Raw genomic sequence first — 53,492 nt, forward strand, 5'->3', positions numbered from 1 at the left:
AGCGGCTCCTTGAACTCCTCGTACAGCGATTCCGCGACCGCCTTCGTGGTGTCGAGCCCGATCAGGTCGGCCAGCGCGAGCGGGCCCTGCGGGTGCGCGGCGCCGCGCACGAGGCCCTCGTCGATCGCTTCCTTCGTCGCGAAGCCCGACTCCAGCATGCGCACGGCGGCGAGGATGAACGGGATCAGCAGCGCGTTCACCACGAACCCGGCCCGGTCCTGGCACAGGATCGCGTGCTTGCCGAGCGTCTCCTCGGCGAACTTCCGCGCGCGGTCGGTGGTCTCGTCGCCGGTGAGCAGGCTCGGCACCAGCTCGACCAGCGGCAGCACCGGGACCGGGTTGAAGAAGTGGATGCCGAGCACCTGCGCCGGCCGCTGAGTCGCGGTGCCGAGCTTCATGATCGGGATCGAGGACGTGTTGGACGCCAGCACCGCGTCCGGCGCGGCGACGATCTTGTCCAGCTTCTTGAACAGCTCCGCCTTGACCGCCTCGTTCTCCACGATCGCCTCGACGACGAGCGTGCGGTCGGCCAGGTCGTCGAGGTCCTCGGTGATCCGGATCCGCGCCAGCACGTCGGCCGCGGACGCGATCTTCCCCTTGCGCTCGGCCCGGGCCAGCGAGGCCTCGAGCCGCGCCCGGCCCGCGTCAGCGGCGGCCTGGCTCGATTCGACCGCCACGACGTCCAGCCCGGCCCGGGCGCACACCTCGGCGATCCCCGCCCCCATCTGGCCGCAGCCGACCACGCCGACGAGCTCCACGTGCCTCACCCATCCCTCCGGTACTTGGTTTCACGATGACGGTACTCAGTACCGACGGGTAGGCCAGGGCGGGGTGGCCCACCTCACCCTGCTCGCTCGGGCCGGCAGGCGATTAGGCTGGCCGCAGCGTGCGTGCGAAAGGTGGCCCGATGCCCGACAAACCGGCCAAACAACGGCTGACCGAGGCCGCGTTCGCGCTGTTCGAGGAGCGCGGGTACGACCAGACGACGGTCGACGACATCACCGACCGCGCGGGCGTCGGGCGCAGCACGTTCTTCCGGGCGTTCCGGTCCAAAGAGGACGTGATCTTCCCCGACCACGAGGTGCTGCTGAGCGCGATCGAGGCCCGGCTGGCCGGTTCCGACCCGCGCACCGCGACCGTCGCGGTCACCGAGGCCTCGCGGCTGGTGCTGCGGCATTACGTCGCCGAGGGTGATCTGGCGCTGGCGAGGTACCGGCTCACCCGCAGCGTGCCCGCGCTGCGCGCGCGGGAGATCGCTGGCACACGGCAGTATCAACGGCTGTTCCAGGAATTCGTCCACCGCTGGATGGGCGGCGGCGAGGAAACCGCATTGCGCGCCGAACTCATGGCGGCGGCCGTGGTGACGGCGCACAACCACGTCCTGCGTCGATGGCTGCGCGGGCAGACGACAGACCCGGAAGCGGCCTTCGACGCCGCGATGGCGGACACGGTCGCGCTGTTCGGCAACACCGGCGAGACCGAGACGACGGTCGTCGCTTTCCGTACGGGCAAAGACCTTTCCGCGGTCCTGCCGGGGTTGCGCAAGCTGCTCGGCGACGAGGGCACGCTCAGCTGAGCCGCTACCAGGCCTCGTCGAACCGCACCCCGGCCTCGTACCAGTCCTCGTCGCTCACCGGGCGTTCCGGTTCCACCGGTTGCTCGGGGTCGGCGGTGCGGTCGCGGAGGTAGTCGCCCTCGCCCGCCGCCGCGAAAGCGCCACCCGTTGTTTGCCGAGGACCGGGAGCTGCCGCGTGCGGTGCGGAAGAATTCCCTGGCGCAGCAACGGGTTTCGGTTGAATCGGCACCACAACCGGTTGCGGCGTCGCAGCCGGTTTCGCTTCGACGGACGCACCAGGCCGAGCAGGCCGCCGAGGAGCAGCGGGCGGAGTCGCGGCGGCGACGTCCGGAGTGAACCCGGCCCGCCACTTCAGCCGGTCCATCACGTACCCGCGAGTGCCGAGCGGAGCCAGCAACGACGCCGTCTCGTGCGCCGATTTCCGCTGCGCTTCGGCGTACGTGTGCAGCACCAGCGCTGCCAGCTCTTCCGGCGGCAAATTCCGCACTGTGCCGGAGAGTTTCAGTCCAGTGAGGACACCGTCGGTGTTGACTGTGGCAGTGACCGCGTTGTCGGCCGAGGACGCCTCGACCGACAACGCGGACAGTGCCCGGAGCAGTTCTTCCGGATCGGCCACGTCAGTCCAGTGTGGACGGCGTCAGCGGCTGCGACACCGAACCGTCCGGCGCGATGTCGACGTTCCGGTCCCGGACCTTCTTCTCGGTGTCCTTCGGGGTGTTGGAGGTCTCGAAGTTGGACGGGTCGAACGAGTCGCCGGGACTCACGTCGGCGGGCTTCGGGATGTCGGGCAGGCCGTCGGCCTTCTCGCGGATCTTGTCCGCGAGCCGTCCGGTCGACTGGTCCATTCCCGAGCGGATCTTCTCGACGTTGTCGAGGAAACTCTCGAAGATCTCCTTCGAGGACTCCCCTTCGACCCGCGCCGAGGCCTCCGCCACGACCTCGGACAGCCCCGCGCCCGCACCGGCCACCGCGGCCTGCGTTCCCGCCGCCGCGAGGCTCAGCCCGGCACCCGCGGCCGCCGGGGTCGCGACCGCGGCCAGCATCCCGACCAGCGCCGCGGTGAAGGCCGTCGTCATCACCTTGGACAGCGAGATCTCGCCCTCCTTGGCCTTGTCCTTCTGGTACTTCTCCGCGGCGTCCTTGAACGACTTGCCGAGCGTGTTGAGGTCGTCCCGCGCGCCCCACACGCTGTCCCGGCCCGCGACGACGCCACTCTCCAGCACCGAGATCTCAGTGGCCATCTGGTCGTAGGTCTCCGACAGCCGGTCGAGATACGTCTTCACGTCCTCGGCCGCTTCGCCGCGCCAGGAGCCCATCAGTTCCTTCGCCCGGCGCAGCTCCGTCATCGAGCCGCGGCCGAGGTTCTGCCAGATGTGCTCGTAGGAGTTGATCAGCGCCTGCAGGCCAGCGCCGGTGTCCTTGAGGTCGGCTTCGGAAAACTCGCGGAAGATGCTCGTGACCTCGTCCTGATAGGACTCGTACAGGCCGTCCATCATCTGGAACAGCATGAACTCCGCGTAGCGCAACGCCAGCACGCCGTCGAGCGCGTCGTTCGCGCCTTGCCGCAGGTCCTCGCAGATGCCTTCGAGCAGCTGCTCGCGCGGGCGCTCGTCCGAACCGCCGCTCAGCCCGAAGTAGTTTTCCTGGTCGCTCACGTCAGAGCCCCTCCCCTGCCGCGTTGCGCACGCCCATCCGCGCTTCCCCGTCGGCGCTCTCGTACAGGTCGGCCACGCGCGCGAGCGCGACGCTCGCCTGCTGCGTGGTGAAAGCGAGCTTCGCCAGCGCTTCCTCGACCTTCGAGCGGTGGTACTCGTACGCCGCCGCGACCTGGCGCATGCCGAGCGAGCCGCCGAACGCCGTCGTGGGGCCGCCGCCGAACGGGTTGAACCCGCCGAAGATGCCCTGTGGTCCGGTGGCCTCGGGCATGTCCAGCCCGCGCACGCCGTCGCGCGCGGTCTCCGCCGCGTGCCCGGCGTCCTCGACGAACCCGCTCGCCTTGCGCAGATCCTTCACGTCGGTTTCGAAACCGATCATGGGTCCACCCCCAGTCGTATGAACCGTCACCCTACTGAGCGAACGGTATCCTTCCGACTCATCGGACATGACGTCGGTTCACGGCATCGACGTGACCACCGCCACATTCCGGACGTACCGGCTAGCCCTCGCGTACGGGTGCGGACGCCGCGCGCCGCGGAAACCACGGCACGATCGGCGAAACGCGCCGCTGGTAGTCCGCGTACTCCGGATAGCGGCCGAGGGTGATGCTCTCGGTGAAGATCGTCGAGCCGATGAACAGGGCGGTCAGCAGGACCGCGCCGGCGATCGTCCAGGTGACCGCGCCCGCCGCGGAGACGCCGAGCAGGAACACCAGCCACCACTGCGCTTGTTCGAAGAAGAAGTTGGGGTGGCGGGAAAAGCGGAAGAGCCCGGTCTGCGCGAACCGCGGGTCCGGAGCGCGCCCGGCGGCCGTCTCGCGCTTCTTCCCTTGGTGGAAGTTCCACTGCTGCTGATCCGCGAGGGTCTCACCGAACAGGCAGCCCACGAACGCGACGGCCAGCACGATGTCGACAGCGCCCAGCGGCGTCCGATGATCCAGCGCGGTCCACGCGGGCAGCGTGATGAGCAGCAGGATCGCGTTCTGGTAGAGCGTGATGAAGAAGAGGTTGAACAGCTGGAACTGCCACGGAGCCATCCGGGCGCGCAGCACTGCCCAGCGGTAGTCCTCGCCGCCGCGCGCGTAGCCGCCCTTGCGGCCGTAGTTGAACGTCAGCCGCACGCCCCACAGGAACACGAGCGCGAACAGCAGGTTCAGCCTGGCGTCGGAGAACCCCGCGTGACCGGCGAAGATCCCGGCGTAGGCCACCGGGACGACCGACCAGATCCGGTCCACCCAGGAGTACTCCCTGGTGAGCACCGACAACAGCCAGCAGCCGGCGCACACGCCCGCGAAAACCCAGAGGCACACCTGGAACGCGTTCATGACCGCGACTTTACTGCCGGAATCGCCCGCGCGACGCCGTAGAATCCGCCGATGGGCACCACGACGGCGAACCTGCCCCTGCGCGAGCGCAAGATCGACCTCTTCTTCGCGGTGATCTTCTCGGCTTTCATCGTGACGTCGCTGATCAGCGACCTGCTGCCGACGATCGGCGTCGACTTCTCGCGCCCGACCGGCAACTTCTTCGTCGACTCCAACTACTGGTACGCCCACGACGCCGACCCGCTCTTCATGCACCCGCCGGACTGGATGCGGATCGTCACCGGGCTGTCCGCGTTCGCGTACCTGCCTTTCTATGTCGTGCTCGTCTGGTGCCTCGTCGCGGGCCGCAACGGGATCCAGCTGTTCGCGGTGATCTACGCGACGATGATCGTCACGCTCACCGGGATCGTCGTGTTCGGCGTCGAGTTCTTCGGCGACCCGGCGACCCGTACTGGCAATCCGGGCAAGTTCCTCGCGTTCAACCTCCCTTACGTGCTGGTCCCGTTGCTGTTGCTGGTGCGGATGCGTCGTCCGTTGCCGTTCGCTCGGCGGTTTTGACCACTGTGGACAGTCCTGGGGCAGGGACGTGACCGGCGGCGAAAGCACCAGCGGGCCAACCGGCCGCCGAGCCGGTTGAAGAACGACACCGACCCGGCGATCCGCCGCGCTGGCCGTCGTCGGACACATCAGCGGCAAACGGCAGGAACACCACCGTCATCGTGTCGACGCTCAGCAAGGCGACCGCTGACAGACCCCGCAGTCACCCCACCTCCGCACCGGCCTTCCGCAGCATCCGTTGTCGTCGGCTTGTGTAAGCGGCGACCGAACCGCACAGCAGCGCGAGGAGCGCGACCGCCGTCAGTACGTCCGGCACTGACGTGACCAGGAGCGAAAGCACCAGCGGACCGGCCAATCCGCCGAGCCGGTTGAAGAACGACACCGATCCGGCGACCCGGCCGCGCTGGCCGTCGTCGGCCACGTCGGCGGCGACGGGGAGGAATACCGCGGCCATGGTGTTGACGCCCAGCAAGGCGACCGTCAGCACGGCGGCCGACAGCCACGGCGCGGCGACTGCCCATCCGGACACCGCGAGTGCCAGCAACAGCATTGCGGTGCAGACGGCTAGTCGCACCGTCACGCCGGTCGGGCCGAAGCGGCGGTAGCCGAAGGTCAGCAGTCCCGCGCACAGCACCATCGCCACCGCGGATCCGGTGAGCAGGGCGTTCGCCGTGGTCAGCGAAAGGCCGCCGACGCGGGACAGGGTCGGCACCCAGGTCGTCAGGCCGAAGGTGGTCAAACCGATCGAAAAGGCGAACACCCATTGCAGCCGCGTGGTGAGCGTGTTCCGAGCCAGCCAGTTCGCCTCGGTCGCGGGTTGCGCGGGGGCGCCGCGTTGATCCGGGATGACGGCTGCCGCGGCGGCCAGCAGCAGGCCGGTCGGCGCGCCGATGAGCCACAGCACCCGCCATCCGAACACCGGCTCCAGCCACAACGCCGAGCCGGACGCGACCAGGTAGCCGATCGCGGTCGCGACGATCGACAACCCGGTCACGACCGCTCCCCTGCCGCGTCCCGGGAAAAGGTCGCTCAGGACCGTGATCAGCATCGGAGCCAGCCCGCCGACGGCGATGCCCATCAGGAAGCACATCACCGCGTTGCCGCCGAAGTTCGGCATCGTTCCGCACATGCTGGTCGCGGTGAATCCGAGCGTGGCGAGCAGGTAGCAGGCCCGCCTTCCGATGCGCTCGGCCAGCTGGCTGCACAGCAGAGCGCCCAATGCGGTGCCGGACAGCCCGCTGACCGCCAGCAGCGACGCGGTCGAGGCGTCGATGCCGTATTCCGCGCGCAGGCCGGGAATGACGAACCCGAGCGTCGACGTCTTGCTGATGTCGATCGTCAGCGCGGCAGTGGCGACCACCGCGATCGTCCGCCTTCCCCGGAATTTCGGCTGTGGCAGGGCAACTGGGAAAACACTGTGCCGTGTCCGGCCGAGAACCAGCGCGGCTCCCAGGGCGAGCAGCAACGCTGTTCCGGCCACGAACATCTCCGGCATGTCGGCCAGCGCCATGCCGTGCAGCCGCCGGTCGGCCATCGAACCCATCGCACCGGCCGGGTCCGTCCCGGGCATTTCGAAAGCACGGAAAAAGCCCACCGCCGAAGCGACCACAACCGCTGCCGCCGCCACGGCGAGCAATCCCCGCCAGCTCGTCCGGGCCGGCACCGAAATCGTCGTCATGCCTCCAACTTCTCACCCGGGCGGCCGGTCCGGCATCTTCAGTCTTGCTCTTCAGTTTTCTTGGAGGACAGAAAGAATATTCCCCGCCGGATCCTTGAACCACGCGATCAGCGGACCGCCGAGCCGGAAGACGCCCTTCTCGTCCACCCCGTCGAAGGGTTCGAAGGAAACGCCTGCCGCGCCAAGGTCCGCGACCGCTCGCTCGATGTCGTCGACCGGGAAGTTGAGAATGGTGTACTCGGCCGGAACGTGCTTGTCGCCCTTCGGGTAGACGAGCACTTCGCGTCCTTCGGCGAGGCGCAGGCGCAGCATCCCCCAGTTTTCGGTGACCTCGATGCCGAGCGTCTCGACGTAGAACTTCCGCGCGACCGGGATGTCGTCGACGGAGAAACCGCTGAATGCTTTGCTGGTGTCGAACATTTTTCCTCCTTGAGAATCAGGAACCCGGCTTCGGCCGGTAGGTCACCGAGAGAACGCCGTTTTCGAAGGTCCGGGAAGCGGCGAGTTCGAGAGCGACCCGGTCGGAGGGCGACTCGAACAGCCGCGCGCCCGAGCCGAGCACGATCGGGTGGATCAGCAGATTGAGCTCGTCCAGCAGACCCGCCAGCAGCAGCGAGTGCACCAACCGGGGGCTGCCGGGAATGTGGATGTTCTTGCCCGGCTTGCCCTTGAGCGCGGTCAACTCGGCCGCCAGGTCCGCGCCGAGCAGCGTCGAGCCGCTCCAGTCCAGTTCGGCGAGCGTACTCGACACGACGTACTTCGGGGTGTTGTTCAGGAACGCGGCCATCGGCGACGAGTCGCCCAGCCCCGGCCACATCCGGGCGAAGTCCGCGTAGGTGTTCCGGCCGAGCAGGATGGCGTCGGACTCGGCGATGCTGCCCCGGATCACCTCGTCCGCCTCGTGGTTCAGCATCATCCAGTCCGGCGGCGACTCGGTCACCCCGTCCAGCGAAACCGACAGTCCGGCCACGATCTTCCGCACTACTATGCTCCTTCCTCAGCTGACTTTCACCGGGGACGTCGGAGCCGGAATCCGGAAAGCGACACCGGCGGCGAAAAACTTTCGAAGGGGGCCCGGGAGTGCGGTACCTGATCATGATCCACAGCAATCCGCGGTTCCGCGCGCTCTGGGAGGAGCTGCCGGACGAGAAGAAGGCCGAGTTCGGCCGCAGCCACCTCGCGCTCAACCGGTCCCTCGAGGAGTCCGGCGAATTGGTGCTCAGCGACGGGCTGGCGGACCCCGCCGAAGCCAGGTGCGTCACCGTGCGGGACGGCAAGGCGGTGGCGAGCGACGGGCCGTTCGCCGAGGTCAAGGAGCATCTGGTCGGCTTCTACCTGGTCGAATGCGAGAGCATGGAACGGGCGCTGGAGCACGCTGCCCGGGTGCCGGACGCGGTGTACGGCAAGATCGAGGTACGGCCGCTCCGCAACGTGAAAGAGCTGGATCTCTGACTCCCCCGCCCGGTTTCGACCAGCTCCTGCGCGACCTCGCGCCGCAGGTGCTCACCGCTGTCTGCCGCCGGTTCGGCGACTTCGCGCTGTGCGAGGACGCGGTGCAGGAAGCGCTGCTGTCCGCCGCGGTGAAGTGGCCCGAGCAGGGCCTGCCGGACAATCCCAGGAGCTGGCTGATCACCGCGGCCGCGCGCAGGCGCATCGACATCGAACGCAGCGAGTCCGCCCGCCGGCAGCGCGAGCACACGGCCGCCGGATTGGCGGTGCCGCAACCGGAACTGGCACCGGCCGACGACGACACGCTGACCCTGCTGATGCTGTGCTGTCACCCCGAACTCGGCAAAGCGTCCCAGCTCGCGTTGACACTGCGAGCGGTCGGCGGCCTCACCACGGCGGAAATCGGCCGGGCTCTGCTGGCGCCGGAGAAAACCGTGAGCCAGCGGATCAACCGGGCGAAGAAACGGCTCAGCGGCGCGCGATTCCGGATGCCGCCGCCGGACGAACGGGCCGAGCGGATGGCCGCCGTGCTGCAGGTGCTGTACCTGATCTTCACCGAGGGGCACACCGCCAGCTCTGGGACCGCGGTCAATCGGGTCGAACTCACCGCCGAGGCGATCCGGCTCACCCGGCAGCTGCACGCACAGGTCCCCGGCGACGGCGAGGTCGCCGGGCTGCTGGCGCTCATGCTGCTCAGCGACGCCCGGCGGCCCGCGCGGACCCGGCCGGACGGTGCCGCCGTGCCGCTGGCCGAACAGGACCGCTCCCGCTGGGACTCCGCCGCGATCGCCGAAGGACTCGACCTGATCGGGAAAACCCTGGTCACCGCGCGGCTCGGGCCGTATCAGCTCGAGGCCGCGATCGCCGCCGTGCACGACGAGGCGGCCCGCGCCGAGGACACCGACTGGCCGCAGATCCTCGCGCTCTACGACCTTCTGCTCGCCGTCGCGCCGAGTCCGGTCGCGGCGCTGAACCGGATCGTCCCGGTCGCCATGGTCCACGGCGCGCGCGAGGGATTGCGGCAGCTGGACGAGATCGCCGGGCTGGACGAGCACCATCGCGTCGACGTCGTGCGCGCGCACCTGCTCGACCTGGCGGGCGAGCAGGTGCAGGCCAGGGTCTATTACCGTTCAGCGGCACAGAAAACACTCAGCGTTCCCGAAAGACGATACCTGGAATCCCGTGCCGCGAACGGGAAATCACCCTAGCTGGCGACCCTGGCCATCGAAGACGGACGCAAAGAATCCGGGTCAGGCAGCCGCATCGGCACGGTGTGCGCGTGGTACTCGAAGTGCCACCATTCGTTGTCGTAGCGGCGATACAGCCGATACTGCGGCCCGTGCCGCTCCAGCCACGCCGCGCCCTCGCTCGGGCGCACGTCCAGTGCCGTGCCGCGAACGTGGGCCGATTCGTGCGGCGGCAGCACCCGGCGCCGGGCCGCGGTGACGGAACCGGTGCGGTGCACCTCTTCGGCGAACAGCCGGTGCTGGTCGGCGGCGTCGCGGTGGCCGGAGGTGAGGCCGATGAGCTGGCGGTGCCGCCAGAACGCCTCGGTGCGCGCCGCGGTGAAGGCCGCGCGGGCCGGTTCGTTGAGGCCCGCGAGGTCCTCGGCCGGGTATCTCATCGCGAGCGCCCACTGGCAGGCCAGGTACCGGCCGCGGCCGGGCGAACGCAGGAAAGCCGCCGGGAGCAGCGCCACCGCGAGGAGGCGGGTGACGGCTGCGAGAACCCGGGGCCGGCGAAGCGACTCGATCATGACGTTCACTTTCGGGCCCCAGTGTGCGCGCACTGCGCACGGAGTTTGACAGCTCTGTAACAGTTCGCCACGGCGGCGCTGTTACCGAACGATGACACGGCACGCACCGGGCGGGGATCCGGGCCGGGCAGGCTGGGGCCGGGTTGTCCGCTGTGGACTGTCCGGGCGGGCGGACGGGCGGGCTGCGATAGTGGGAGACATGCCGAGGGTGCTGCTGATCGAAGACGACCAGGCCGTGCGCGACGGCCTGCGGCTGGCCCTGACGTATCAGGGCCACACGGTCGAAGCGGTGGAGACCGGCGAGGAAGGCCTCGCCCGGCTCGCCGGGGACCCGGCCGACGTCGTCGTGCTCGACCTCATGCTGCCCGGGATGGACGGCTTCGAGGTCTGCCGGCGCATCCGCGCGTCCGGCGACCTGCCGATCATCATGCTGACCGCGCGCAACGACGACATCGACGTGGTGGCCGGCCTCGAAGCCGGTGCCGACGACTACGTCGTGAAGCCCGCGCAGGCCCGCGTTCTGGAGGCGCGCATCCGGGCAGTGCTGCGGCGAACCGGCGGCGAACCGCGGAACCAGGGCGCTAAACCGGGTCCGGAACGGCACGGCGACCTCACGATCGACCGCGATGGTCTCGTGGTCAGCAAGCACGGCACGGTCATCGGACTCGCACCGACCGAACTGCGGCTGTTGCTGGAGCTGTCCGCCTCCCCCGGCCGCGTGCTCAGCCGCCAGCAGCTGCTCGAATCCGTGTGGGATCAGGGATATCTCGGCGATTCGCGGCTCGTCGACGCGTGCGTGCAGCGGCTGCGGTCCAAGATCGAGGACGACGCCGCGAAACCGGTGTACGTCCAGACCCTGCGCGGTTTCGGCTACCGATTCGGGCCGCTGTGACCGGCTGGCAGTTCCGGGGCCTGCGCACCCGGCTGCTGGTCGCGTTCGCGCTGCTGAGCGTGTTCACCGCGGTGGCCGTCGCCGGGATCGGGTACGTGCGGGCCCGTGACGGGATCCTGCAGCGCACCCAGGACAACGCCGCCGTCGAGATGACGAACCAGCTCAAGCAGCTGTACCCGCTCCCCCGGCGGCCGGTGGACACGGGCGCGCTGCAGTCGGCCGCCGACCGGCTGAACAGCCGGAAGAACTCCGCGCTGGTGACGAGCGGCGGGCACAGCGCGGGCAACATGCCCGCCTCGGCGATCACGCCGGAGCTGCGCGGGGCCGTGCAGGCCGGCCGGGTCGCGTGGCAGCGCGTGGACATCGGCGGCGTGACGCAGCTGGCGCTGGGCTCGCCGTTGCTGATCTCGACCGGCGACCGGCGGAATCCGACGATCCCCTCCGGAATCGAGGTCTACGAGCTGCGCAATCTCGACGCGGAAATCGAGGCGGTGAACGGGCTCGCCAGGAACGCGTGGCTCGCCGGCGGGGCCGCGCTGGTGGTGGCTTTGATCCTCGCCGTACTCGCCGCCAGCAGCGTGTTGCGGCCGGTCGGCGAGCTGCAACGCGCGGCCCGCAGGCTCGGCGCGGGCGACCTCGACGCCCGGATCACCGTGCGCGGCAGCGACGAGCTGGCCAGCGTCGCCGAGACGTTCAACTCGACCGCCGAATCGCTGCAACGGCACGTCGGCGAACTGCGCCGGATGGAAGCCGACGCCCGGCGGTTCGTCGCCGACGTGTCGCACGAACTGCGCACGCCGCTGGCCGCGATGACCGCCGTCACCGACATGCTCGACGCCGAAGCGGAGCGGCTGCCGGACGCGGCGGGCGAGGCGGTGCGGCTGGTCAGCCAGGAGACGCACAACCTGGCGCGGCTGGTGAACGATCTGATCGAGGTCACGCGGTTCGACTCGGGTACCGCGTCGCTCGCGGTGGACGACGTCGACGTGGCCGAGGCGGTCCGGGCGACTCTGCGGGCGCGGGGATTCGCCGTGGAGACCGATCTGCCGGACGGGATCCGGGCGCGAGTCGATCCGCGCCGGCTGGACGTGATCGTGGCCAACCTCGTCGGAAACGCGCTGCGGCACGGCGGGGAGCCGGTGACCGTCCGGTTGCGGGGCGACCAGGCGGGGATCACGCTTTCCGTCGAAGACTCCGGCTCGGGGCTGGACGAGGCGGTGCTTCCGCACGTGTTCGCCCGGTTCTACAAGGCGGATACCGCTCGCAGCCGGTCGGAAGGGAGCGGGCTCGGGCTCGCTATCGCGTGGGAGAACGCGCGGTTGCATCACGGGGAGCTGACCGCCGGGAACCGGCCCGGCGGCGGTGCGGTGTTCACGTTGTGGCTGCCTCGGGAGGTACGGCAGTGAAGCGATTGGTGGGGCTGATCGCCGTGTTGGTGCTGGCGGCGAGCTGCGGGGTGCGGCCCAGCGGCGTGATCACCGGGGAGAACGCGCCCAGCGGGCCGCCCAACGGGAATCTCGGGCACTCGGCGATGGTGTATTTCGTGCTGAACGGGAACGTCGTGCCGGTGGTCCGCAGCGGGGTCGGCGACGTGGCCGCGGATCGGGTCCGGGTGCTGGAACAGGGGCCGGACGAGGGCGAACGGGCCGGCGGGTACACGACAGAGCTGCCGCCGTCGTTCGAGCCCATCGCCATCGGCGTGAGTGACGCGACGATCGGGGTCAACGTGCGGGAACTGACGCCCAACGCCGTCTCGCAGATCATCTGCACCGTGCTCGAGGCAGGGGGTGGCGGAGCGTCCGGGACCGTCACGCTTTCCGGCGGCGGCCAGAAATTGCAACCCCAGGCTTGCGGCCGATAGCTCAGCCGCGAGGCTTCATCACCGGCGCGAACACCACCGCCACCACGCACAACGCCAGCGGCAGCAGGAACGCGACGTTCAGCGGCACCCAGTGCGCCAGCCCGCCGATGATCGCCGGGCCGGCCAGCAGCCCGACGTACCCGACGCCGACCACCCGCGCCATCAGCGCACCCGACGCCCGCTTGTCCAGGTTGCCCGCCGCGGTGAACAGCTGCGGGACGCCACCGGAAAGCCCGAGCCCGAACAACGCCCAGCCACACAACGACAACGGCACCCACGGCGCCAGCGACGCGATCGCGAGCCCCAGCGCGGCCAGCCCGCTTCCGTAGCGCACCACAGCGACCGGACCGGCTAGCGCGGCCACCCGGTCGGTCGCGAATCGGCCGACGGTCATCGCCACCGCGAACGAGCCGTAGGCCAGGGCGGCGGTGCTTTCGGACGTCCCCAGCCCGTCTCGCAGATACAGCGCGGCCCAGTCGTTTGCGACACCTTCGGACAGCATCAGCGCGAACGCCAGCAGCCCCAGCAGCCACACCACGCGGGCGGGCGTACGCGTCGGTTTGGCTTCCTCAGTGGTTTCCTCGGCAGCCTCGTTCGACGAGTCGAGCAGATACCGGCGGACCAGCAGCGATACCACGATGCACAGCGCTCCCGTACCGCCGAGCGACACGAGCGTCGGCACGCCCGCCCCCAGCACCGCCGCGCCGACGACCGCCGCGATCGCACCGCCGATCGACCACATCGCGTGGAACGCGGCCATGATCGGCCGCGGATACGCCCGTTCCACGACCACCGCGTGCGCGTTCATCGCGACGTCCAGCGAGCCGTTGAAGAACCCGAACGCCGCGAGCGCCAGCCCGAGCGTCCACCAGTTCGCCGCGAACCCCGGCAAGACGACAGCGACCCCGACGAGCACCCCCGCGACGGACACCACGCGCGGATGCCCGAACCGGTCCGCGAGCGGCCCGGTGACCTGCATCCCGATCAACGCCGAGCCGCCGAGCACCAGCAGCAGCGCCCCGAGCGCGGTGTGCGAGACGCCGGTCGCGCGCTCGATCACCGGAATGTGCACCACCCACATGCCGACCGCGAACCCGCAGAGGGCGAACACGATCCAGGTGGCGACGCGGGCCGCACGAGGCAGCACCGGAGGCGGGGAAAGCTCGGTCATCGGGCTCGGCTCCTCTTCGGGGGTCGGGTCCAGTCAGGAACACAGGTACGGGCAGGAGGAACAGGGCTGGGGCATGATGGGCGCGTGGAAGCCGACCTGATCGCCGCCCCGTGAGCGGGGGCTATCTGAAGGGCAGAATCCGCCGCGACGACATCGTTTCGGCGGCCGCCGCGGTGTACGGCGAGGCGGGCTACCACGCGTCGTCCCTGCGGGAAATCGCCAAACGAGCCGGCATCACCCACGCCGGCTTGCTGTACCACTTCCCGACAAAGGAAGCGCTGCTCGCAGCGGTCCTGGAACGCCGCGACGCCGAGGACGCCGCTCGCGAACAACTGACCGCCACCCCGCCCGGCCTGGACGTCCTGCGCCGCTTCGTCGCACTGGCCGAACACAACGTCCGCCACCGGGGCATCGTCGATCTGTACTCGCGCCTCGCCGCCGAAGCAGTCTCCGAAGACCACCCCGCGCACGCCTACTTCGCCCGCCATTACCGCGAGGCCCGCGACAGCATCGCCCAGTCGTTCCACACGCTCGCCGAAACAGGCGAGCTGCGCCCCGGCGTAGACCCGGACTTGGCGGCGCTCACCTTCGTCGCGCTGATGGACGGCCTCCAGGTCCAGTGGCTCACCACCCCCACGCAAGTCGATGTAGTCGGTTCCCTCCGCCTCTCTCTGCAAACTCTCCTGACTGTCCCCCTGTTCCCGAATTAGGCGGAATCCGGAGATCTAGCCCCAGATGGCCGCTAATCGCACCGCCGCTGTCCGTGAGGGGAACCCTCACGGAATCAGATTCCCTGAGGGTTCCCCTCACGACCCGCGACCGGTCCGTGAAGGGCTCCTTCACGGAATCTGATTCCCTCAAGGAGCCCTTCACAGCCCGCTCGCCCGCCCGCTCACCGCCCGCCGGGATGCTCCCCAATGTGGCATTGGGTGCATCTGACGCACCCAATGTGGCGTTCGGTGCGTCCCACGCACCCAATGCCACATTGGGGCGCAAGCCCCCACCACCAACCAACCGCAGCCGACGCACCCAACCAGCGAGGCACCCACACCACCCCCGCACCCCGATACGAAGCCAAAAACGCGGACGGCGGGTGCTTGTCAAGGCATCTTTCCCGCCTTGACAAGCACCCCCAGACCGTCAGCACAATCAACCTTCGGGGTGCCCCACGCACACCAGGGCCGATGTCGCCGCCAGGCGACGAGCCGCCCTACAACGTCCGCACGTACGGATCCCACTCAACGGGCAACGGCCGGGCCACCTCCACCCGGCTGACCACCTCAACCCCCGCCCCACGCGCCATGGATTCCTCAACCGCCACCATCACGTCCAGCACGTGATAAGCCAACTCCCCCGAAGCCCGCTCCGGCGCCCCAGCCCGGATCGATCGAGCCAGATCGAGAACCCCGGTACCGCGAGAAGCTTTATGCCCCACCGCAACCACCTCCTCCGACTCCCAATCCCCGCCCAGATGCACCACCGTAGAACCGTCAAACCGATTCGGATCCGGCAAAACCGCAGTCCCCAGCGACCCGGTCACCTCGACAAACCCCGTACGCCGCAATGCGGAATCAAACGTCAGCACAACCTGCGCACTACCACCGCGCACAAACTCCACCAACGCGCTCACCGTAGTGGGCACCGTAACCGGAAACTCAGTCCCAGCCCGAGGCCCAGCCCCGATCACCCGGGTCTCCCGCCCCCGCCTGCCAACCCCGGTAACCTTCCGAACAGAACCAAACACCTGCACCAACTGCGTCAAGTAATACGGCCCGATATCCAGCAGCGGCCCACCACCGGCCTGGTACAGGAACTCCGGTGCCGGATGCCAGCTCTCCGGCCCAGGCGTCTGAAACAATGCCAACGCAGCAAAAGGCGTACCGATCCGACCAGCGTCGAGCACCCGCCGAGCAGTCTGCTGTCCGGCACCAAGAACGGTGTCCGGTGCCCCAGCCACCCGCACCCCCGTCTCCCGCGCCCGGTCAAGAAGCTCCCGCACAGCCAGCCGATCCAACCCGATCGGCTTCTCCGTCCAAACGTGCTTCCCCGCCTCCACCGCAGCGCGACTGACCTCGACATGCACCGCAGGCACAGTCAAATTCACGACGATCTCCACCTCCGGCGACGCAAGAAGATCCGCCACCGACCCACCACGAGGAACCCCGTATTTCGCCGCCTGCGCCGAAGCCCGCTCCACATCGAGATCAGCGACAGCCACCACCCGAAGGTCCGGAAACGCAGTCAGATTCTCCAAATACGTATCACTGATGAACCCCGCCCCGACAACCCCAACCCCGACAGTCACGCCCCCACCCCAGCGAGATAAGCGAAACTCTCAGCAATACCCCCGAAAACATCCTCATGCTGATCAAACTCCACCACCCGCAACGCCTCCGGAACCGCATCAAGCACCGACCGCATCGGCACCCGCCCCTGCCCCGCGGGAACCTGCCCAGAAGCGTCGACAGCCAACGACCCGTCCTTCACGTGGATCGCGCACACCCGCTCCCCCAGCCGACGCAGCAACGCGGGCGCGTCCTCCCCACCCGCGGTAGCCCAGTAGGCGTCGACCTCCAGCACGACCTCCGGAGAGAGCCGATCCGCAAATACCTCCAACGCGCTGCGCCCGTCGATCCGCGATTCCAACTCCCACCAATGATTGTGGTAGCCGACCCGAACCCCATACCCCGCCGCAACCTCAGCCGCGGCATTAAGCGCCGACGCGGTATCGGCGATATCCGCCGAACTCCCCCACTGAGAAGCAGGAACCAACGGCTCGATCACCACTTCGATCCCCAATTCCCGAGCCGCCGCGAACACCGCGTCCAGATCCTTCCCGACCAACGAGGCGTGCGCGGTAGGCGCGCTCAACCCGTGCGCCGCCAACCCGGCCCGCAGCGCCTCGACGTTCTCCACCACCCCGTACGGCTCCACCTGGCTGAACCCGATCGCAGCCAGCCGCCGCAACGTCTCGTCCGGATCAGCCGCGAACGCGTCGCGCACCGAGTACAGCTGCACCGAAGGTCCACCCATGCCAACTCCCAGCGATAGAGGGGCTTTCGCCAATTTCTACCACCTGGTCAGAATTGACACCAGGACAGAACCGGACGGAATTCCGGAACCACGGTCAGCCGAGATCCTTGTGCCAGATGAGAAAATCGCACGGAGTGGCCAGCAGCGGAGCCAGCTCCGGATGCGGTCCGTCGATCGTCGACGTCTCCACCACCCGGTACCCGAGCCGGGTGTACCACTGCGCGAGAAACTCCTTCGACGGATGCGTCCACCCGCGCGGCACCAACAGCTCAAGCTGCATCCGCGTACACCCGGCAGCCCGCCAGTGGTCCTCCGCGAACCGCACGAGCTCCCGCCCGATCCCCGCCCCGCGCACCTCCGGCGAAGCGGCGAGCAGACCGAACTCCCCCAGATCCTCGGCCAGCCGCTGGATCCGGACCGAACCCACCACGTCCCCGGCAAGCCGGGCGACCGCGATCTCGCCCGCGCGGACCAGTCCGGCCATCTCCGAAGCGTTGGTCCGGTCGGCCGAACCAGCCCACAACCCGGCCTCAGCCTTGGCGTAGACGGTGTTCACCAGCTCAGTCAGCAGAGCCACCAGCGCAGCGTCCTCGGCGGCGGACGGCGGCAGAACAGCGATCTCCGGAGTCGTCACCCCTCCAGATTAACCACAATCAGCTGGCGGCCGAGCCGGAAACCGCGGGCCGTGCCTCGCCGAAGCCGCCGTAGCGACCGGCTTTCGCACGCTTGCGCACCTCGTCGAAATGCCGGTGCACCGCGTGCGCGGCCGCGGCCGCGTCCCCGCTCACGAGCGCGTCCACGATCGCCTGGTGCCGTTTCGCGGTGGCCGGCGCCGACGACACCGGACCGCCCATTTCGCCTTCCGCGGCCCGGTAGACGTCCCAGAACAATCCGGTCAGCTCGCGCGCCAGGTCGAAGCCGGCCTCGGCGCAGATCAGGTCGTGGAACTCGCGGTCGGCCACCGCCGCGTCCGGCCCTTTGCGGCGCATCCGCGCGACGCACGCCTGCAGCTCGCCGATCAGCTCCGGCCGGTGGTCGCGGGCGACCCGGCTGGTCAGCTCCGTTTCGATCATCTCGCGCACCTCGAGCAGGTCGCGCAGCCGCCCGGCGTCGGTGCTGCCCCGGCTGCGCGTGCGGAAGAGCAGCCACGTCTGCAGCGCCTCCGACCCGGCCGAGCCGACGAACGTGCCGTAGCCGTGCCGGACCTCGACGATGCCGAGCGCCTGCAGCGCCTTGACCGCCTCCCGGATCGAGTTCCGGCTGACCCCGATGTCCTCGGCGAGGCTCAGCTCGGTCGGCATCGGCGCGCCGGTCGGCAGCTGCCGGTCGACGATCAGGTCGATGATCTGCTTGGTGATCTCTTCGCTGCGTTGCGGGCGCGCCACACGTGTCTCCCGGATGTCTTTCTTGCACTGGCACGTCGCCATCGGAGGACATCCTACGTCATGATCGGCAACCGCGGCGGCACCCGCGCGGGTGGGAACAAGCCTCTTGACCGGGGCGGGAACGGGACTTAGGGTTCCGGCAAGTCATAGGACGTCCCACGTCCTACTTCTCGATGCTTTCTGGGTGGAACACCGCATCAAGTCAGGAGACGCCATGTCCCGAACCGCCATGGGGACTCAGTTCAACCGGCGCGCGCTGCTGCGCTACGCCGGCCTCGCCGGGGCTGCCGCAGCGGTTTCGTCGACGCTCGCCGCGTGCGGCGGTCCCGCGTCGACCAACAAAACCGGCAGTTCGTCCGGTTCCGTCACCGCGGTAATCGGGTACGGCAACAACCAGACCTGGGACCCGCTGCAGACCGCGTCGGCGTTCGCGATGGCGGCGATCCTGCACAGCTACGAGTCGCTCGTCGAGGGCGACCCGGTCACCCGGGAACCCTTCCCCGGCTTGGCCAAGGCGCTGCCGACGGACCTCAAGAGCACCAAGCTGCGCTTCGAAATCCGTGACGGCGCGAAGTGGCACGACGGACAGCCGGTGACGGCCGACGACGTGGTGTTCACATACGCCCGCGTGCTCGACCCGAAAGAAAACGTTCTCATTCACAGCTTCTTCTCGCAGTGGCTGCAGTCGGTCTCCAAGGTCGACGCGAAGACGGTGGAATTCGGCCTGAAGTTCGCGTTCCCGTACGCGCTGCAGCGGATCCAGATCTGCAAGATCGTGCCCAAGCACGTCTTCGAGAACAACTGGAAGGCCGCCGCGGCGGGCAAGGTCGTCGGCTCCGGGCCGTACAAGATCACCGAGCAGGCCCCGCTGTCGCACACCACGTTCGAGAAGTTCGCCGACTACAACGGCCCGCGCCCGGCCGCGTACGACAAGATGCTCTGGAAGTCCATTGTGGATTCCGCACCGCGCGTCGCCGCGGTCTCCGGGGCCAAGCCGGACGCGCAGATCGCGGAGAACATCCCGCCCGCCAACGCCGAGCAGCTGCGCAAGGCGGGCCGTACGGTCGAGTTCGCCGACGGCGGCAACAACCTGTTCCTGCTCTTCAACACCAAGCACTCGCCGTTCTCCGACAAGCGGGTCCGCCAGGCGCTGCATTACGCGATCGACAAGAAGAAGATGATCGAGATCGGTCTGCGCGGCACCGGCACCGCGGGCACCTCGTTCATCAACCCGAAGCTGCCCGGTTCGCAGCCCGCGGCGCAGGACTTCAATTTCAACCCGGAAAAGGCGAAGCAGCTGCTCGCCGAGGCTGGGGTCAGCGGCCTGAAGATCTCGCTGTCCACAACGAACACCTCGCTGGTGCTCGACTGCGTCAAGGTGATCAAGGAGGGCTGGGACGCGATCGGCGTGCAGACCACTTTGGACTCCCAGGACACCAAGGCGCTGTTCTCCAAACTGGACAACGGCGACGACTTCCAGGTCGTCGCCACCACGAACAACCCGCTGCAGTTCGGCAACGACCCGGACCTGCTGATCCGCTATTACTACGACGCGCAATCGGTCCTCATGACGAAGTACGCGCGCTGGAACGGCGACGACACCACCGCGTTGCTGGCACTGCAGGACAAGGCCGCCGCGGAAACCGACGAAACGAAGCGGAACGGGCTGTACAAGCAGTTGCTCGACCAGATTTCCGAGCAGGCGGTAATCTACCCGATCGTCTTCACGCAGATGGGCACCGCGTGGGACCCGAAGGCGATCAGCGGCGTGCGTGCCCAGGGCTACCCGGGCATCTACCTCAACCAGGCCAAACCGGCCTGACGGGAGGGCACGGAAGTGACAGTCGTCGTGCGGATGCTGGCCGGTCGCATCCTCGCCCTGATCCCGCTGCTGCTCGGCGTGATCCTGTTCGTGTTCATCGTGATGCGGTTCTCGCCGGTCGACCCGGCGATGGCCGCGTTCAACGGCGCCAACGCCACCGCCGATCAGCTCCAGCAGTTCCGTGAGCAGAACGGCCTGCTCGACCCGTTGCCGCTGCAGTACGTGCACTTCGTGTGGCATCTGCTGCAAGGCGATTTCGGCACGAGCGTGGTCACCAAGGAGCCGGTGGGCCAGACCATCGCCACCGCGCTCCCGCTCACCCTCCAGCTGACCTTGCTGGGCCTGGCGCTCGCGCTCGTCGTCTCGGTCGTGCTCGGCGTGACCTCGGCGCTGTTCCGCGGCCGCTGGCCGGACCACCTGATCCGGTTCGTGACGCTCGCCGGGGTCGCCGCGCCGGCGTTCTGGATCGCGCTGCTGCTGGTGCAATGGCTGGCCGTGGGCAAGGGCCTGTTCCCCACCAGCGGCTACGTCAGCCCGGCGGATTCGTTCCCCGGCTGGCTGAACTCGCTGACGCTGCCCGCGATCGCGCTGTCCGCGCCGGTCGCGGCGCAGCTGACCCGGGTGATCCGGACGTCGATGGTCGAGGAGCTCGACAAGGACTACGTGCGCACCGCGCGCGGCGGCGGGCTGCCGCCGGTCGTGGTGGTCGGGCGGAACGTGCTGCGCAACGCGCTGGTCAACCCGCTGACCGTGCTCGGCCTTCGGGTCGGCTACCTGCTCGGCGGCGCGGTGGTGATCGAGACGATGTTCGCGCTGCCCGGCATGGGCCAGAACATGATCCAGGCCGTGCAGGACGGCGACACCGCCAAGGTGCAGGGCTTCGTCATCACCATCGCGGCCGGGTTCGTGCTCGTGAACCTGATCGTCGACGTGCTCTACCTCGTCGCCAACCCTCGTCTGCGGAGCCGCTCGTGATGCGCCCAGTCCTCCGCCCGAACCTCACCGCCCGGCTCTCGCGGCCCGGCGTCCGGTTCCGGCGGCTTCCCCTGTCCTCCTGGATCGCGCTGGCCGTGCTGATCGTGCTCGGGCTCGTCGCGGTCCTCGGCACCGTCGTGGCCACGCACAATCCGGACCTGCTCAGCACCGATACCGGCGGGCCCAGCGCGGCGCACTGGTTCGGCACCGACCAGTCCGGCCGCGACATCTTCTCCCGGCTGGTCGCGGGCACCCGCTGGTCGCTCGCGATCGGCCTCGGCGCGACGCTGCTCGCGCTCGTCGCGGGCATCGTCGTCGGGTCGTTCGCGGCGACGTCCGGCCGCCGGGTCGACGGGCTGGTCATGCGGGTCCTCGACGTCCTGATGGCCTTCCCCGGCATCGCGCTCGCCGCGGTGCTGGTGGCGGTGTTCGGGCGCGGCATCCTCGTGCTGATCCTCGCCATCGGCTTCCTCAACATGGCTCCGGTGGCGCGGGTGGTGCGGGCGAACGTGCTCGCGCAGTACGGCGAGGACTACGTCGCGGCCGAGCGGGTGATCGGCGCGAAACGGCTGTTCATCCTCGCCCGGCACGTCGCGGTCAACTGCGCCGCGCCGATCCTCGTGTACTGCACGGTGACGGTGGCGGACGCGATCGTGTTCGAGGCGTCGCTGTCGTTCATCGGCGCGGGCATCCAGCCGCCCGATCCGTCGTGGGGTTCGGTGCTGGCGGACGGCAAGGACCTCGTGCTGACCGGCGGCTGGTGGGCGACGCTGTTCCCCGGCCTGCTGATCCTGGCCACCGTGCTGGCGTTGAACATTCTCTCCGAGGGGATTTCCGACGCCTGGGCCGCGCCGTCGGCTCGCACCGCGAAGGCGGCTGAAGCGGCACAGCAGATCGAACTGGCCCCGGAGGCCACCGCTGCGGTGCTGCCGCTGCGCGGCCTGCGCGAAGCCGGACAACGACTGGCGGCGAAAGCGCGAGATCTGTCCGGCCGGGAAACCGTGCTGGCCGTGGAGAATCTCGCGATCTCGTTCCCGGATCGGCACAACGGCGTGAACGTCGTCGACGGCGTGTCCTTTTCGGTCCGTTCCGGCGAGGTGCTGGGGCTGATCGGCGAGTCGGGCTGTGGGAAGTCGCTCACCGCGCTGTCGATCATGGGACTGCAGCCGGACGCCGCGCGGCTCAGCGGCGAGATCCGGTTCGCGGGCGACGACCTGCTCACCATGAAGCCGAGCGTCCGCCGCCGGCACCTCGGGCACGACCTGGCGATGGTGTACCAGGACGCGCTCAGCTCGCTGAACCCGGCGATGACGATCCGCGCGCAGCTCAAGCAGTTCACCCGGCGCGGCGGCACCCGCACGCCGGAAGAGCTGCTGGAGCTGGTCAACCTCGACCCGGGCCGGACGCTGCGGGCGTATCCGCACGAACTGTCCGGCGGACAACGGCAGCGCGTGCTGATCGCGATGGCGCTGTCCCGCAGCCCGAAGCTGATCGTCGCCGACGAACCGACGACGGCGCTCGACGTGACCGTGCAGGCGCAGATCATGGCGCTTTTGCTGCGGCTGCAGGAGGAACTCGGCTTCGCGCTGGTGCTGGTGTCGCACGACCTCGCGCTGGTATCCGACATCGCCGACCGGGTGGTCGTGATGTACGGCGGGCAGGTCGCCGAGACCGGTGCGACCGCGGCCGTCGTCGGTGCGCCGCAGCACCACTACACCCGCGGCCTGCTCAGCGCGGTGCTGTCGCTGGAGGAGAACGAAGCGAAGCTCACCCAGATCAAGGGCGTCGTGCCCGCACCGGCGGACTTCCCGCCCGGTTGCCGGTTCGCGAGCCGGTGTCCCGCCGCGCGCGGGCACTGCTTCGAGGTCGCGCCTGAACCGGCGGGCGAAGGACATCTCGTGGCCTGCCACTACCCCGCCGAGAACTCCCTGGAGACGATGGCGGAAGGAGCGTCGGCATGAGCCTCGTCGAAGTCGACGGCGTGCATGTGGTGCACAAGATCCGCGGGTCGGGTCTGTTCGGGCACGACCGGGTCTACGCGCTCACCGACGCGACCCTCGCCGTCGCGAAGGGCGAAACCGTGGGTGTGGTCGGGGAATCCGGCTGCGGAAAGTCCACTTTGGCCAAAGTGCTGGTCGGACTTCAGAAGCCGACCTCCGGTACGGTTCGCTACGCGGGGCAGCCCCTTTCCGCATTGCGTCCGGCCGAACTGGGCCGCACGGTCGGCATGATCTTCCAGGATCCGTCGACCGCGCTGAACCGGCGGCTTCCGGTCGCGAGGATCCTGCGCGACCCGCTCGACGTGCATCAGGTCGGCACGGCCAGCGAACGCGCCGAACGCGTCCGGGAGCTGATGAACCTCGTCGGACTGCCGTCCAGTGTGGCCGACGCGCTGCCGTCGCAACTGTCCGGCGGACAGCGGCAACGCGTGGCGATCGCCCGTGCGCTCGCGCTGCGGCCGGCGTTGCTGGTGGCCGACGAGCCGACGTCCGCTTTGGACGTTTCGGTGCGCGCGCAGATCCTGAACCTGTTGCTGGAACTGCGCGAACAGCTCGAACTCGCGATGGTGTTCGTGTCGCACGACATCCAGACCGTGCGCCGGATGAGCGACCGCATCGTGACGATGTACCTCGGCCGGATCGTCGAACAGGCCCCGGCCGCCGAACTGCCGCACCACGCGCACCACCCGTACACCCGGGCGCTGTTCTCGGCGACGCCGAGCCTGCTGCACCCGGTGGAACCGATCGTCCTCAGCGGACCGGTGCCGTCGGCGACCGCGCCGCCGCCCGGCTGCCCGTTCCACACGCGCTGCCCGAAAGCCACCGACGAATGCTCCCTGGCCTTGCCACCGCAGTCCGGGCCGGACGAGCACACCTACCGCTGCATCCACCCAGAAATCGGAGTGACTGCCTCATGACTGCGCCCAAATTCGCCGGCATCATCCCGCCGCTGTGCACGCCGTTCCACGACGACTTCACCGTGGACACCGCGTCGCTGCGGCGGCACATCGAATTCCAGCTCGACGCCGGCGTGCACGGGATCTTCGTGCTCGGTTCGTCCAGCGAGGTCGCCTTCCTGCCGGACGACCAGCGGCGGATCACCGTCGAAACCGCGGTCGACCAGGTCGCCGGCCGGGTCCCGGTGCTCGCCGGCTGTATCGACATGACGACCCTGCGCGTCGCGGAGCACGTGAAGACCGCCGAAGCGGCCGGTGCGGACGCGATCGTGGTGACCGCGCCGTACTACACCCGCACGCACGTCGCGGAAATCGACCGGCATTTCCGGTTGCTGCACGAGCGGACGTCGCTGCCTATTTTCGCCTACGACATCCCGATGGCCGTGCACACGAAGCTCGACCGCGACCTGGTGCTGAACCTGGCCGCGGACGGCGTACTGGCCGGGCTCAAGGATTCCAGCGGCGACGAGGCCGGATTCCGCCTGGTGCTGCAGCAGCGCCGGGAGCGCGGGCTGGAGCACTTCGCCGTGTTCACCGGCTCCGAACTGCTCGTGGACGCCGCGCTCGCGCAGGGCGCGGACGGTGCGGTGCCGGGACTCGGAAACGTCGACCCGGTCGGCTATGTGCTGATCTACGATCACTTCCGCGGCGGGAACCCGCAGGCCGCGCGACGCGAACAAGAACGGCTGCTGACGCTGTTCAGCATCACCGACGTCGCGCCGCCGCATCGGATGGGCCGCGGTTCGGCCGCGCTCGGCGCGTTCAAGGCGTCGATGAAGATGCGCGGATTCATCGACAACGCGGTGATGGCGCCGCCGCAACTCCCCCTCAACGACGACGAACTGCTGCAGATCAAGGGAAAACTAGCGGAAGCGGGTCTCCTCTGATGGATCGGCTGTACTACGGCGGGGATTACAACCCCGAGCACTGGTCGCCCGACGTGTGGGCGGAAGACCTGAAACTGATGGCCGAGGCGTCGGTTTCGATGGTGACTGTCGGGATTTTCTCCTGGGCGCAGGTCGAACCGCGGCCCGGGGAATTCGATTTCGGCTGGTTCGACACGGTGCTGGACAACCTCGCTTCCGGCGGGGTCCGGGCCTGCCTCGCCACCATGACGGCCTCGCCGCCGCCGTGGCTTTCGCATCGATATCCGGAAATCCTGCCGGTGCGCGCGGACGGAACCCGGCTGTCCGCCGGTGCGCGGCAGCAATTCTGCCCGTCCAGCCCGGTGTTCCGCGAGCACGCCGCCCGGCTGGTGGAACAGGTCGCCACTCGGTACGCCGGGCACCCGGCGCTGGAAATGTGGCATATCGGCAATGAGTTCGGCTGCCACATCCGTGCCTGCTACTGCGACGAGTCCGCTGTGGACTTCCGGCGCTGGCTCGTCGAGCGCTACGGCAGCATCGAGGCGTTGAACGAAGCCTGGAGCACGACTTTTTGGTCGCAGCGGTACTCCGATTTCGCCGAGGTGCAGCCGCCGCGCGTCGCGCCGACCTTCCCGAACCCGGCGCAGCAACTGGACTTCCACCGGTTCTCCTCCGACGCTTCGCTCGGCTGCTACCTCAACGAGCGCGAGGTGCTCGCCCGCATCACCCCGGACGTCCCGGTGACGACGAACTTCGTCGGCCGCGTGCAGAAATCGCTCGACTGGCACCGGTGGGTACCGCACGAGGACGTGGTGAGCCTCGACTCCTATCCCGACCCGCACGATCCGCGCTCGCACGTGGAAGCGGCGTTCGCTTATGACCTCGTCCGGTCCCTTAAGGACGGTCAGCCGTGGCTGCTCCTCGAGCAAGCCCCGAGCGCGGTGAACTGGCGCACCCGCAACGGCCCGAAGCCGCCGGGAACCATGCGGCTGGACAGCTGGCAGGCGGTCGCCCGCGGGGCCAACGCGGTGCTGTTCTTCCAGTGGCGGCAGACCTCGGGCGGCGCGGAGAAGTTCCACTCGGCGATGGTGCCGCACGGAGGCCCGGAAACCCGCACGTTCCAGGGTGTCCGCGACCTCGGCCAGGAACTGGCCACGGTGCAGCAGCTCGCCGGGTCGAGGGTGCGCGCCGACGTCGCCTTCCTGCACGATTGGAACAACTGGTGGGCGCTGGAGCTGAACTCGCACCCCTCGGATGACCTCGACCAGCTCGAAACGCACCTCGCCCACTACGCGCCGCTGTTCGACGCGAACGTGACCTGCGACGTCCTGCATCCGGCGAAGAACCTTTCCGGGTACAAGCTCGTCGTCGTGCCCAATCTGTACCTGATGGACAGTGCGGTCGCGGCCAATCTCCGCTCCTATGTGGAGGGTGGCGGGCATCTGGTGGTGTCGTTCTTCTCCGGTATCGCCGACGAGAACGACCGGGTGTACACCGGCGGCTATCCCGCTCCGCTGCGCGACATTCTCGGCCTGCGCGTCGACGAATTCTGGCCGCTGCCCGAAGGCGGTTCGACGACGCTCGACCTCGACGGCGCCTCCGTTGGCGCGACGATCTGGTCCGAATGGATCGAATCCGAGGGCGCAGACGTCGTCGCCACCTTCGCTGAAGGGCCGCTGGCCGGTCGTCCCGCCGTTACGCGGCACGAGTTCGGCTCGGGTGTCGCGTGGTACCTCGGCACCCAGCCAGATCCGGACGTCATGCGCACCCTGTTCGACCGGATCACCGCCGACGCCGGAGTTTCGCCGGTGCTGCCCGGTCTGCCGGACGGCGTCCAGGCAATCGTGCGACACGGTGCGGACGATTACCTCTTCCTGCTCAACCACAACGCCGAAGCCGTCACTGTTTCCTTGCCTTCGCCCGGTACGGATTTGCTCACCGATCCCGCTCAGCCATCGTCCGAAGTGGAATTGGCCGCGCACGGCGTGGCCGTCCTTTCCGGACAGTTCGGAACGGAGACCAGATGAGAACCGCCCTTCGCGTGGTGCTGGCGTTCGTGCTGCTGGCTTTCCTCGCGCCGGCTTCAGCGCAGGCCGCCCCGCAGTTCGATCAGAAAGCGCTGTTCAACCCGCACCAGGAAACCGGCTACGCGTGTTTCCGCATCCCGGCGATCGTCCGCAGCACGCACGGCACGCTGCTGGCGTTCGCCGAGGGGCGCAAGGACAACTGCGGCGACACCGGTGACATCGACCTGGTGCTGAAGCGGTCGACCGACGGCGGCACCACCTGGTCGCCGCTGCAGGTGGTGAACCGCGGCGGCGGGGACACCCACGGCAACCCGGTGCCCATTGTGGACACCAAGACCGGCCGGATCGTCCTGATCACCACGTACAACAAGGGCCGCACCGACGACAAGGGCTGCTCCGTGCCGTGCCCGCGCACGCCGCACTCGCAGTACAGCACCGACGACGGCCGCACCTGGTCCACGCCGGTCGACATCAGCGCGCAAGCGAAGCTGCCCGCGTGGGATTCCTGGTACGCCTCGGGTCCGGTGCACGGCATCCAGCTCCAGCACGGCCGGCACGCGGGCCGGCTCGTCTTCGGGGTGAACGCCGAACGCAGTGACGGCACCAACTCCGTCGAAAACTACGCCGGACTCATCTACAGCGACGACGGCGGCTCCACCTGGCACGTCGGCGCTGTCGACAACTACCTGCATCCCGTGGGCGGCACCTTCACGCAAAAGCCGTCGGAAGTCAGCGTCGTGGAACTGCCGGACGGCACCATTTACGCGGGCGGTCGCGAACAGAGCGGCACCGACATCGGCAACCGCGACTACGCCCTGAGCCGCGACGGCGGCGAGACGTTCTCCCAGCGCTTCACCACGATTCCCGACCTCGTGACGCCGATGGTGCAGGGTTCGCTGCTGCGCCTCGACCGTCCCGGCGGCAAGCGGATCCTCTTCGCCTCTCCCGCGGACACCGACCGGCGGCGCTGGATGACCATCCGTTCGTCCTATGACGACGGTCGCACGTGGGAAAACGCCGACCAGGGCACTCGGATCACGACGGACTGGTCGGGCTACTCCGATCTGGTCCAGCTGAGCGGTCCGCAGGACAGGAACGCGAAAATCGGCCTGCTGTACGAGGGCGGCGCAGTGGACGCCCGCGACGAGATCCGCTTCGCTCGCTTCGACGAGAACTACCTCGGCTGGAAGCGTTCGCCCGGAGTGTCCACTCCAGACGTCGCAAGTGGACAGCCCGCGCGCGTGCTCGGCGATGCCAGTACTGTCGCCGGCAAATTCGGCAAGGCTGTGGAACTGAAAACCGGCTTCGTCCGCGTTCCGTACTCGCCGGCGCAATTGGTGGGCTCCGGCGACTTCACCTTCTCCACCTGGGTCAAATACGGTGCTTCAAAGGACCCACAACCCATCCTGTGGCTGGGCGGCATGGGCTCGACCGCACCGCAACTGTGGCTGCGCGCCGAACCCGCGTCACACCGTCTGATCGCGATGATGACCACCGCTGCCGGAAGCAAGTCTGTCACCACGCAATCGGCGTACGATGATCAGAAATGGCACCACGTGGCGCTCCAGCGGTCGGGCGGCCAGCTCCGGATCCTGGTCGACGGCGCGGTGGCGGCGTCCGGTCCGGACTCCCCCGGTTCGGTCACCCAGACCGTCTCGTTCCAGCTGTGGCTGGGTGAACGCCTCGACGGCGCGCAGCACCTGACCGGCGCGCTGGACGACGCGCGCCTCTACCGCCGTGCTCTGTCCACTGCGGAATTGGCCACCGTCCGCGCCGGGAAGCCAGTCCCGGGAGCAGTCATGGAGCTTCCCTTCGACCGGTAATTCTTTCTGAAGCCGGGTGGTTCCCGCGGAGCCACCCGGCTTCAGCCGTGCAACGCGAGATACGGCGCGATCCCGACCAGGACCGCGATCAGCGCGGCCTTGAGCGTCTTGGTCGGCAACGCGTGCGCGATCCGCCAGCCGATCAATACGCCCGCCAGCTCCGGAATCCCGACGATCGCCGCCAGCCGCCAGTCGACCGCTCCGTGCAGGACGTAGCCGACGGTTCCCACGCTGGCGATCACCACCGACTGCGCCTGCGCCGCGGCGAGCGCCCCCAGCACCGGCATCCCGGCGACGACCAGCAACGGCACCGCGAGCATCGGCCCGCCGACCCCGACCAGCCCCGCCACCACCGCGACTACCGCCCCGATCGCTCCCGCGACCGGCAGCCCGACGGCCCGCTCCCGTCCCTTCAGTCCGACGAACACCGCCACGACGAGCGCGAACCCGCCGAGCACGATTCCGAAGGCCTTTGTGGACACCCAGGAGTTGAGCAACACCCCGAGCGGTGTCCCCACTACTGCGGCTGCCGCAAGAACTCCCGCGATTTTCCGGGTTTCGGGCTCGCGCAACTGTCCGGAATGGACGAAGGCAGCGCTGCCGAGAATCCCGGTGGCCACGTGCGTGACGATCGCCGTTCCCGCGACCTGCGCCGGGGTGAGCGAGGTGAAGACGAACAGCCCCACGGTCGCTAACACCCCGCCCGGTCCGACCGCGGTGATGCCGATCCCGGCCAGCAATCCGGTGACGATGAGCGCGGGGATCATTTCGGCTGCCTCCGGAAGTCGTTCTCTCGTCCGCGCGCCGCGGCGAGGGCGCCACGAACCAGGCCGCACGTTGTCCGCCGCCGGAAACCGGGGCCTGCCAACCGAATCACTCCCAATCTCAGCACACCTCTCCCTGCGTGGGTCACTCCGCTCCACGCTGCAAAGTCGCCCGCAACGTCAACCGATCCGCGCGAATATGCAGCCACTCCGCGTCCACCGGCCGCCCGTCCGGCAGCCGCGTCAACCGGTCCAGCGCGAAAACCGCGGTCCCCGGCGCGATCTCCAGCAACGCAGCCGCATCCGGCCCAGCGGACACCGCATGGACCTCCACCTCCGCCCGCCCCAGCCGGATGCCGTTCGTCTCCTCCAGCAACGCGAACAGATCCCGGTGCGCCAAATCCTTCCCCAGCAACGGAATCCCCAAATCCGCCACCAGATAAGTCGAGTCCAGCGACAACGGCACCCCGCCCAGCCGCCGGACCCGCTCCAGGTGCACGACCTCCTCCCCCGCCGCCAGGCCAAGTCGTTCCGCGACCGCAGGCGGCGCGGCGACCGTCTCGGCCGTGCGCACCTCGTTCACGACCTCGCCGTGCCCTTCGAGCGCCTCCGCCAGCCCGGACAACCGGTCGAGACCGTGGCCGTACTTCGGGCGCACCACCAGCGTCCCGACACCCTGCCGACGCTCGACGAGCCCTTCGTCCCGCAGCAAGGCGAGCGCTTCCCGCACGACGTTCCGCGACGCGCCGAACCACTCGCCCAGCTCCCGCTCGCCGGGCAGCAGTTCGCCGACCTCGCCCGCGACGATCCGCTGCCGCAGGCCGTCGGCCACCTGCCGGGCCCGTTCCGCCCTCCGCCGCGTAGTCACCACGTCGGCGACGCTACCTGGATTTTGATTACGCCGAGGTTACGCCACCCACATTGACCTGCGGAAACGCTGTGAGCAGCAGCAACAGCGACCCCGTCGGCGCGTTCCGCCACCGCGGGCCGGCGGCACCGGCGCGAGAGTTCCGGCAAGGTCGGAACGGGGAGGGACCATGACCGTCTTCGGAGTCCGGCTCGATTCCGGGTTCAACGGCACCGCGGTCGGCGAGGGCGATCCCGCGCGGCTGATCGCTGAGGCGCAGGAGGCCGATCACGCCGGGCTGGACGTCGTCACGGTGACCGATCATCCGTACCACGCGCGGCATCTCGACGCGTACGCCACGCTCGGCTTCGTCCTCGGCGCGACGTCCAGGATCAGCGGCGCGGTCACCGTCACCAACCTGCCGATCCGCCCGGTGCCCGCGCTGGCCCGGACAGTCAGCGCGTTATCCGAACTCTCCGGCGGACGCATCCGGCTCGGCGTCGGCGCGGGTGCGCTGTGGGATCAGATCGAGGCATTCGGCGTCCAGCGCCGAACGCCGGCCGAGGCGGTGCGGCTGTTCGCCGAAGGCATCACACTCCTGCGCGCCCTCACCGGCGGCGGCACGGAACCGGTCACCTTCGACGGCGAATTCCACCGCGTCACCGGCGTGCTGCCGTCCGCCGCGCCGACGCCGCCGATCTGGACCGGCTCGATCGGCCCCGCCTCGCTCGCCGTGACCGGCCGCCTCGCCGACGGCTGGTTTCCCGCCGTCGCCCAGGACTGGCGCAGCGAAACGGTCGCGAAATCCCGCCCGCTCATCGACCGGGCCGCCGTCGAGGCGGGTCGTGATCCGGCCGCGATTTCCACCCTGTACAACGTCTTCGGCACCATCAGCGGCGGTGCCGCCCCGCTCTCCCGAGGCACTGGCGAACACGGGATGGGCATGCTCGCCGGGTCGGTGCGGGCTTGGACCGCGGAACTGGCCGAGGCGAGCGAAGAGCATGGTGCGGACGGGTTCGTGTTCTTCCCGAACGTCGGCACTGTTGCCGAGCGGGAAGAGTCCCGCCAGCGGTGGCTGCACGAGGTCGTGCCCGCGGTCCGTGCGGCGATCGGACGTTGAACCCGACGCCGTCGTCAGCGGATCAGGCTCTCCGATCCTCGTGCGAGTACAGCGCGCTCACGGCTGCGGGATCGTCGCTGGAGCACAGGTCGGCGAGGTCCTTCACCGCGAAGTGCCGACAGGTCCCGACCACGCGCTTCTCAGGTACGCGAGCAGTGGTCAACGGCACCGGGTCCAACGCGAGCAACCGGCGGCCACCGATCCCAGCCAGTCACCGGCCGATGTCGCGCTGGTTTCACCGCCGCGGCGTCCCCCGGGACACCGCGGCGGGACTGCGCCGGACGCCTCAGCAAATGCTCCCCAGGCTCGACGTCCACCCCCACCACATCCCGTACTCGGCGAGATTCCCCGCGTCGTTCAGGTGCACGTTGTCGGCCAGCCACGGGCTCGGGTTGGGCAGATTCGCCGACCCCGCGGGCGGGATGTACTGCCGCAGATCGACCAGCGCGGTGCCCTTCTCGACCGCCGTCTGGTAGATCGACGTCGCGTACTGCGACCAGAAGTACTTCTGCGTCTGGCCGCCCCACGGGTTGGGCGTCCACTTCAGCTCGGCGTAGATCGACAGCAGGATGTCGACCCCGGGCCGGGCGGTGCGGATGTTGTCGATGACCTTGCCGAGGTTCGCCTTGAAGACCGCCGGGTCGGCCTGCGAGATCAGCTCGTTGCCGCCGAGGTCGACGAGGACCAGGTCGGGCTGGCGTTGCGTGATGTCGGCGAGCGCGCCGGTCGTGTCGGGCCAGCGGCCGCCGGGGAGGTAGTCGGTGGCCATCGCGCCGTTGTGCGCGTAGTTCTTCGTCGTGGTGTTCCACTGCGCGTGCAGGTCGTTGGCGATTTTCGTGGTCCAGCCGTAGGTCGTCGGCGCGTAAGTGTCCGTAGCGGACTTGTAGCCCGTGGTGCCGTAACCGGTGTCGGCCGACGTGCCGAGGATCGCGACCTGCTCCTTTTTGGTGCACCAGGTGCTGGTCTGACCCGCGTCGGCGGTGACGGCGGGGGACATCGCGATGCCGAGGCCGACCAGGGTCAGCAACGCCGCGATACGGGCTTTTCGCATGGGGGCCGGGCCTTTCCGGAAGTGATGATCTGCGGATGTGTCGCCGCGACGGCCCCGCGCGTTACCGCCGCGCGGAAACCGAAACCGGGATGCGGGGAGCATCACGGTTCTGGCAGTCTCGAGGAGGTGAAGATCCTGTTCGCGTCCGCGCCCGGGTACGGGCTCACGCTGCCGCTGATCCCGGTCGTCTGGGCCGCCCGCGCCGCCGGGCACGACGTCCTGCTGGCCACCACCGCGGAGATCGCCGAGGTGTCCGCGCGCGCCGGGCTGCCGGTCGTCGACGTGTTCCCCGGCCGCGACGTCTGGACGGACCTGCTGGCCACGATCAAGGACGGGGCCGCGCCGGATCCGGACGAACCCGAGGAGTACCGGATCGCGCGGCAGCACCAGGGTCCGTTCGGCCTCTTCACCGCCGCTATGACCGAGGGCACGATCGAAGCCGGCCGGGCGTTCGGCGCTGACCTCGTCGTCTACCCGTCCGACCACGGCACCGGCGCGCTCGCCGCGGCCGCGCTCGGCGTGCCCGCGCTCGAGGTCGGCAACCGGATCTCGTGGTCGGCCCGGGACCTCTCGTGGCGCACCGAGCACGCCGACTTCCTGGACAGCGACCTCGTCACGCTGATGCGCGAGAAGCTCGGCATCGGCGACGCCCCGGTGAAGGTCATCGCCCGGATCGACCCGCGCGCGCCGAGCATGGGCGGCCTGCGCGCGGACGAGGAGCCCGCCGACGAACGCGACGGCGCGCCGTGGTGGCCGATGCAGTTCGTGCCCTACAACGGCGGGTCGGTGCTGCCGGAGTGGGCGCTGCGGAAGCCGGAACGGCCTCGGGTGGCGGTCACGCTGGGCACTGTCGTGCCGGCGATGTCGGGGATCAGCAGCCTGAAGGTGGTGCTCGACGCGCTCGGCGGGATGGACGTCGAGGTCATTCTCGCGGCGGGCGCCGCTGATGTGAGCGAACTGGGCGAACTTCCGGAGAACGTCCGCTCGGTGGGGTACTTGCCGCTGTCGGCGTTCTTGCCGGAGTGTTCGGCGATTGTGCATCACGGCGGATCCGGGACTACTGCCGCGCCGCTGTTCTACGGGGTGCCGCAATTGGTGCTGCCTAGTTTCGCGGACAATCCGATGTCGGCGGAGCGGGTGGTCGAGCGGGGCGTCGGGCTGAGCCATGATCCGTCTACTGTGGACGTGGAGACGCTGCGGAAACTGGTGCGGCGACTGTTCGAAGAAGATTCCTTCGCGGTGGCCGCGGCCGAGGTGCGCGCGGAGATCGCCGGGCAGCCGAGCCCTTCCGACGTCATCGCGCGCGCCGTCGCCGCGTTGGGCTGAACCGGGGCCGTCACCGCGGGCCGGGCGCGGTGTACCGGGCCCGGCCGAAGCCCAGAATCAGGTAGCCGATGATCGAGAACACGAACAGGCCGAAGAACCCGAAGACGCCGCTCTTGCCGAACGCCCTGGCGATGTCGAGCGACACGACGATGACGACCACGAGGTTGACCAGCGGGACGAGCAGCAGGAGCAGCCACCACCCGGAGCGGCCGGCGACCTTCAGCCAGACGTAGACGTTGTAGATCGGGATGATCGCCGCCCAGCCGGGGTATCCGGCCTTGGCGAACACCAGCCACAGCGCGACGATCGTGAGGACCGTGACGACCACCCCGCCCGAACCGAAGCCGAGTGCCGGGTTGAACGAGGTCTCTTGGTTCACAGTGCGGGAGTCCTTTTCGAAGTGCCTGCCGGACGTGTGACTTTAACGTCGCGGGGCGGGCACGGCAGGACGGACTGCGGCCGCGCTTCGGTTACTGACCGAATGTGCCCGGCAATCGGGACAACGGGGCAGCGCCACCCTCCGCTAGATCGCGGTTTCTCCCTTGCCCAGAACCACAATCCCGAAATCGCTCACGTGGTAATGGCTGCGGTCCCGGGCCAGGTCCACCCCGATGTGCGCCCCCGGCGGGACCACCACGTTCTTGTCCAGAATCGCACGCCGCACCACCGCGCCGCGGCCGACTCGCGCACCGTCCAGCAGCACCGAACCCTGCACCACGGCGCCGTTCTCGATGAAAACGTCCGGCGACAGCACCGAATCCACCACCTGCGCACCGGAAATGATGCAGCCGTTGCTGACGATCGACTGGGTCGCCGTGCCGCCCTCCACGAACTTCGCCGCCGCGCGCTGGCCGGGATGGGCCAGGATCGGCCATTTCCGGTTGTACAGGTTGAAAATCGGCTGCGTCGAGATCAGGTCCGTGTGCGCGTCGTAATAACTGTCGATCGTTCCGACATCACGCCAGTAGCCGTGGTCCCGGCCGGTTTCGCCCGGCACCACATTGCCGTTGAAGTCGTAAACCGCGGCCTCGGATTTCTCCACCAGCGCCGGGATGATGTCGCGGCCCATGTCGTGTTTGGACGCCGGGTTCTTGGCGTCCGCGTGCAGCGCGTCGAGCATCACCTGCGTCGTGAAGACGTAATTGCCCATCGACACATACGATTCGTCCGGCGAATCCGGCAGGCCCGGCGGGTCCTCGGGCTTCTCCAGGAACGCGTCGATCTTCGTCCCGTCCCCGGTGCTGATCACGCCGAACGAACGGGCCTCCGCGCGCGGCACGCGGATTCCGGCGACCGTCACGCCCGCGCCGGACGCGATGTGCGCGTCGATCATCTGCCGCGGGTCCATCCGGTAGATGTTGTCCGCGCCGAACACCGCGATGTACGCGGGCGATTCGTCGTGCACGAGGTTCAGGCTCTGGTGGATGGCGTCCGCGCTGCCCTGGAACCAGCGCGGGCCGAGCCGCTGCTGCGCGGGCACCGGCGTGACGTACTCGCCGGTCAGCGACGACAGCCGCCACGTCGTCGAGATGTGCCGGTCCAGCGAATGCGATTTGTACTGCGTCAGCACGCAGATCCGGCGGATCCCGCCGTGCACCAGGTTGGACAGCACGAAGTCGATCAGCCGGTGCACGCCGCCGAACGGGACCGCGGGTTTCGCGCGGTCGGTGGTCAGCGGCATCAGCCGTTTGCCCTCGCCGCCGGCGAGGACGATCCCCAGCACATCGGATCCGTCGATCACGAAACCCTCCCGCACGCCTCGTAAACCCCGACCGTCGCGGCGGCGATCGCTGCCCAGCCGAACTCTCCCACCGCGCGGTCCCGTCCGGCGAGGCCCAGCCGGGTGGCGCGGGCGCGATCGGCGGCGAGGTCGTTGATCCCGCGCGCGAGCCCGGCCTCGAAAGCGCCGGGCTCGGACTCGTCGTAATGCACCAGCACCCCGGTCTCGCCGTCGGCGACCACCTCCGGGATGCCGCCGACGTCGCTGGCGACGACCGCGGTGCCGCACGCCATCGCCTCCAGGTTCACGATGCCGAGCGGCTCGTACACCGACGGGCACACGAACACCAGCGCGTGCGTCAGCAACTGGACGACTTCGTTGCGCGGCAGCATTTCCGGGATCCAGTGCACGCCGGACCGGTTTTCCTGCAGGTCCGCGACCAGCCCGCGGAACTCCGCGTCCAGCTCCGGCGTGTCCGCGCCGCCCGCGCACAGGATCAGCTGCACGTCTTCGTCCAAAGCGGCGCCGGCGCGCACGAGATGCGGCACGCCTTTCTGCCGCGTGATCCGGCCGACGAACAGCGCGTACGGCCGGTTCGGATCGATGCCGTGCTTCTCGAGCACATCAGTGCCGGGATCGGGTTGGTACAGCTCGGTGTCGATGCCGTTGCGCACCACGTGCACCCGCGCGGGATCGACGTTCGGGTACGCGGCGAGCACGTCGCGCCGCATGCCGGAGCTGACGGCGATGATCGCGTCCGCGGCCTCGTACGCATCGCGTTCGATCCACGACGACACGCGGTAGCCGCCGCCGAGTTGCTCGGCCTTCCACGGCCGCAGCGGTTCGAGCGAATGCGCGGTGATGACGTGCGGGATGCCGTGCGCGAGCTTCGCCAGATGACCGCCGAGGTTCGCGTACCAGGTATGACTGTGCGCGAGATCGTGGCCGGCGAGCGCGTCGGCCATCGAGACCGCGATGTCCATCGTGGCGAACGCGGGCTGGGCGTAACCGTGCGCGTCGCGGTGCCCGTGCGCGCCGTCCGGGCGGTCGGGGCCCCAGCAGTGCACGTCCAGGTCGACCAGCGACCGCAGTTCCCTTGCCAGGAACTCGACGTGCACCCCCGCTCCCCCGTACACGTCCGGCGGGTACTCCCGGGTGAGCAGGCCGACCTTCATGCGTCGACCCTAGACGGCCCCACCGGCCGCACGCAGTACGGAAAGCGGGCGAATCCGGTTCGCCGCTCAGTGTTCGCGCAGTCCCACCACGACTGTCGCGCCGAGTTCGTCGTCCTCTTCGACGGACGCGGCCAGCCCGGCCCGGCGCACCTCGGCGACAGCGGCGGCCGATTGGCGTTCGCTGGCCTCGAAAAGCACGTGCCCGCCCGGCGCGAGCCACGCCGGGGCCTCGGCGACGACGCGACGGAGCACGTCGAGACCGTCGGATCCCCCGTCGAGTGCGACGCGGGGTTCGTGGTCGCGCGCCTCGGGCGGCATGAGCGCGACGTCGTCGGTCGGGACGTACGGGACGTTCGCGATCAGCACGTCCACCCGGCCGCGCAACCGTTGCGGAAGCGGGGAGTAGAGATCGCCTTTGTAGACCTCACCAGGCACGTTCTGCCGAGCGCAATCGACCGCGGCGGGCTCGACGTCGGCGGCGTGCAGCTCGATCCCGGGCACCTCGGCCGCGACCGTCGCGCCCAGTGCACCGGAGCCGCAGCACAGATCGAGCACCACTGCTTTGTCTTGCGCGAACCCGACGGCCAGCCGCACGAGCAACTCGGTGCGGTGCCGGGGCACGAAAACGCCCGGCGCGACGACGAACCGGCGACCGGCGAACTCCGCCCAGCCGAGGATGTACTCCAGCGGTTCCCCGGCGACCCTCCGCTCGACCATCCCGGCCAGATCGCCCGGTTGGCCCAGCAGAAGCCGGGCCTCGTCCTCGGCGAACACGCATCCGGCGGCCCGCAAGCGCGCGACGACCTCGACGAAATCCACTACGCCTCCACCTTGCTGAAGCCTCGTGAGTGGCGATGCCGGTTCTAACCGGCACAAACACGCACGAGCCCTACGGCACCACGACGACCGGCCACGTCGCGGCGCGCACCAGCCGGTTGCCGACCGAGCCGACGAGCCGGTGCCCGCCCTGTTCGGACGCGCCGACCACGACCATGTCCGCGTTCACCTCCTGCGCGGCCTGGCGCAGTTCGGGGAAGGTTTCGCCGCGACGGACCACGAACGTGACCGGCACCTGCAGGTCGGCCGCCCGGTCGCGCAGTTCCGCGCGCAACTGCTCGATCTCTTCCTCGAAGGTCTGCTGCTGCACGTCGACGACTGCGGCCGCAGCGAGCCCGGTCCACACCGTCGGCGCCGCCACGTACACCACGACCAGCCGCGCGCGCTGCCTCCGGGCGAGACCGCCGCCGTAGGCCGTCGCCCGCAGTCCGGTCGGCGACGTGTCCGCGCCGACCAGGATCACGCGCGGTCCGTCGGTGCCCCGTTCGTACGGGCCCGGGTCCCAGCTGGGTCCGTATTCCTCGACCAATTGCTCCACTCGGCCCATTATGTCCGGGGCGCCGGAACCCGCCCGGCCGCGTCCGCTGTCGGCACGGAAAACGCCGCAAGAAAATTCCCACCTGGTTGGATTTCCGGTCCTTCGGAGTACCCCAGGCCTCTCTTGCCTGGTAGCGTCCCCGCAACCTGAACACACGCGTCCGGGAAGGACCGGGGAGCCCACACGCGTGCGGCGGCGAGGCGGATCGCGATGCGAGACGATGTAGTCGAGGCGAGTGCGGTGGTCGGGCACTCGCCCGAACAGGTGTGGCAGATCGTCGGCACCCCGGAGCTGTACCCGAGGTTCGTCCCGGCGATCAGCTGGTGCGAGGTCACCGTGCCCGCCGAACGCGGCCGCGGCCCGCACTGCCTGATCCGGCTGGCCCCGGACCGGGAAACCATGGTCGAGGGCACCGTCCACGCGGCGGTGTACCGGCCGGGCGAGCACGTCGTCTGGTGCGGGCTGCCGGACGAGCGGACGTGGGTGTCGATCGAATTGCGCCCGGTCCCGCGCGGCGGCACCGAGATCGTGCTGCGGATGATGCTCCCGTCGCTGCCGCCGGAACACTCCGGACTGCTCGCGCGCGGCACGGCGAAAAGCCTGCTCAAACAGCTGTCGAAGCGGATCGGGCAGCAGCTGTCCGGCCTGCCGGGCGACCCGCCGGAGCACGAGCCGGCGACGGCCCTGCGCACGGCGAACACGCTGGTCCGAGCCGGCGTGCTGGCCGCCGGACGGCCGGACAAAGTGGTCAAGCAGCTCAGTTCGTTCGCCCGCTGGGGCGCGACGCTGGCCGGCGGGTACCTCGCCGCGACCGCCCGCGGCGCCGACGACGTCGCGGTGCACGACGAGCGCAACTCCCGCACGTTCGGCGAGATCGACGAACGCAGCAACCAGCTGGCCAACGCACTGGCCGCGCTCGACGTCGAGGCTGGTTCGCGGGTCGCGCTGATGTGCCGCAACCACGCGGCGATGGTCGAGGCCTTCGTCGGATGCAGCAAGCTCGGCGTCGACGTCGTCCTGCTCAACACCGGCCTCTCCCCCGCCGCGGTCGAAGAAGTACTGACGCAGCACCCGCCCGCCGCGGTCCTCGCCGACGACGAGTTCGCGCCGATCATCGCGTCAGTGCCCGGCGAGTTCCCGCGCGTGAGCACGTGGGACGACGCCGATCAGGGCTACCGCACACTGGACGAGCTGCTCCAGGACGCCCCCACGACGCGGCCGAAGCCGAGCGAACGCGAGGGCCGGATCGTCGTGCTGACCTCGGGCACCACCGGAGCCCCGAAGGGCGCGCGCCGTCCGACGCCGAAAGGCGTGAGCACGTCGGCGACCGTTTTGTCGCGAATCCCGTTGCGGGCCAGGGACAAGATCGCCGTGGCCGCCCCGCTGTTCCACAGCTGGGGACTGGCCGCGATGCAGCTCGGCATGGCGCTGCGCGCGGAACTGTCGCTGATCCGCCGGTTCGACGCGGAGCACACGCTGCGCACGATCGCCGAACACCGCTGCGACGCGCTGTTCGCGGTGCCGATCATGCTGCAGCGGATCCTCGACCTGCCCGAACGCGTGCGCAACCGGTACGACCTGTCGTCGCTGCGGATCGTGGCGAGCAGCGGGTCGGCGATGCCGGGCGCGTTCGTGACGTCGTTCATGGACACCTTCGGCGACGTCCTCTACAACTTCTACGGCTCCACCGAGGTGTCCTGGGCGAGCATCGCCGACCCGGCGGACCTGCGCGCCGCGCCGACCTCCGCCGGCCGCTGCCCGCCCGGCACCCAGGTCGCGATCCTGGACGAGGACCGCCGCCCGGTCCCGCCCGGCGACGAGGGCCAGATCTTCGTCGGCAACGACATGCTCTTCGACGGCTACACCAACGGTTCCAGCGTCCCGCGCGCCCACGACCTGATGGCCACCGGCGACGTCGGCTACCAGGACGCGTCGGGTCGGCTGTTCGTGACCGGGCGGGCCGACGAGATGATCGTGTCCGGCGGCGAGAACGTGTTCCCGCGTCCGGTCGAGGAAGCCTTGGCCGCGCTGCCCGGTGTTTCCGACGCGGCCGTGGTCGGTGTTCCGGACGACGAGTTCGGCCAACGCCTTGCCGCGTACGTCGTGCTCCGCCACGGCGCGCGCATGCACGCCGAGGACGTCCGGCACTACATCCACCAGAAACTCGCCCGGTTCGCGGTGCCGCGCGACGTCTACTTCGTACCCGAACTTCCCCGCAACGCCACCGGAAAGATCGTGAAGCGGCTCCTCAACGACGACCTCTGGCCCATCGCCCAGGGATAACTCAAAGTCTGGCCAACTGCCCCTGCTGCGGACCCGGCCGCCGCGACCTGCCATGCCACCGCCTCCGGAACCGGGTCGGAGCAGGTCGACGCGCGTTCGAAGATCTCGAGCGCCTCTTCCGGGAAATACCGATCGAGCCGCACCCGGCCCAGTGCGATCCACCTGGCCGGATCGTCCGGGAAATCCCGGACCGCCCGCCGGCCCAGCTCCTCCGCTTCGCTCAGTTTCCAGTCGTCGCGCAACTGGTCGATGGCCTCGGCGCTGGCCGGTTCCGCCACTGGAGCGTCCTTCCCTCGAGAAGTCCGGACAGCGTGCTGCCCGTTGTCTGAGACACGGTGAAACAGACGCCCCGCGCCTCCCGGCTGTTACGGCCCCAGCGAGCGCCCAGCCGCCCGTCCCACCGCCTCCGCCAGCGCGGCCAGCGACGGCGAGTCGAGCTTCCACTGCTGCCAGTACAGCGCGACGTCCACCGCCCGATCCGGCGCGAGGTCGACCAGTTCCCGCCCGGACAGCTGGAGGTCCGGCACCATTCCCCACCCCAGCCCGGCCGCCACCGCGTCCACAAAGGACACCGACGCCGGGATGTAGTGCCGGACCCGGCCCGGCAGTGTGCGGCGGGTCAGCCGACGCAGGAACCGGTCCTGCAGATCGTCTTTTCGATCGAACAGCACCGCGGGCGCGGCAGGCAGCCGCTCCGCCAGCGAGCCGCCGTCCAGCCAGCGCCGCACGAACTCCGCGGACGCCACCGCGCGGTATCGCATCGTGCCGAGCCGGCTGACCGTGCAGCCCTGCACCGGCTGCGGCGTCGCCGTGATCGCGGCCATCACCAGCCCCTCGCGCAGGAGGGCGGCGGTGTGGTCCTGGTCGTCGCTGCGCAGGTCGAACGAGACCGGCGGCTCGGCGGGGACCTCCTCGAGCGCGGACAGGAACCAGGTGGCCAGCGAGTCCGCGTTGACCGCGATCGGCAGCGTCGTCGGCAGGCCGGGACCGCCGAGGCCGAGCTCCGCGCGCGTGTCCGCTTCGAGCCGGGTCAACTGCCGCGCGAACCGCACCAGCACCTCGCCGGATTCGGTGAGCCGCACGGGTTTCGACCGCAGCACGAGCACCCGGCCGATCCGCTGTTCCAGCGCTTTCACCCGCTGGCTCACCGCGGGCGGCGTCACGTGCAGCACCGCCGCGGCGCGGTCGAACGACTGCTCGTCCACCACCGCGAGCAAGGTGCGGACCTGGTCGAGCGGAAGATCGGACATCACAATCGCTTATCTTAGTTCAGAATCTTTACCTGGAATAATGGTCGCTCCCGCTCTTAACGTCGGCGGGGTGATCGCTGCTCTCACCGCCGGATTCGGCACCGGCCTGTCCCTCATCGTCGCCATCGGCGCACAGAACGCCTTCGTGCTCCGCCAAGGGCTGCGCGGCGGCCTCGTCGTGCCGGTGATCCTCGTGTGCACACTGTCCGACGCGGTCCTCATCGCCGCCGGGGTGAGCGGGATCGGGGCGGTGCTGCGGCGGTGGCCGTCAGGGATCAAGGTGATCGCGATCGTCGGCGGGCTCTTCCTTGTGGGGTACGGGATCCTCGCCGCACGCCGCGCCTTCCGCCCGGGCACGCTGGCCGTCTCCCCCGCGGACCTGACCTCGCCGAAGCGCACGCTCCTCACCTGCCTCGCGCTCACCTGGCTCAACCCGCACGTCTACCTCGACACCGTTCTCCTCGTCGGCTCCGTCGCGGCCGGACACGGCGACAGCCGCTGGCTGTTCGGCATCGGCGCGGTGGTCGCGAGCGCGGTCTGGTTCAGCGCCCTCGGCCTCGGCGCGCGGCGACTGTCCGATGTGTTCGCCCGCCCCGCGGCCTGGCGAATCCTGGACGGCGTGATCGCGGCGACGATGATCGCGCTGGGCGTCGCCCTGCTCCTGCACCGGGGATGAATCAGCAGGCTTCCGGCGAACGGGACATTTAGTGTTGCTAAAGACTCTGAGTCAGAGCTAACTTGGCGGCATGCCCGCACCCCGGATCGATCTCGCCGAACGCGTCCTCACCGCCGTGCTGGGCGTACGCCGGGTCGTGCGCCGCCGGGTGCGCGCCGAACTGCCCGGGCCGCATCTGCCCGGCTCGCAGGTGGAACTGCTGCGCGTGGTGCACCGGAATCCGGGCATCGGCGTCGCGGCGGCGGCCCGGGAGCTGAGCCTGGCCGGGAATTCGGTGAGCACGCTCGTGAACGTGCTCACCGAGGCGGGCCTGCTGCGTCGCGAAGTCGACCCGGCCGACCGCCGGGCCGCGCGATTGCAGCTCACCGACGCGGCCCGGGACCGGATGGCGGCCTGGCGGCGTACTCGCATCGGCCTGGTTTCCGCGGCGCTCACTCAACTGTCCGAAGAGGACACGACGGCGATCGTCGCCGCGCTGCCCGCTCTCGAGCGGCTCACCGAGGTGCTTAAGGAGGACACAGCATGAGCGAACCCGCTGTCCGCTGCACTGGCTTGCGGCACGCCTTCGGCACCACCGTCGCGGTCGACGGCGTGGATCTCGCCATCGAGTCCGGCGAAGTCTTCGGCCTCCTCGGCCCGAACGGAGCCGGGAAAACCACCACGATCCGGATGATCACGACATTGCTGCCCGTTTCCGCAGACCGCATCAGCGTCTTCGGGCTCGACGTCGCCCGCCGCCGGATGGCCGTCCGCAGGCTGATCGGCTATGTCCCGCAACAACTTTCCGCCGACGGCGCGCTCACCGGCCGCGAGAACGTGGCGCTGTTCGCCCGGCTTTTCGACGTCCCACGGGCCCAGCGCGCTTCCCAAGTGCGCGAAGCACTCGAACTGGTCGGCCTGGAGAGTGAGGCGGATCGCCCGGCCGGGCGTTACTCCGGCGGCATGATCCGCAGGCTGGAACTGGCACAGGCGCTCGTCAGCTCGCCCCGGCTGCTGATCCTCGACGAGCCGACCATCGGCCTCGACCCGGTGGCGCGCTCGGCGGTCTGGGAGCGGATTTCCGAGATCCGCGCCAAAACCGGGATGACCGTGCTCGTCACCACCCATTACATGGACGAGGCCGAGCAGTATTGCGACCGCGTCGCGCTGATGCACACCGGCCGGATCCGCGCGCTCGGCACCCCGGCCGACCTCGAAGCCGGGCTCGGCCCGGAGTCCACTTTGGACGACGTCTTCCGGACCGTCACCGGGAACGCGCTCGACACAGGAGGGATCCGCGATGTCCGTGCCGCTCGCCGCACCGCCCGCCGTCTCGGCTGACCCCGGCCCGCTGGGACAGCTGCGCGTCCTGTTCTCCCGGATCGGCGCGATGTGCCTGGTGGAACTGCAGAAACTCCGCCGCGACCAGACCGAACTGCTCACCCGGGCGATCCAGCCCGCGCTGTGGCTGCTCATCTTCGGCGAAACGTTCACCCGGCTGCGCGCGATCCCGACCGGATCGGTGCCGTACCTCGACTACCTCGCGCCCGGCATCCTCGCCCAGTCCGCGCTGTTCATCTCCATCTTCTACGGCATCCAGATCATCTGGGAGCGCGACGCGGGCGTCCTCGCGAAGCTGCTCGTCACGCCCACACCGCGTGCGGCACTGGTGGCGGGCAAGGCGTTCGCGGCCGGAGTGCGCGCGCTCGTGCAGGCGTTCATCGTGGTGGTCCTCGCCGCACTGCTCGGCGTCGGGCTGACCGCGAATCCGTTGCGGCTGCTGGGCACCGCGGTGGCCGTTGTGCTCGGTTCGGCCTTTTTCTGCTGTCTTTCGATCGTTATCGCCGGTTTGGTACTTTCGCGCGAACGACTGATGGGCATCGGCCAAGCGATCACGATGCCGCTGTTTTTCGGGTCCAACGCGCTCTATCCGGTGAACCTGATGCCGTCCTGGCTCAAGGTTTTGAGCCATGCGAACCCGCTCAGTTACCAAGTCGATGCCTTGCGGGGACTCTTGATCGGCACCCCTGCGAACCTCGGGGCCGACTTCGGCGTCTTAGTGGGTGCGACCGCATTGGCGATCGCGGTCGCTTCGGCTCTGCTCGGAAGGTTGGCTCGATGAAACACCCTCGTCCGCACACCGGTTTCTCACGAGGACAGGCATAACGTGGGAACCGTGTCTCGTCGCAGGGGGATAGCCCCGTTCCTCGGATTGTGCGTGCTGGCCGGGATTCTCGTCGCGGGCGCTCTGGCCCCGGTCGCGATCGGAGCCGGCGTGCTGTCCAACCAGGTGAGCGATTCCGTCGACTCCATTTCCGCCGATCTGGTGCACGCGGAGCCGCCGCTCGTCACCACGGTCACCGACCGCAGCGGCGGGACGATCGCGACTTTGTACGCGCAGTACCGCATTCCGGTCACTCCCGCGCAGATCTCCCCCGCGATGAAAGCCGCGATCGTCGACATCGAGGACCGCCGGTTCTACAGCGAGGGCGGCGTCGACCCGCAGGGCATGCTGCGCGCCGCGGTGCACAACAGTTCCGGCGGGAATCTGCAGGGCGCGTCCACGCTCACGCAGCAATACGTGAAGAACTACCTGGTGAACGTCGTGGACCGCAACGACAAGGCGGCGCAGCAACGGGATCAGGAGGATTCGCTGGCGCGCAAGCTGCGCGAGGCGAAGATCGCCGTGCAGCTGAGCCAGACCGTGTCCAAGGACGACATCCTGGCCGACTACCTGAACGTGGTCGAGTACACCGGCACGGTCTACGGCGTCGGAGCCGCCGCGCAGGCGTATTTCGGGACGACAGCGGACAAACTGACCGTGCCGCAGGCCGCGCTGCTGGCCGGGATGGTGAACAACCCCAACGTCTACAACCCGTACACGCATCCGGACAAGGCGCTCCAACGGCGCAATCTGGTGATCGATTCGATGGTGTCGGCGCGCTCGATCCCGGCGTCCTACGGGGCGACCGCGAAGGCGACTCCGCTGGGCCTCAGCGGGTCGCGGCCGCAGGCGCCGTCGAGCACGTGCCTCGGCGCGGCCCCGGACGCCGGGTTCTTCTGCGCGTACGCGGTGCGCTACCTCGTGCAATCCGGGCTCACCGCCGACCAGATCGACACCGGCGGGTACACCGTGAAGACCACAATGGACCCGCACGTGAGCCAGGTGACGAAGGACGCGGTGAACGCGAACGTGCCGACCGCCCAGGACGGCGTCGCGAACACCTTCGCGATCGTGCAGCCCGGCAGCGACGGGCACCAGGTCCTCGCGATGGTCGCGAACCGCAACTACGGCACCGACCCCGACCAGGGCGAGACGTCGACGAACATCGTGGCCGACGCGAGCAACAAGTTCGGCGCGGGCTCGTCGTTCAAGATCTTCACCTCGGCCGCGGCAATGGTCACCGGGAAAGCGGGCCTGAACACGCCGCTGACGAACCCGTTCAGCGACTGTTTCAACCCGCCCGACATGAACCGGTACACGCACTGCTATCCGGTGAGCAACGACGGCACGAGCTACCCGAACCCGATCTCGCTGTCCGCGGGCCTGGCGACGTCGCCGAACGTCGCGTTCGTCGGCCTGGAGGCGCAAGTGGGCATGCCCGCGGTGCTGGACATGGCGCGGAAACTGGGGCTGCGCAACACCATGGCGACCAACGACGCGGGCAGCAAACCGATCACCGACCCGTCCGACGCGCGGTCGAAAAACCCGCAATACAACGAACCGCAGTCGCAGTACTTCCAGAACCTGCTGTCCTTCACCCTGGGCAACAGCCCGGTAAGCCCGCTGGAGATGGCGAACGTCTCGGCAACCCTGATGAGCGGCGGCATGTGGTGCCCGCCCGACCCGATCCTGTCCGTCACCGACCGCCACGGCCAGCCGGTTTCGCTGCACCAGCAAGCCTGCGAACAGGTGATCCCGCCCGGCGTCGCGAACACGCTGGAGGCCGGGCTGAGCCAGGACACCACCGTCGGCACGTCCGCCCGCGCGGCCCAGTCGGCCGGGTGGACCCACCCGGACATCGGCAAGACCGGAACCACGCAGGAAAGCGAATCCGTCGCGTTCGTCGGCGGGGTCGACCACTACGCGGTGTCCTCCATGGTCTTCGCCGACGGCCCCCACCCCCAGGAAATCTGCCCCGGCACCCCAGTCCACCTGGGCGACTGCGGCCACGGCGCCTTCGGCGGCACGGTCGCCGCACCGCCGTACTTCACCGCGATGAACCAGCTCCTGGCCGGGCAACCGGATGTCCCGATCCCTCCCCCGGATCCCGCCTACCTGGACGCCCACGCCTGAGCGGCCGCGTTCCGTGAGGGGAACCCTGAGTCCCTCGGGATTCCCCACACGGACTTCTCGCTGCCGCGCCGACCGGAAGGTGCCGCCCATGTCCCGACGAGCCGACCGGTCCGCCCAGTCGCTGGAGCAGATCGAAAACTCCGGCTGGGGAGACCCTCCCGCCGACGCGACCCGGTTTGATCGCGACCGTGCTTCGCTTGCGGCGCAAGCCCATCGGCCTGCTCACCGCCGAGGACCTCCGCCTCCTGCTCGGCCAGGACGTCGGCGCGCCGATCCTCGTGCCGCGGGCGCTGGCGATGCTGGAGCACAACCCGCTCTGCGAAGGCGACCTCTATCCCGGCGACCTCCTCGCGTCGACGATGCGCGTCCCGCCGTCCCACTGGCACGCGCGCCCGGACCACCTGGAGCGGCTCGAACGGGTCATCGCCGCGATCGACACCACCACCGAGGACTACGACGATCTGCTCCGCGAGCCCATCGCCAAGTTCCGCGAGCAACTCCGCCCCTGACCGGCACCATCCGCTGCCGCCCGACCACCTGCGGCCGCGCCGAGGGCTTGGTCCCCGGCCCACGCACCGCAATCGCCCCTGCCCGGGCACCCCGAAGTTCACACCAGCTGCGGCGGCCCGGAGCGAGGCCCCTGCGGCCAGGGCACTCCGCCCTGCCCACCCGAAGTCCGCAACCAGCCGTGTCCCGCAGCGCGATCTTCGCTCGCCGACCGGATGGCCGCCTTCCTCGAACAGCTCCGCGCCCGGCCACCACCCCGTTCCAGAGCCGCCGCAACCCTCGGGCAACCGCGTCCCGACTGCGCTCCGTGCCCTCGCGAGCGCCGTCCGATGTTGCGTCTTCCTGACGGTCGTAAAACGTATTACAGTAGCTGGACGCGTGAATGGCCGTCGTCCGAAATGGGGGCACGTGGTGCAGCTCCAGCCGAGTGCGCATGTCGACACGTTCTGCCGGGATCACCTCCCGCCGTTCGAGCAGTGGCCGCGGTTGTGGTTCGACCTGCCCGAACTGCAGTACCCCGACCGGCTCAACGCGGCCACTCGCCTGCTCGACGACACGATCGCGCGCTGGGGAGCGGACCGTCCCGCGCTGCTGTCCCCCACCGAATCCTGGTCCTACGGCGAGCTTCTGACCCGCGCCAACCAGATCGCCCACGAACTCACCGCACAAGGCGTCGTGCCGGGGAACCGTGTGCTGCTGCGCGGGCCGAACACCCCGTGGCTCGCCGCGTGCTGGCTCGGCGTCCTGAAAGCGGGCGCGGTCGCCGTCGCCACCATGCCCATGCTGCGCGCGCACGAGCTGTCGAAAATCATCGAAGCGAGCACGCCCGTCATCGCCCTTTGCGACCACCGGTATCCCGAAGAACTGCAGTCCTTCGACCTCCCCCTAATCGGCTACGGCGGCGACGCTCCCGACGATCTGGCCGCCCGCTGCGCCACTCGCGCCGAGACCTTCGAGGACGTCGACACCGCCGCGGACGACGTCGCCCTCCTCGCCTTCACCTCAGGCACCACCGGCCGCCCCAAGGCGACCATGCATTTCCACCGCGACCTGCTCGCCATCGCCGACACGTTCTCCCGGCACCTGGTCAAACCCCAGGAAACCGACCTGTTCTGCGGCACTCCCCCGCTGGCGTTCACCTTCGGCCTCGGCGGCCTGCTGGTCTTCCCGCTGCACGCCGGCGCCGCGACGCTGCTCGTCGAACGCGCCACTCCGGCCGAACTGGCCGACCTCGTCGCCGAGCACCACGTGACCGTCCTGTTCACCGCGCCCACCGCGTACCGGGCGATCCTGGCGTCCGACCGCCGCCCGCTGCTTTCCGGTTTGCGCCGCGCGGTGTCGGCAGGCGAGGCACTGCCCGAATCCGTCGCGACCGACTTCCACGAGGCGACCGGCCACTGGCTCATCGACGGCATCGGCAGCACCGAAATGCTGCACGTCTTCATCTCCGCCGCCGACGAGGACGCCCGCCCGGGCGCCACCGGCCGCGCCGTCCCGGGCTACCGCGCGCGAATCGTCGACGACGAAGGCCGCCCCGTCCCCGACGGCACCCCCGGCCGCCTGGCCGTCCAAGGCCCGACCGGCTGCCGTTACCTGGCCGACGACCGGCAAACCGTTTTCGTCGAGGACGGCTGGAACCTGACCGGCGACACCTACGTCCGCGACCCCGACGGCTACTTCCACTACCGCGCCCGCAGCGACGACATGATCGTCTCGTCCGGCTACAACATCGCCGGTCCCGAGGTGGAGGAGGTGCTGCTGCGCCATCCCGACGTGCTGGAGTGCGCCGTGGTCGCCGCCCCGGACGACGCGCGCGGCTCGATCGTCGCGGCTTACGTCGTCCTCAACGACGGCGTTCTCGGCGACGACGCGAAGGTGAGGGAACTGCAGGACTTCGCGAAATCCCTTGCCGCGCCGTACAAATACCCGCGACGGGTGGAGTTCATCCCGGACCTGCCGCGCAACCCGAGCGGGAAGGTGCAGCGGTACCTGTTGCGGCGACGCGCCGCCGAACCGGTGAGCTGATCTTTCCGCGCACCGAACCGGATCCTCGCCTGCCTCGGCCGACCTGCCCCTCAGCCCAGGTGCCGCCCCGACGCGACCACCATGTCACGCGCACTGGCCCGCTCAGCCGATACTCCGACAAACCGCAGCCCGCCCCAACCCGAACCGGGGCGAAACCGGTCCTCAGTCCAGCTGCCACCCCAACGTGACCACCGTGCCGTCCGCGCTGGTCCGCACGTCCGCCCGATCCGCAGTCGCCTGCACCAGCAGCAATCCGCGTCCGCGCACCGAAACCGGGTCGTCCTCGGCCTCGGTCTCGTCCGGCGGGCGCCACTCCCCGTGGTCCTTGATCACGACCTCGACGCTGTCCGGGCGGCACACCGCGTCGAGATCCACCAGCCCCGGTTCCCCGGGGTACGCGTGATCCGCGACGTTCGCCAGCGCCTCGTACCCGGCCAGCACGATGTCGTGCGCGCGATCATCCGGAATGCCCGACTCCAGCGCCCACGCCAGCAGCCGGTGCCGCAACGCGCGCAACGCCTCCGGCTCCGCCACGATCCCGTGACAGCTCAGCGCGCGGGTGTCCTCCTGCACGTCCATGGTCAACCGCCCGCTCCGGCCACCCCGGCCAGCGCCTGGTCGACCGAGGGGAACAGCGAGATCCACTCGTCGAGTCCGGTGGTCGTGAACGGCCGCGAGGTGATCGAGGACGTGCTCACCACCCGCAACGCGCCCGCGGTGAGCTGGCGATGCGCCCCGGCCAGCACCTGCAGCCCGGACGAGCTGAGGAAGTCGACCGCGCGCAGGTCCACGACCAGCACGCCGGGCTCGCGCTCGAGCACCCCGCCCACGAACTCGCCGAGTTCCGGCGCGGTGACCAGATCGATCTCGCCGCCCACGGTCACGACCGCGGCCGGTCCCCTCCACCGGACGGAAACCTCGAGGTCGCCCATGTCCTGCCCGTCTGCCGAAGCCACGGGCCCCGATCCTGCCCGATCGGGGGACGGATCGCCAGTGGACCGCCGGTCGGCCCCTGCGCGAGACCCCCGCCCGGCCGTGCCTCCGCTCGGCCATCAGCGGGTCCGGCGCACGCCACTTGCGGCGAACCGCACGTCAACCGGACGGAAGCGCCGACCGCCCACGTCCGGCGACCCGAACCCGCTCGCGCGAACCACAGCGAATCATCGGGCGCGCCGTCTCCTCAGCTCGACCAGCCAATCCCGTACCTGGCTGTCGTCATGCAGATAGTCGCCACCGGGCCCACGAGGCAGATCGATTCCGAAGAGGAGACGCAAGGCCCATAGGCTCAGCTCATCCCACGAAAGCCCGTCGTCGGCCAGCCACCGACCCGCCCAGCGGTCCACCGCGTCACGGGTCATCCGCCCGTCGAGAAGCGCCACGAAACGCGCCTCGATCTCGTCCAAGCCCGGCTGCTCACCAGCGATCACGCATCGACGGTACCCAAAGGCTCGCTCAGGCGAACCGGTCCGGATCGGCCGCTGCCCACTCCTCCGCCCACCCCTTCGGCGGATCTCCCAGCAACTCCCCCGGCGACAGCCAGTCGTACCACTCTCCATACGACAGCACCGTCCGCGCATCCACCCGCCGTCGCAGCAACTGCGGCGACAGCTCGGCCGGATCCGACACCCCCATCGCCGCCATGATCCGCATCGCCGAGGCGACCGTAGCCTCCTGATAACGCCGCACCCGCTCGGTCTTGTCCGCCACGTCGAGCGCCCGCCCCCGGCGTGGATCCTGCGTCGCGACCCCCACCGGGCACTTGTTCGTGTGGCACCGCTGCGACTGAATGCACCCCACCGCGAACATCATCGCCCGCGCGGCGTTCGTGTAGTCCGCGCCCTGGATCAGCCGCTTCACGACATCCGCCCCGGTAGCGACCTTTCCGCTCGCCCCGAGCCGGATCCGGTCCCGCAACCCGGTGCCGACCAGTGCATTGTGGACAGTGTGCAAGCCCTCGGTGAGCGGCGTGCCAAGGTGATCCGCGAACTCCAGCGGAGCGGCACCGGTACCGCCCTCGGCACCGTCGACCACAATGAAGTCCGGCGTAACCCCTTCAGCCAGCATCGCCTTGCACACCGCCAGCACCTGCACCCGCGAACCGACGCACAGCTTGAATCCGGTCGGCTTGCCACCAGCCAACTCACGCATCCGGGCAATGAACAGCACCAGTTCACGCGGCGTCGAGAACACTCGATGGTACGGCGGGGAAACCACTGTCTGCCCCAACGGAACCTCGCGCACCCGGGCGATTTCCGCATTCACTTTCGTACCCGGCAGCACCCCGCCCATCCCGGGCTTCGCGCCTTGCGAAAGTTTGAGCGAAACGCATTTCACCGAGTCGTGCGCGGCTTTGTCTGCGAAGGTCAAGGGATCGAAGTCACCGCCGGAGGTTCGGCAGCCAAAGTACCCGGTGCCGATTTCCCAGATCAGGTCGCCGCCGCCGCGCAGGTGATACTCCGACAGGCCGCCCTCGCCGGTGTCGTGGGCGAAACCGCCTCGGGCGGCTCCTTGGTTCAGCGCGAGGATTGCGTTGCTGGACAAGGAACCAAAGCTCATCGCGGACACATTCAGCAAAGCCATCTCGTACGGCTGATTGCAGTCCGGCCCGCCGACCCGGACCCGCGGCGCAGTATCCGGAACCGGCACCGGCGCGAGTGACGGGACGAGGAATTCGTATCCCTCGGCATACACGTCGCGCTCGGTGCCGAATGGTTCTTCCGCGGCCGTGCCCTTGGCGCGTTGATAAACTATGGACCGGACGTCGCGGTCGTAAGGGCGGCCGTCGAAGTTGCGTTCCACGAAGTACTGCTGCAATTCCGGCCGGATGCTTTCGAGCAAGAACCGCAGGTGCCCGAGCACCGGATAGTTCCGCAGGACCGAATGCCGCCGCTGGGTCACGTCGTACACCCCGGTCGCCGCGAGCACGAGCAACGGCGCCGCCAGGAACCACCACCACGCCGACACCGCCGCGCTGAGCACCGCTGCCCCGGCCGCGAGCACGGCCAGCCCCGCGACCAGTCCGAATCGGACCACACTGAGTCTTGCCACGGCGTAGAAACTAAACCCCGCCGCCGAGCCGCGCAGGTCGGCTAGACCAGCTCCGGCTGCTTGGCCGCGACCAGCCGCTTCGAACGGACCGCGAGGACGATCAGCACCGCCGGGAACAGCAGGTCGCAGACCAGGACGCCACCGGTGTTGCCCGGCGCGTGGTCGCCGTTCGCGAACCACTGGTACACGTGCCCGATCAGCGCGCCCCACAGGAACATCCCGGCCCCGAGGCCGACAGTGAGGCGCTCCCGCGCGGTGGCCGAGGCCGAGGCGGCGCGGAAGCCCATCACCGCGAGCCCGAGGTTGGCGAACGCGATCTCGAACTGGAACGCCGACGGGGCGAACCCGATCACCTCGGCCATCATGCCCGGCGCGCCGAGGAACGCGAGGACCATCCACAGGCTGCCGCACCCGAGCGCGGCGACGGCCCACCACCGCTGCCAGGTCTCGAGCCTGGCCTGCGGCGAGGGGCTCTTCCGGGTGCGGACCACCGCACCGACGACCGCGATCAGCGGCCAGATCAGGGGGAACAGGGTCTGAGCGACGTAAGGGATCTCCATGCCGATGAGTCTTGCATAGTTAATATTAACTCGTCAACACTCCTGGTAGGCTCACCCTCGTGGACGACGGACTTGCCGAAGCGCTGCATCGAGTGGTGTTCCTCCTGGGCGAAGCCGCGCGGCAGCGCGCGGACGGCTCAGGCGGATTGACGTACAGCCAGCTGCGACTGCTGGGCACAGTGGAAGACATCGAACCCGCGACGCAGCATCAGCTGGCGCAGGCGATGTCGGTATCCGACCCGGCGATCAGCCGCGCACTGCGCCCGCTGGAATCGGCCGGGCTCGTGGAGGTGCGCCAGGACCCCGACCACGCCCGACGACGACTGGTCACTCTCACCGATGCCGGTCGGACGGCTTTCCACGACACCGGGAAACCGCTTCGGGACGAGTTTCGCGAGGCCTTGCTGAAGGCGGGTTTCCCGTACGAGCAGTACCTGCGCGACACGGAGCGGCTCGCGGAACTGCTGTCCTGAACCGAAATGGAGTACGGCCGCCCAGAGACGCCGTGAGGTGAAGCCTGAGTCAATGCCAGGAACTTAAGCCGCGCGACCTTGGCCCGCTGACCGTCCACAAAGGACGCCAACGGCGCCGGAATGCCCGATTTACCGCCACGTGACCGGGTCTTGTGGTCCGTGAAGGGCTCCTTGAAGGAATCTGATTCCCTCAAGGAGCCCTTCACGG

General features: G+C 69.2%; 54 protein-coding genes (1 of these 54 only partly in view). 26 read left to right on the forward strand and 28 right to left on the reverse strand.

Translation table 11 applies throughout. The annotated features are described in order from the left end of the window. Nucleotides 1-767: the 5' portion of a 3-hydroxybutyryl-CoA dehydrogenase gene (locus ABZX37_RS28390; RefSeq protein WP_354744572.1), read on the reverse strand. 85 nt of this gene lie to the left of the window's left edge; only the first 767 of its 852 coding nucleotides appear in the window; its start codon is at nt 765-767; its stop codon lies off the left edge, out of view. A 140-nt stretch (nt 768-907) separates the two neighbouring features. Between ABZX37_RS28390 and ABZX37_RS28395 the strand changes: the two genes are divergently transcribed. Continuing rightward, nucleotides 908-1,576 (forward strand): TetR family transcriptional regulator, encoded by a 669-nt coding sequence (locus ABZX37_RS28395; protein WP_354744574.1) that lies wholly within the window; start codon nt 908-910, stop codon nt 1,574-1,576. A 4-nt stretch (nt 1,577-1,580) separates the two neighbouring features. On the opposite strand, the gene ABZX37_RS28400 is transcribed toward ABZX37_RS28395, so the two are convergent. The 4 genes from ABZX37_RS28400 to ABZX37_RS28415 form a co-directional block, all read right to left on the reverse strand. Continuing rightward, nucleotides 1,581-2,192 carry a YbaB/EbfC family nucleoid-associated protein gene (locus tag ABZX37_RS28400; RefSeq protein ID WP_354744576.1) on the reverse strand — a complete coding sequence of 204 codons (612 nt, stop codon included), beginning with the start codon at nt 2,190-2,192 and terminating at the stop codon, nt 1,581-1,583. Between the two features lies 1 nt (nt 2,193). Further along, on the reverse strand, nt 2,194-3,231 hold the full coding sequence (locus ABZX37_RS28405) for a hypothetical protein (RefSeq protein ID WP_354744578.1): 1,038 nt from the start codon (nt 3,229-3,231) through the stop codon (nt 2,194-2,196). Between the two features lies 1 nt (nt 3,232). Further along, nucleotides 3,233-3,610: a hypothetical protein gene (locus tag ABZX37_RS28410; RefSeq protein WP_344279014.1), complete on the reverse strand. Its 378-nt coding sequence runs from the start codon at nt 3,608-3,610 to the stop codon at nt 3,233-3,235. A 121-nt stretch (nt 3,611-3,731) separates the two neighbouring features. After that, on the reverse strand, nt 3,732-4,556 hold the full coding sequence (locus tag ABZX37_RS28415; protein WP_354744580.1) for a DUF1295 domain-containing protein: 825 nt from the start codon (nt 4,554-4,556) through the stop codon (nt 3,732-3,734). Between the two features lie 51 nt (nt 4,557-4,607). Between ABZX37_RS28415 and ABZX37_RS28420 the strand changes: the two genes are divergently transcribed. Then, nucleotides 4,608-5,114, forward strand: coding sequence for an emopamil-binding family protein (locus ABZX37_RS28420; protein WP_354744582.1), 507 nt, complete (start codon nt 4,608-4,610; stop codon nt 5,112-5,114). 202 nt (nt 5,115-5,316) lie between these two features. Here ABZX37_RS28420 and ABZX37_RS28425 read toward each other — a convergent pair whose 3' ends face one another. Genes ABZX37_RS28425 through ABZX37_RS28435 form a run of 3 tightly spaced genes read right to left on the reverse strand, consistent with a single transcriptional unit; the run spans nt 5,317 to nt 7,774 of the window. Then, entirely contained in the window at nt 5,317-6,792 is a 1,476-nt protein-coding gene (locus tag ABZX37_RS28425) for an MFS transporter (RefSeq protein ID WP_354744584.1), read from the reverse strand. 51 nt (nt 6,793-6,843) lie between these two features. Continuing rightward, nucleotides 6,844-7,212 carry a VOC family protein gene (locus ABZX37_RS28430; RefSeq protein ID WP_354744585.1) on the reverse strand — a complete coding sequence of 123 codons (369 nt, stop codon included), beginning with the start codon at nt 7,210-7,212 and terminating at the stop codon, nt 6,844-6,846. Between the two features lie 16 nt (nt 7,213-7,228). Next, a complete protein-coding gene (locus ABZX37_RS28435) occupies nt 7,229-7,774 on the reverse strand; it encodes a dihydrofolate reductase family protein (protein ID WP_354744587.1) in 546 nt (181 codons plus the stop codon). Nucleotides 7,775-7,872: 98 nt separating this feature from the next. On the opposite strand from ABZX37_RS28435, the gene ABZX37_RS28440 reads away from it, so the two are divergent. Both ABZX37_RS28440 and ABZX37_RS28445 read left to right on the forward strand, forming a co-directional pair. Beyond that, nucleotides 7,873-8,244, forward strand: coding sequence for a YciI family protein (locus ABZX37_RS28440; protein ID WP_354744589.1), 372 nt, complete (start codon nt 7,873-7,875; stop codon nt 8,242-8,244). Further along, nucleotides 8,241-9,449, forward strand: coding sequence for a sigma-70 family RNA polymerase sigma factor (locus tag ABZX37_RS28445; protein ID WP_354744671.1), 1,209 nt, complete (start codon nt 8,241-8,243; stop codon nt 9,447-9,449). Before ABZX37_RS28440 ends, ABZX37_RS28445 begins: the two co-directional genes overlap by 4 nt. On the opposite strand, the gene ABZX37_RS28450 is transcribed toward ABZX37_RS28445, so the two are convergent. Next, complete coding sequence (locus ABZX37_RS28450; protein WP_354744591.1) at nt 9,446-9,997, reverse strand: D-alanyl-D-alanine carboxypeptidase; 552 nt, start codon at nt 9,995-9,997, stop codon at nt 9,446-9,448. The two genes, ABZX37_RS28445 and ABZX37_RS28450, sit on opposite strands and share 4 nt — an antisense overlap. Before the next feature lie 199 nt (nt 9,998-10,196). On the opposite strand from ABZX37_RS28450, the gene ABZX37_RS28455 reads away from it, so the two are divergent. Genes ABZX37_RS28455 through ABZX37_RS28465 form a run of 3 tightly spaced genes read left to right on the forward strand, consistent with a single transcriptional unit; the run spans nt 10,197 to nt 12,750 of the window. Beyond that, the gene (locus tag ABZX37_RS28455; RefSeq protein ID WP_354744593.1) at nt 10,197-10,889 is read left to right on the forward strand and encodes a response regulator transcription factor; all 693 of its coding nucleotides are present in this window, start codon (nt 10,197-10,199) and stop codon (nt 10,887-10,889) included. Further along, on the forward strand, nt 10,886-12,295 hold the full coding sequence (locus ABZX37_RS28460; protein ID WP_354744595.1) for a HAMP domain-containing sensor histidine kinase: 1,410 nt from the start codon (nt 10,886-10,888) through the stop codon (nt 12,293-12,295). Before ABZX37_RS28455 ends, ABZX37_RS28460 begins: the two co-directional genes overlap by 4 nt. Then, nucleotides 12,292-12,750, forward strand: coding sequence for a hypothetical protein (locus tag ABZX37_RS28465; protein ID WP_354744597.1), 459 nt, complete (start codon nt 12,292-12,294; stop codon nt 12,748-12,750). The genes ABZX37_RS28460 and ABZX37_RS28465 overlap by 4 nt, the downstream gene beginning before the upstream one ends. Nucleotide 12,751: 1 nt before the next feature. Here ABZX37_RS28465 and ABZX37_RS28470 read toward each other — a convergent pair whose 3' ends face one another. After that, nucleotides 12,752-13,921 (reverse strand): MFS transporter, encoded by a 1,170-nt coding sequence (locus ABZX37_RS28470; protein ID WP_354744599.1) that lies wholly within the window; start codon nt 13,919-13,921, stop codon nt 12,752-12,754. A gap of 110 nt (nt 13,922-14,031) precedes the next feature. Between ABZX37_RS28470 and ABZX37_RS28475 the strand changes: the two genes are divergently transcribed. After that, nucleotides 14,032-14,631, forward strand: coding sequence for a TetR/AcrR family transcriptional regulator (locus tag ABZX37_RS28475; protein ID WP_354744601.1), 600 nt, complete (start codon nt 14,032-14,034; stop codon nt 14,629-14,631). A gap of 500 nt (nt 14,632-15,131) precedes the next feature. On the opposite strand, the gene ABZX37_RS28480 is transcribed toward ABZX37_RS28475, so the two are convergent. The 4 genes from ABZX37_RS28480 to ABZX37_RS28495 form a co-directional block, all read right to left on the reverse strand. Further along, the gene (locus tag ABZX37_RS28480) at nt 15,132-16,226 is read right to left on the reverse strand and encodes a Gfo/Idh/MocA family oxidoreductase (RefSeq protein WP_354744603.1); all 1,095 of its coding nucleotides are present in this window, start codon (nt 16,224-16,226) and stop codon (nt 15,132-15,134) included. Further along, entirely contained in the window at nt 16,223-16,954 is a 732-nt protein-coding gene (locus ABZX37_RS28485) for a sugar phosphate isomerase/epimerase (RefSeq protein ID WP_354744605.1), read from the reverse strand. The genes ABZX37_RS28480 and ABZX37_RS28485 overlap by 4 nt, the downstream gene beginning before the upstream one ends. A 94-nt stretch (nt 16,955-17,048) precedes the next feature. Continuing rightward, nucleotides 17,049-17,588 (reverse strand): GNAT family N-acetyltransferase, encoded by a 540-nt coding sequence (locus ABZX37_RS28490; RefSeq protein WP_354744606.1) that lies wholly within the window; start codon nt 17,586-17,588, stop codon nt 17,049-17,051. Nucleotides 17,589-17,607: 19 nt separating this feature from the next. After that, entirely contained in the window at nt 17,608-18,339 is a 732-nt protein-coding gene (locus ABZX37_RS28495; RefSeq protein ID WP_354744607.1) for an FCD domain-containing protein, read from the reverse strand. Between the two features lie 214 nt (nt 18,340-18,553). Between ABZX37_RS28495 and ABZX37_RS28500 the strand changes: the two genes are divergently transcribed. Genes ABZX37_RS28500 through ABZX37_RS28530 form a run of 7 tightly spaced genes read left to right on the forward strand, consistent with a single transcriptional unit; the run spans nt 18,554 to nt 28,808 of the window. After that, nucleotides 18,554-20,161 (forward strand): ABC transporter substrate-binding protein, encoded by a 1,608-nt coding sequence (locus ABZX37_RS28500; protein WP_354744608.1) that lies wholly within the window; start codon nt 18,554-18,556, stop codon nt 20,159-20,161. A gap of 15 nt (nt 20,162-20,176) precedes the next feature. After that, the gene (locus ABZX37_RS28505; RefSeq protein WP_354744610.1) at nt 20,177-21,136 is read left to right on the forward strand and encodes an ABC transporter permease; all 960 of its coding nucleotides are present in this window, start codon (nt 20,177-20,179) and stop codon (nt 21,134-21,136) included. After that, nucleotides 21,136-23,097: a dipeptide/oligopeptide/nickel ABC transporter permease/ATP-binding protein gene (locus tag ABZX37_RS28510; protein ID WP_354744673.1), complete on the forward strand. Its 1,962-nt coding sequence runs from the start codon at nt 21,136-21,138 to the stop codon at nt 23,095-23,097. Before ABZX37_RS28505 ends, ABZX37_RS28510 begins: the two co-directional genes overlap by 1 nt. Then, complete coding sequence (locus tag ABZX37_RS28515; RefSeq protein ID WP_354744612.1) at nt 23,094-24,053, forward strand: ABC transporter ATP-binding protein; 960 nt, start codon at nt 23,094-23,096, stop codon at nt 24,051-24,053. Before ABZX37_RS28510 ends, ABZX37_RS28515 begins: the two co-directional genes overlap by 4 nt. Then, nucleotides 24,050-24,979, forward strand: coding sequence for a dihydrodipicolinate synthase family protein (locus tag ABZX37_RS28520; RefSeq protein ID WP_354744614.1), 930 nt, complete (start codon nt 24,050-24,052; stop codon nt 24,977-24,979). Before ABZX37_RS28515 ends, ABZX37_RS28520 begins: the two co-directional genes overlap by 4 nt. Next, nucleotides 24,979-26,985, forward strand: coding sequence for a beta-galactosidase (locus tag ABZX37_RS28525; protein ID WP_354744616.1), 2,007 nt, complete (start codon nt 24,979-24,981; stop codon nt 26,983-26,985). The genes ABZX37_RS28520 and ABZX37_RS28525 overlap by 1 nt, the downstream gene beginning before the upstream one ends. After that, nucleotides 26,982-28,808 (forward strand): sialidase family protein, encoded by a 1,827-nt coding sequence (locus ABZX37_RS28530; protein WP_354744618.1) that lies wholly within the window; start codon nt 26,982-26,984, stop codon nt 28,806-28,808. The genes ABZX37_RS28525 and ABZX37_RS28530 overlap by 4 nt, the downstream gene beginning before the upstream one ends. 41 nt (nt 28,809-28,849) lie before the next feature. On the opposite strand, the gene ABZX37_RS28535 is transcribed toward ABZX37_RS28530, so the two are convergent. Together ABZX37_RS28535 and ABZX37_RS28540 are read right to left on the reverse strand one after the other, a co-directional pair. Further along, the gene (locus tag ABZX37_RS28535; protein WP_354744620.1) at nt 28,850-29,575 is read right to left on the reverse strand and encodes a sulfite exporter TauE/SafE family protein; all 726 of its coding nucleotides are present in this window, start codon (nt 29,573-29,575) and stop codon (nt 28,850-28,852) included. Between the two features lie 142 nt (nt 29,576-29,717). After that, entirely contained in the window at nt 29,718-30,443 is a 726-nt protein-coding gene (locus tag ABZX37_RS28540; protein ID WP_354744622.1) for a GntR family transcriptional regulator, read from the reverse strand. Between the two features lie 166 nt (nt 30,444-30,609). On the opposite strand from ABZX37_RS28540, the gene ABZX37_RS28545 reads away from it, so the two are divergent. Then, on the forward strand, nt 30,610-31,539 hold the full coding sequence (locus tag ABZX37_RS28545) for an LLM class flavin-dependent oxidoreductase (RefSeq protein WP_354744624.1): 930 nt from the start codon (nt 30,610-30,612) through the stop codon (nt 31,537-31,539). A gap of 286 nt (nt 31,540-31,825) precedes the next feature. On the opposite strand, the gene ABZX37_RS28550 is transcribed toward ABZX37_RS28545, so the two are convergent. Next, the gene (locus ABZX37_RS28550) at nt 31,826-32,590 is read right to left on the reverse strand and encodes an SGNH/GDSL hydrolase family protein (RefSeq protein WP_354744626.1); all 765 of its coding nucleotides are present in this window, start codon (nt 32,588-32,590) and stop codon (nt 31,826-31,828) included. A 126-nt stretch (nt 32,591-32,716) separates the two neighbouring features. Here ABZX37_RS28550 and ABZX37_RS28555 point away from each other — a divergent pair, with 126 nt between their 5' ends. After that, nucleotides 32,717-33,916, forward strand: coding sequence for a glycosyltransferase (locus ABZX37_RS28555; protein WP_354744628.1), 1,200 nt, complete (start codon nt 32,717-32,719; stop codon nt 33,914-33,916). A gap of 10 nt (nt 33,917-33,926) precedes the next feature. On the opposite strand, the gene ABZX37_RS28560 is transcribed toward ABZX37_RS28555, so the two are convergent. The 5 genes from ABZX37_RS28560 to ABZX37_RS28580 all read right to left on the reverse strand — a co-directional run bounded on the left by ABZX37_RS28560 (nt 33,927) and on the right by ABZX37_RS28580 (nt 38,186). Next, nucleotides 33,927-34,295, reverse strand: a complete 369-nt coding sequence (locus ABZX37_RS28560) for a DUF5684 domain-containing protein (protein ID WP_354744630.1) — start codon at nt 34,293-34,295, stop codon at nt 33,927-33,929. A gap of 144 nt (nt 34,296-34,439) precedes the next feature. Continuing rightward, nucleotides 34,440-35,657, reverse strand: coding sequence for a glucose-1-phosphate adenylyltransferase (gene glgC / locus ABZX37_RS28565; RefSeq protein WP_354744632.1), 1,218 nt, complete (start codon nt 35,655-35,657; stop codon nt 34,440-34,442). Then, on the reverse strand, nt 35,654-36,811 hold the full coding sequence (gene glgA, locus ABZX37_RS28570; protein WP_354744634.1) for a glycogen synthase: 1,158 nt from the start codon (nt 36,809-36,811) through the stop codon (nt 35,654-35,656). The genes glgC and glgA overlap by 4 nt, the downstream gene beginning before the upstream one ends. A 66-nt stretch (nt 36,812-36,877) precedes the next feature. Next, nucleotides 36,878-37,630: a putative protein N(5)-glutamine methyltransferase gene (locus ABZX37_RS28575; protein ID WP_354744636.1), complete on the reverse strand. Its 753-nt coding sequence runs from the start codon at nt 37,628-37,630 to the stop codon at nt 36,878-36,880. A gap of 70 nt (nt 37,631-37,700) precedes the next feature. Continuing rightward, nucleotides 37,701-38,186 carry a universal stress protein gene (locus ABZX37_RS28580; protein WP_199841133.1) on the reverse strand — a complete coding sequence of 162 codons (486 nt, stop codon included), beginning with the start codon at nt 38,184-38,186 and terminating at the stop codon, nt 37,701-37,703. Between the two features lie 210 nt (nt 38,187-38,396). Here ABZX37_RS28580 and ABZX37_RS28585 point away from each other — a divergent pair, with 210 nt between their 5' ends. Further along, nucleotides 38,397-40,469, forward strand: a complete 2,073-nt coding sequence (locus ABZX37_RS28585; RefSeq protein ID WP_354744638.1) for an AMP-binding protein — start codon at nt 38,397-38,399, stop codon at nt 40,467-40,469. Nucleotides 40,470-40,834: 365 nt separating this feature from the next. On the opposite strand, the gene ABZX37_RS28590 is transcribed toward ABZX37_RS28585, so the two are convergent. Then, a complete protein-coding gene (locus tag ABZX37_RS28590; RefSeq protein ID WP_354744640.1) occupies nt 40,835-41,719 on the reverse strand; it encodes a LysR family transcriptional regulator ArgP in 885 nt (294 codons plus the stop codon). Nucleotides 41,720-41,789: 70 nt separating this feature from the next. On the opposite strand from ABZX37_RS28590, the gene ABZX37_RS28595 reads away from it, so the two are divergent. From ABZX37_RS28595 to ABZX37_RS28625, 7 genes are all read left to right on the forward strand, one after another. Further along, nucleotides 41,790-42,395 carry a LysE/ArgO family amino acid transporter gene (locus tag ABZX37_RS28595; protein WP_354744642.1) on the forward strand — a complete coding sequence of 202 codons (606 nt, stop codon included), beginning with the start codon at nt 41,790-41,792 and terminating at the stop codon, nt 42,393-42,395. 70 nt (nt 42,396-42,465) lie between these two features. Beyond that, nucleotides 42,466-42,921 carry a MarR family transcriptional regulator gene (locus tag ABZX37_RS28600; protein ID WP_354744644.1) on the forward strand — a complete coding sequence of 152 codons (456 nt, stop codon included), beginning with the start codon at nt 42,466-42,468 and terminating at the stop codon, nt 42,919-42,921. Then, nucleotides 42,918-43,715, forward strand: coding sequence for an ATP-binding cassette domain-containing protein (locus tag ABZX37_RS28605; protein WP_354744646.1), 798 nt, complete (start codon nt 42,918-42,920; stop codon nt 43,713-43,715). The genes ABZX37_RS28600 and ABZX37_RS28605 overlap by 4 nt, the downstream gene beginning before the upstream one ends. Then, a complete protein-coding gene (locus ABZX37_RS28610; protein WP_354744648.1) occupies nt 43,675-44,496 on the forward strand; it encodes an ABC transporter permease in 822 nt (273 codons plus the stop codon). The genes ABZX37_RS28605 and ABZX37_RS28610 overlap by 41 nt, the downstream gene beginning before the upstream one ends. A 45-nt stretch (nt 44,497-44,541) precedes the next feature. Further along, on the forward strand, nt 44,542-46,671 hold the full coding sequence (locus tag ABZX37_RS28615; RefSeq protein ID WP_354744650.1) for a transglycosylase domain-containing protein: 2,130 nt from the start codon (nt 44,542-44,544) through the stop codon (nt 46,669-46,671). A gap of 197 nt (nt 46,672-46,868) precedes the next feature. After that, on the forward strand, nt 46,869-47,180 hold the full coding sequence (locus ABZX37_RS28620) for a contact-dependent growth inhibition system immunity protein (protein WP_354744652.1): 312 nt from the start codon (nt 46,869-46,871) through the stop codon (nt 47,178-47,180). Between the two features lie 409 nt (nt 47,181-47,589). After that, complete coding sequence (locus tag ABZX37_RS28625) at nt 47,590-49,203, forward strand: AMP-binding protein (protein WP_354744675.1); 1,614 nt, start codon at nt 47,590-47,592, stop codon at nt 49,201-49,203. 162 nt (nt 49,204-49,365) lie between these two features. Here the strand turns inward: ABZX37_RS28625 and ABZX37_RS28630 are convergent, their stop codons facing one another. The 5 genes from ABZX37_RS28630 to ABZX37_RS28650 all read right to left on the reverse strand — a co-directional run bounded on the left by ABZX37_RS28630 (nt 49,366) and on the right by ABZX37_RS28650 (nt 52,811). After that, complete coding sequence (locus tag ABZX37_RS28630; RefSeq protein ID WP_354744677.1) at nt 49,366-49,782, reverse strand: ATP-binding protein; 417 nt, start codon at nt 49,780-49,782, stop codon at nt 49,366-49,368. 2 nt (nt 49,783-49,784) lie between these two features. Then, complete coding sequence (locus ABZX37_RS28635) at nt 49,785-50,159, reverse strand: STAS domain-containing protein (protein WP_354744654.1); 375 nt, start codon at nt 50,157-50,159, stop codon at nt 49,785-49,787. 204 nt (nt 50,160-50,363) lie between these two features. Further along, nucleotides 50,364-50,606, reverse strand: a complete 243-nt coding sequence (locus ABZX37_RS28640) for a hypothetical protein (RefSeq protein ID WP_354744656.1) — start codon at nt 50,604-50,606, stop codon at nt 50,364-50,366. 49 nt (nt 50,607-50,655) lie between these two features. Then, entirely contained in the window at nt 50,656-52,251 is a 1,596-nt protein-coding gene (locus ABZX37_RS28645; RefSeq protein ID WP_354744658.1) for an FMN-binding glutamate synthase family protein, read from the reverse strand. A gap of 41 nt (nt 52,252-52,292) precedes the next feature. Then, entirely contained in the window at nt 52,293-52,811 is a 519-nt protein-coding gene (locus ABZX37_RS28650; RefSeq protein WP_354744660.1) for a DUF6790 family protein, read from the reverse strand. Between the two features lie 59 nt (nt 52,812-52,870). Between ABZX37_RS28650 and ABZX37_RS28655 the strand changes: the two genes are divergently transcribed. Then, nucleotides 52,871-53,284, forward strand: coding sequence for a MarR family transcriptional regulator (locus ABZX37_RS28655; protein WP_354744662.1), 414 nt, complete (start codon nt 52,871-52,873; stop codon nt 53,282-53,284). Nucleotides 53,285-53,492: the final 208 nt, after the last annotated feature.

This window comes from Amycolatopsis sp. NPDC004079, from assembly GCF_040610415.1.
Lineage (GTDB): Bacteria > Actinomycetota > Actinomycetes > Mycobacteriales > Pseudonocardiaceae > Amycolatopsis > Amycolatopsis halotolerans.

Excerpts from the sequence above, each read along its gene's own strand:
- ABZX37_RS28585 (WP_354744638.1), top strand. The coding sequence starts at position 38,397 with ATGCGAGACGATGTAGTCGAGGCGAGTGCGGTGGTCGGGCACTCGCCC.
- ABZX37_RS28420 (WP_354744582.1), top strand. The coding sequence starts at position 4,608 with ATGGGCACCACGACGGCGAACCTGCCCCTGCGCGAGCGCAAGATCGAC.
- ABZX37_RS28485 (WP_354744605.1), bottom strand. The coding sequence starts at position 16,954 with ATGGGTGGACCTTCGGTGCAGCTGTACTCGGTGCGCGACGCGTTCGCG.
- ABZX37_RS28610 (WP_354744648.1), top strand. The coding sequence starts at position 43,675 with ATGTCCGTGCCGCTCGCCGCACCGCCCGCCGTCTCGGCTGACCCCGGC.
- ABZX37_RS28430 (WP_354744585.1), bottom strand. The coding sequence starts at position 7,212 with ATGTTCGACACCAGCAAAGCATTCAGCGGTTTCTCCGTCGACGACATC.
- ABZX37_RS28450 (WP_354744591.1), bottom strand. The coding sequence starts at position 9,997 with ATGATCGAGTCGCTTCGCCGGCCCCGGGTTCTCGCAGCCGTCACCCGC.
- ABZX37_RS28600 (WP_354744644.1), top strand. The coding sequence starts at position 42,466 with ATGCCCGCACCCCGGATCGATCTCGCCGAACGCGTCCTCACCGCCGTG.
- ABZX37_RS28395 (WP_354744574.1), top strand. The coding sequence starts at position 908 with ATGCCCGACAAACCGGCCAAACAACGGCTGACCGAGGCCGCGTTCGCG.
- ABZX37_RS28500 (WP_354744608.1), top strand. The coding sequence starts at position 18,554 with ATGTCCCGAACCGCCATGGGGACTCAGTTCAACCGGCGCGCGCTGCTG.
- ABZX37_RS28630 (WP_354744677.1), bottom strand. The coding sequence starts at position 49,782 with ATGGACGTGCAGGAGGACACCCGCGCGCTGAGCTGTCACGGGATCGTG.
- glgA (WP_354744634.1), bottom strand. The coding sequence starts at position 36,811 with ATGAAGGTCGGCCTGCTCACCCGGGAGTACCCGCCGGACGTGTACGGG.
- ABZX37_RS28470 (WP_354744599.1), bottom strand. The coding sequence starts at position 13,921 with ATGACCGAGCTTTCCCCGCCTCCGGTGCTGCCTCGTGCGGCCCGCGTC.
- ABZX37_RS28520 (WP_354744614.1), top strand. The coding sequence starts at position 24,050 with ATGACTGCGCCCAAATTCGCCGGCATCATCCCGCCGCTGTGCACGCCG.
- ABZX37_RS28545 (WP_354744624.1), top strand. The coding sequence starts at position 30,610 with ATGACCGTCTTCGGAGTCCGGCTCGATTCCGGGTTCAACGGCACCGCG.
- ABZX37_RS28535 (WP_354744620.1), bottom strand. The coding sequence starts at position 29,575 with ATGATCCCCGCGCTCATCGTCACCGGATTGCTGGCCGGGATCGGCATC.
- ABZX37_RS28550 (WP_354744626.1), bottom strand. The coding sequence starts at position 32,590 with ATGCGAAAAGCCCGTATCGCGGCGTTGCTGACCCTGGTCGGCCTCGGC.
- ABZX37_RS28530 (WP_354744618.1), top strand. The coding sequence starts at position 26,982 with ATGAGAACCGCCCTTCGCGTGGTGCTGGCGTTCGTGCTGCTGGCTTTC.
- ABZX37_RS28455 (WP_354744593.1), top strand. The coding sequence starts at position 10,197 with ATGCCGAGGGTGCTGCTGATCGAAGACGACCAGGCCGTGCGCGACGGC.
- ABZX37_RS28425 (WP_354744584.1), bottom strand. The coding sequence starts at position 6,792 with ATGACGACGATTTCGGTGCCGGCCCGGACGAGCTGGCGGGGATTGCTC.
- ABZX37_RS28650 (WP_354744660.1), bottom strand. The coding sequence starts at position 52,811 with ATGGAGATCCCTTACGTCGCTCAGACCCTGTTCCCCCTGATCTGGCCG.
- ABZX37_RS28410 (WP_344279014.1), bottom strand. The coding sequence starts at position 3,610 with ATGATCGGTTTCGAAACCGACGTGAAGGATCTGCGCAAGGCGAGCGGG.
- ABZX37_RS28415 (WP_354744580.1), bottom strand. The coding sequence starts at position 4,556 with ATGAACGCGTTCCAGGTGTGCCTCTGGGTTTTCGCGGGCGTGTGCGCC.
- ABZX37_RS28515 (WP_354744612.1), top strand. The coding sequence starts at position 23,094 with ATGAGCCTCGTCGAAGTCGACGGCGTGCATGTGGTGCACAAGATCCGC.
- ABZX37_RS28525 (WP_354744616.1), top strand. The coding sequence starts at position 24,979 with ATGGATCGGCTGTACTACGGCGGGGATTACAACCCCGAGCACTGGTCG.
- ABZX37_RS28510 (WP_354744673.1), top strand. The coding sequence starts at position 21,136 with ATGCGCCCAGTCCTCCGCCCGAACCTCACCGCCCGGCTCTCGCGGCCC.
- ABZX37_RS28590 (WP_354744640.1), bottom strand. The coding sequence starts at position 41,719 with ATGTCCGATCTTCCGCTCGACCAGGTCCGCACCTTGCTCGCGGTGGTG.
- ABZX37_RS28605 (WP_354744646.1), top strand. The coding sequence starts at position 42,918 with ATGAGCGAACCCGCTGTCCGCTGCACTGGCTTGCGGCACGCCTTCGGC.